This window comes from Pseudomonas sp. 24 E 13, from assembly GCF_900004715.1.
GTDB lineage: Bacteria > Pseudomonadota > Gammaproteobacteria > Pseudomonadales > Pseudomonadaceae > Aquipseudomonas > Aquipseudomonas orientalis_A.
In genome coordinates, this window is sequence record NZ_CVTO01000099.1 from 104057 (window position 1) to 161521 (window position 57465).

Genomic DNA, 57465 nt, shown 5'->3' on the forward strand with positions numbered 1-57465 from the left:
TCAAAAGTGAGCCGCTGTAAAAGCGGAACCATTAGCAGCCGTGACCGCAGAAACGGATATGTACTCGGTCCAATCCAACATCCTGGCCGGCCCAGAGGCCGCCATCGGGGGCAAGCCCCCTCCCACATTTGGATTGTGGAGCATCAGTAAGATAGTCACTTTTTACCGAGTACCGCCAAGCTCCTCTGTGTATCAGATGCGGAAGCTGCCCACCAATTGCTTCAGGCGCGACGCCTGTTGCTCCAGGTCCGTGCAGGCGCGCAGCGTCGATTGCAGGTTTTCCACGCCTTCCTGGTTGAGGGTGTTGATTTCAGTAATGTCCATATTGATCGACTCCACGACCGAGGTCTGCTCTTCGGTGGCGGTGGCCACGGACTGGTTCATCCCGTCGATCTCGCCAATGCGCTGGGTCACGCTGTTCAAGCGCTCGCCGGCCAGGTTGGCGATTTCCACGCTGTCCTGGCTGTGGCGCTGACTTTCACTCATGGTGCTCACCGAGTCGCGGGCGCCGACTTGCAGTTCCTCGATCATCTTCTGCACCTGTTGCGCCGATTCCTGGGTGCGGTGCGCCAGGTTGCGCACTTCATCGGCGACCACCGCGAAGCCGCGACCGGCTTCTCCGGCACGCGCGGCTTCGATGGCGGCGTTGAGTGCGAGCAAGTTGGTTTGCTGGGAAATACTGGTGATCACTTCAAGGATCTGGCCAATGTTCACCGTCTTGCTGTTCAGCGCCTCGATATTGCTGCTGGAGGCGCTGATCATGCTCGACAGCTGGGTCATGGCCTTGATATTGCGCTCTACCACCTGCTGACCGTCTTCGGCCAAATGCCGCGCATCACTGGCCTGGCTGGAGGCCTGCGCCGCGTTGCGCGCGATTTCCTGGGCGGCGGCGCCCAGTTGATTGATCGCAGCGGCAACGCTGTTGGTGCGGTTGGCCTGTTCATCCGAATTGACCATCGACGAGTTGGACGCGCTGACCACCCGCAGTGCCACTTCATTGACCTGCTCGGTGGCCGATGACACTTCGCGGATCGAGGTGTGGATGCGCTCCACGAAACGGTTGAATGCGGTGCCCAGGGTGCCGAACTCGTCGTTGTTCTGGATGGTCAGGCGCCGGGTCAGGTCGCCTTCGCCGTCGGCAATGTCCTGCATGGCGCGGGTCATCACGTGCAGCGGTTGCAACAACACGCGGATCAGCATGCCCAGCAACGCAATGATGATCACCACGGCGATGAGGGTGGCGATGACTGCCGACGTGCGGAACTGGGTGAGCATGGCGAACGATTTGGCTTTATCCACCGAAATGCCCAGGTACCAGTTTACCGAGGGCAGGCCCTTGATCGGGGTAAACGTAACGATATTGGTCTTGCCATTGGCCTGCACTTCGCTGAAATCAGCGCTGATCTTCGGCGTGTCGTTGGGGTACACGTCAGCCAGGGTCTTCATGACCAGAGCCTTGTCCGGGTGCACCAGCACTTTGCCGTCGGCGCTGACCAGGAACGCGTAACCCATGCCGCCCAGGTCCAGCGCGCCAATGTTGTCCACCAGGGTTTGCAGGCTCAGATCACCGCCCACCACGCCGATGCTCTGGCCGGCCTTGGCACTCGGGGTGGCGATGGAAATAATCAAACTCCCCGTGGCCGCGTCGATATAGGGCTCGGTCAGGGTCGAGCCGTTGCTGTTCTGGGCGTCCTTGTACCAGGGGCGCACACGCGGGTCGAAACCGTCGGGCATCTTGGTGTCGGGGCGGATCGTGAACTTGCCCTGGCTGTCGCCGACGTAGGTGGCCATGAACGATGAGGTCAGGGCTTTCTGTTCCAGCAGGCTGGCAACCACGGAAGGCTCGGGATTGAGGGCGATATTCTGTGCGGCGTTTTCGACCAGCGCGATACGCCCGGTGAGCCAGGTCTGAATACTGCCGGTGGTGACGTCGCCCATTTCATGCAGGTAGCTATTGAGATCGTCACGAATCGCATTGCGCTGAAGGTAGTCGTTATAGAGGGTAAACAACGCAAAGGCGGCGATGACGATAAGGGAGGCTGCAAGCAAAATTTTGTGGCTGAAGCGCAGGTTTTTATTCATGGCTTGTAAGGTCCGCTAAGGTCTTGATGTCCGGGGCGCGCCCTCTAGACAAGGCGCAAAATGGCAGCGTAAAAAAAGGTGTGATATTTCTGCTGATAGCTCCGTTGGGCCGTATAGGAATTATCTGACTATTTTTTAGTCTTTGTCGGGCTTACATCCGTCTATATCGACCTCGCGGCACTAAAGATTAACCATAGGTGACGAAATGCCTGACTCCACACAACTGCTTATCGGTGCCGGCCCGGATGGCCAGCCCATCGCCCAGCCCATGCGCCTGGCCAACCGTCACGGGTTGATCGCCGGCGCCACGGGCACCGGCAAGACCGTCACCTTGCAGCGCCTGGCCGAAGCGTTCAGTGACGCGGGGGTGGCGGTATTCGCCGCCGACATCAAGGGCGACCTGTGCGGCCTGGGCGCTGCGGCCAATCCCCAGGGCAAAGTCGCCGAACGCATCGCCGGGATGCCCTTCCTTGATTACGCGCCAAAGGCTTATCCGGTCACGCTGTGGGATATCCACGGTCAGTCCGGTCATCCGTTGCGCACCACCATCAGTGAAATGGGCCCGTTGTTGCTCGGCAGCCTGCTGGAACTCACCGACAGCCAGCAGTCGGCGCTGTACGCGACGTTCAAGGTGGCCGACCGTGAGGGCCTGCTGCTGCTGGACCTTAAAGACCTCAAGGCATTGCTCAACCACCTGCGTTATCACCCTGAACTGTTGGGTGACGATGCGGCGTTGATGACCACCGGTTCCAGCCAGGCGTTGTTGCGGCGTCTCGCGGTGCTGGAGCAGCAGGGCGCCGAGGCGCTGTTCGGCGAGCCGGCCCTGCAGCTCGAGGATATTTTGCAGCCCGCCGGCGACGGGCGCGGCCGTATCCATCTGCTGGACGCCAGCCGCCTGGTGCATGACGCGCCGAAGGTCTATGCGACCTTCCTGTTGTGGCTGCTGGCGGAACTGTTCGAGCAGTTGCCCGAGCGCGGTGATGCGGAAAAACCGCTGTTGGCGCTGTTTTTCGATGAAGCGCACCTGTTGTTCGCCGACACACCCAAGGCGTTGCAGGACCGTCTGGAGCAAGTGGTGCGGTTGATTCGCTCCAAAGGGGTGGGCGTGTACTTCGTCACGCAATCGCCGGGCGACTTGCCTGACACGGTGCTGGCGCAACTGGGCCTGCGTATTCAGCATGGCCTGCGGGCATTCACCACCAAAGAGCAAAAATCCCTGCGGGCGGTGGCGGACGGTTTCCGCCCCAACCCGGCCTTCGATGCCCTGGCGGTGCTGACCGAGTTGGGCACCGGTGAAGCGCTGGTGGGCACCTTGCAGGAAAAGGGCACGCCGGAGGTGGTCCAGCGAGTGCTGGTCGCACCGCCACAGTCGCGGATCGGGCCGCTGACCGAGGCCGAACGGGCGGCATTGATCGCCAGTTCGCCGCTGCAGGGCCGTTACGACAAGCCGATTGACCGCGAATCGGCCTACGAGGTGCTGATGGCGCGCAAGGACTTGGGGCCGACCGATGAGACCAAGCCCGCCACGCAAGAGCCCAGCTTCACCGACAAGGCCGGTGCGTTCCTGGGAACCACGGCAGGCAAGGCGCTGAAATCCGCCATGCAGCAGGCCGCCAATCAGATGGGGCGGCAGTTGGTGCGCGGCTTGCTGGGCTCGTTGCTGGGCGGCAGCAAGCGCAAGTGAGGTTCAGGGTTTGGGCCTGGCATGGGCGGCCAGCCGTTGCAGTGCCGCGCGCAGACCCGGATCGTTGATCCCTTCAGCGGTGGCCTGGAGGGTTTCGGCGGCATTTTCCGACAGGTCCATCGTATGCCCCGCCGTGCTGCGCAGCACGGTGGGCGGCTGGACCTTGAACTGGATACGCACCAGGCCGGCAAACTCATCGAACACCATCAATTGGCGCTGCAGGCGTTTTTGCTGGTAACGCAAACGGGTCGCCCAATGGCCGTCAGTGACAATTAATAGCAGATTGCCTTCACGCCAGGACGCCACATGACAGTGTTCGCGCGCGGCCGGTTGCAACTGGCTTTCAAGCAGGCGTTGCAAATGCCCCAGCCGTTTCGCGTGGCCAAAGATGGCTTTCAACGGCTTGGCTTCGCGAAGCAACACGCCGGGAGCGCGGGCTGGAAGAGGGCGAAATGCCATGTTTAGACACCTTAGGTAACAGAGCCGCCATCTTAACAGAAAGCGCCTGTGGGCCCCGAAGCCATGCATCGGCAGGGCTTTTCCCGTGAAATCAATAAGTAACTTCTGCGCTTGATGGGTTGAAGTTCCAGCAAAAGCCCTTATTTTAAACAGGCCCTCTCACAGCGCCGTGCCCGCATCCGGGAACAACGCCACTTTCCTCACCCACGATTCCGGGTAGAATGCGCGTTCGCATGCGGCCGTGAGGGCTGCTCGGGCCACTGACGGTGCGCCCTCCATCCCTATGTGTGGAAGAACCTGCCGATATGTTTGCGCCTTTGTTAAAGAAACTTTTTGGAAGCAAGAATGAGCGCGAAGTCAAACGCATGCTCAAGACGGTGCAGCTGGTCAATGCCTTCGAAGAGCAGATGGTTGCCCTGTCGGACGAGCAATTGCGCGCCAAGACCGAAGAGTTCAAGGCCCGCATAGCCAAAGGTGAAACCCTCGACAAGCTGCTTCCCGAAGCCTTTGCGGTCGCCCGTGAAGCCGGTAAACGCGTCATGGGCATGCGCCACTTCGACGTCCAGTTGATCGGCGGCATGACCTTGCATGAAGGCATGATTGCCGAAATGCGCACCGGTGAAGGCAAGACCCTGGTGGCAACCCTGGGCGTTTACCTCAACGCATTGTCCGGCAAGGGCGTGCACGTTGTGACGGTGAACGACTACCTGGCTCGCCGCGACGCCAACTGGATGCGCCCGCTGTATGAATTCCTCGGCCTGACCGTCGGCGTGGTAACGCCGTTCCAGCCGCCGGAAGAGAAGCGCGCCGCCTACGCCGCCGACATCACCTACGGCACCAACAACGAATTCGGTTTCGACTACCTGCGCGACAACATGGCGTTCAGCATGGAAGAAAAATTCCAGCGCGAACTCAACTTTGCCGTGATCGACGAAGTCGACTCCATCCTCATCGACGAAGCCCGTACCCCGCTGATCATCTCCGGCCAGGCCGAAGACAGCTCGCGCCTGTACACCGAGATCAACAAGTTGATCCCGCGCCTGGAGCAGCACATCGAGGAAGTCGAAGGCGTGGTGACCAAAGAAGGTCACTTCACCATTGACGAGAAGACCCGTCAGGTCGAACTCAACGAAGCCGGTCACCAGTTCGTCGAAGACATGCTGACCCAGATCGGCCTGCTGGCCGAGGGCGAGAGCCTTTACTCGGCGCATAACCTGGGCCTGCTGACCCACGTGTATGCCGGCCTGCGCGCGCACAAGCTGTTCCATCGCAACGTCGAATACATCGTGCAGGAAGGCCAGGTCGTTCTGGTCGACGAACACACCGGCCGTACCATGCCCGGTCGTCGTCTGTCCGAAGGCCTGCATCAGGCCATCGAAGCCAAGGAAATGCTCAATATCCAGGCCGAGAGCCAGACGTTGGCATCCACCACCTTCCAGAACTACTTCCGTCTGTACAACAAGCTGTCCGGCATGACCGGTACGGCCGACACCGAAGCGTTCGAATTCCACCAGATCTATGGTCTGTCGGTGGTGGTCATCCCGCCGAACAAGCCACTGGCGCGTAAAGACTATAACGACCTGGTGTTCCTGACCGCCGAAGAGAAATACGCGGCGATCATCAACGACATCAAGGACGGCATGGCCAAGGGCCGCCCGATCCTGGTGGGTACCGCGACCATCGAGACTTCCGAGCACGTGTCCAACCTGCTCAACAAGGAAGGCATCGAGCACAAGGTCCTCAACGCCAAGTTCCACGAGAAGGAAGCCGAGATCATCGCCCAGGCCGGTCGCCCCGGCGCGCTGACCATCGCCACCAACATGGCCGGTCGTGGTACCGACATCCTGTTGGGCGGTAACTGGGAAGTGGAAGTGGCCTCCCTCGACAACCCGACCCCCGAGCAGATCGCCCAGATCAAGGCGGACTGGCAGAAACGCCACCAGGCCGTGCTGGAATCCGGCGGTTTGCAGGTGATTGCGTCCGAGCGTCACGAATCGCGCCGTATCGACAACCAGTTACGTGGTCGTGCCGGTCGCCAGGGTGACGCCGGTTCCAGCCGTTTCTACCTGTCCCTGGAAGACAGCCTGATGCGTATCTTCGCCTCGGACCGGGTGAAGAACTTCATGAAGGCCCTGGGCATGCAGTCCGGGGAAGCGATCGAACACCGCATGGTGACCAACGCCATCGAGAAGGCCCAGCGCAAGGTAGAAGGGCGCAACTTCGACATCCGTAAACAGCTGCTCGAGTTCGATGACGTCAACAACGAACAACGTAAAGTGATCTATCACATGCGTAACACGTTGCTGGCCGCCGACAACATTGGCGAAACCATCGCTGACTTCCGCCAGGACGTGCTCAACGCCACCGTCAGCGCGCACATCCCGCCGCAGTCGCTGCCTGAGCAGTGGGATGTGGCCGGCCTGGAAGCCGCGTTGAAGAGCGACTTCGGCGTCGACCTGCCGGTTCAGCAGTGGCTGGACGAGGACGATCACCTGTACGAAGAGACGCTGCGCGAGAAGCTGATGACCGAGCTGCTGGCCGCGTACAACGAGAAAGAAGAGCAGGCGAGTGCCGAAGCACTGCGCACCTTCGAGAAGCAAATTGTCCTGCGCGTGCTGGACGATCTGTGGAAAGACCACCTGTCGACCATGGACCACTTGCGCCACGGTATCCATTTGCGTGGCTACGCCCAGAAGAACCCGAAGCAGGAGTACAAGCGCGAGTCGTTCACGTTGTTCTCCGAGCTGCTGGATTCGATCAAGCGCGACTCGATTCGCGTGCTGTCCCACGTTCAGGTGCGTCGCGAAGACCCGATCGAGGAAGAAGCACGTCTGCGTCAGGAAGCCGAGGCACTGGCTGCGCGCATGCAGTTCCAGCATGACGAAGCGCCTGGCCTGGACGCGCCTGAAGTGTTGGGCGAAGAGGTCGATGTGGCCCTGGCTCAAACCCCGGTACGCAATGATCAGAAGCTGGGCCGCAATGAGCTGTGCTACTGCGGTTCGGGCAAGAAATTCAAACACTGCCACGGCCAGATCGAATAAGATTTTCGCCTGACGCTGCAACATCCTGCGCCGCGACCGGCATCAGCCGTCGCGGCGTTTTGCCATTAATTCCCGTCGACAGTGACGGCATACACATCCTCTCTCTCAAGGAGCGCATACATGGCTGTTGGTCTTGGTCCTTTGCCCACATTGCACCCGGTCGCCGGTTTTGAACTCGGTATCGCTTCGGCCGGTATCAAGCGTCCGGGGCGCAAGGATGTGGTGGTGATGCGCTGTGCCGAAGGCTCGACCGTCGCCGGTGTGTTCACCCTCAACGCCTTTTGCGCTGCGCCGGTGATCCTGGCCAAGCAACGTGTGGCCGGGTCGATTCGTTACCTGCTGACCAACACCGGCAACGCCAACGCCGGTACCGGCGAGCCTGGCCTGGTCGCCGCCGCGCGCACCTGCGCCAAGCTGGCTCAGTTGACCGGCGTAGACGCCAGCCAGGTGCTGCCCTATTCCACCGGCGTGATAGGTGAGCCACTGCCGGTGGAGAAAATCGAAGGCGCCCTGCAAGCCGCGCTGGATGACCTGTCTGTGGATAACTGGGCGGCTGCGGCCACCGGCATCATGACCACCGACACCTTGCCCAAGGGCGCGAGCCGTCAGTTCGTGCACGATGGCGTCACCGTCACCGTGACCGGTATCAGCAAGGGCGCCGGCATGATCCGCCCGAACATGGCCACCATGCTCGGTTATATCGCCACTGACGCCAAAGTCTCCCGCGATGTGCTGCAGCGCCTGATGCTGGACGGCGCCAACAAGTCGTTCAACCGCATTACCATCGACGGTGACACCTCCACCAACGACTGCTGCATGCTGATCGCCACCGGCCAGGCCAACCTGCCGGAAATCACCTCCACCGAAGGCCCGCTGTTTGCAGCGTTGAAGCAGGCGGTATTCGAGGTGTGCATGGACGTGGCCCAGGCCATCGTGCGGGACGGCGAGGGCGCGACCAAGTTCGTCACCGTTGAAGTCAACGGCGGCGGCAACCATCAGGAATGCCTGGACGTGGGTTACACCGTTGCGCACTCGCCGCTGATCAAGACCGCCTTGTTCGCTTCCGACCCGAACTGGGGCCGCATCCTCGCAGCCGTTGGTCGCGCCGGGGTGCCTGACCTGGACGTGAGTAAGATCGACGTGTTCCTCGGCGACGTGTGCATTGCCAGCCGTGGCGCCCGCGCCGAAACCTACACCGAAGCCCAGGGCTCGGCAGTGATGCAGCAGGAAGAAATCACCATCCGCATCGAGCTGGGTCGCGGCGAGTGCAGCGAAACCATCTGGACCACGGACCTGTCCCACGAATACGTGAAGATCAACGCGGAATATCGCACCTGAAAGTAGGAGCGAGCTTGCTCGCGAAAAACTCAACGCCATCGCGTTCATCCAGGGTGTACGCGTTATGGTTGACGTTCTTCGCGAGCAAGCTCGTTCCTACAAGGGTTATAACGAGAGGAAGCAGTGGCGGTGAAACGAGTGCATGTAGCAGCAGCGGTGATCCGCGGTGTCGATGGCAGGATCCTGCTGGCACGCCGCGCCGATACTCAACATCAAGGCGGCCTCTGGGAATTTCCCGGCGGCAAGGTGGAGGCGAATGAATCGGTCTCCACGGCCTTGTCCCGCGAATTGCAGGAAGAGCTGGGTATCCAGGTCACCACCGCGCGGCCGTTGATCCAGGTGCAACATGACTACCCGGACAAGCAGGTGCTGCTGGATGTCTGGGAGGTCTCGGCCTTCACCGGCGAACCCCACGGCGCTGAAGGGCAGCCGTTGGAATGGGTGACGCCACGGGACCTGGTCAACTATGCGTTCCCGGCGGCGAATACACCGATTGTCGCTGCTGCGCGCTTGCCCGCCGAGTACCTGATCACCCCTGGCGAGCTGGAAACCCCGACGCTGCTGCGTGGCATCCAGAAGGCTATCGCCGGTGGCATCAAGCTGGTTCAACTGCGCGCACCCAACGGCTACGACCCCAAATACCGTGACCTGGCAGTGGATGCGGTGGGCCTGTGTGCCGGCAAGGCGCAATTGATGATCAAGGGGCCGTTCGAATGGCTGGGGGATTTCCCCGCAGCCGGCTGGCACATGACCTCGGCGCAATTGCGCAAATATGCGAGCAAGGGCCGTCCGCTGCCTGAGGATCGTTGGCTGGCGGCTTCTTGCCACAATGCTGAGGAGCTGGCGCTGGCGGAATTGATGGACGTGGATTTCGTCACGCTGTCGCCGGTTCAGCCGACTCAAACCCATCCCGAGGCGCAGCCGTTGGGTTGGGAGCAGGCGGCCGAGCTGATCCGTGGATTCAGCAAGCCGGTGTTTCTACTGGGCGGAGTTGGGCCTGCGCAGCGTGAGCAGGCGTGGGCGGCTGGAGCGCAGGGTGTGGCGGGGATTCGGGCGTTTTGGCCGCAAGCTTGAAGCGTGATCGTTCCCACGCTCCGCGTGGTAACGCATGCTGTGACGCTCCGCGTCACGCCTTTAAAGGCGGACGCGGAGCGTCCCGGGCGGCATTCCCACGCAGAGCGTGGGAACGATCAAGGCCCTGCCAGGCACCCAAAAAACATCAGTGTGGCTTGGCAGCCGCCTGCCACAACACCTCGGCCACCCCCTGGCGCCGGGCAATCACCCTGGCCGCCACGAACAGCAAGTCCGACAACCGATTGATATACGCCAACCCCACCCCTTCCAACGGTTCTACCGCATTCAAGTGCTGACAGCGACGTTCGGCACTGCGCGCCAGGCTGCGGCACACATGGGCCTGGGCGATCAGCGCTGAACCACCGGGCAGGATGAAATTCTCCAACGGCCCTACCTCTTCGTTCCAGCGATCGATTGCCGCTTCCAGCCGATCCACTTCCGCTGCCGTCAACGCTTTGTACACCGGCATCGCCAGCTCGCCGCCGAGGTCGAACAATCGATGCTGACAGGGCGTGAGCACTTCGATGACATCATTCAATTCGGGGTGCTTGCCGCTCTGTTCCTCCAGATTGGCCAACAGCAACCCCAACTGACTGTTCAGCGTATCCACCTCGCCGATGGCCTCGACCCTGGGGTGATCCTTGGGCACGCGGCGGCCGTCGCCGAGGCCGGTTTCGCCCTGGTCGCCGGTGCGGGTGTAGATCTTTGACAGGCGAAAGCCCATGGTCATTGCTCCAGTCGGGTGAGTTCAGCAGGGGATAATTGGCTGCCGGCCAGCGGCAGACGCAAGGTGAAACACGTGCCTTGGCCGAGGGTCGAGTGCACTTCCATCTGGCCCTTGTGGTTATTGGTAATGATGAAATATGACACCGACAACCCAAGCCCGGTGCCCTGGCCTATTTCCTTGGTGGTGAAGAACGGCTCGAAGGTGCGTTTGCGCACGTTTTCGCTCATGCCGATGCCATTGTCTTCCACCTGGATTTCGGCCCAGGGCGGGTTGAGGCGGGTGCGCAGGATGATGCGCCCCGGTTCGCTGTCGTCTTCACGCAGGTGAATCGCCTGGGCGGCATTTTTCAGCAGGTTGAGCAGCACTTGCTCCAGTTCGTTGGCCGTGCCCGGCACCGGGCCCAGTTGCGGATCGAACTGGCGAATGATTGCCTGGCCCTTGAAGTCAAAGCCGATGGCCAGGTCGAAATCGTTACCGGCGATCTCCACGGCCTGGTCGATCAGGGCCGGCAAGTCGCAGGGCGCCATTTGCCGGTTGCTGCGTCGGCTGAAACTGAGCATGTGCGTGACGATTTTCGCTGCACGCGCGCCCGCCTGCTGAATGCCGTCAAGTAATTGCGGGACTTCGCGCGCTTGCAGGTAACGGTTGACGGTTTCCAGTTCGATACCTGCCTGTTCGGCGTGTTCCAGGTTCCTGGGCAGGTCGGGTGACAGGCGCCGCCGGATGTTTTGCACGTTGTGCAGGATCGCGCCCAGCGGGTTGTTGATTTCATGGGCCATGCCGGCCGCCAGGCCGCCGACGGAGAGCATTTTTTCCGATTGCACCATCATTTCTTCCAGGGACAGGCGCTGGGTGATGTCGTCGATGCGGATCACCACGCCACGCCCGGCACCGCCCATCAGCGGGTAGAACGTCAGCGCGTAGTGCTTTGGCTCGTCGTCCTTGACCCAGGTGACCCGCTCGATCCGCTCCACCGTGTGCTGTTCCACCGTGGCCTTGATTTGCGGCAGGTACGGCTTGAGCGGTTGGAACGCGAGGAAGATCGGCTGATTGAGGGCTTCATCCAGGCGCGTGCCGGAAAGCGCAGTGGCTTCCTGATTCCACTGGGTGACGTAGAGCTGTTCGTCCAAGGCAATCAGCGCTGAAGGCATTGAGTCGATAATGCTGTTGAGGTAATTCTGAAAACCGGTGAGTTTTTTCTCGATTTTGCTGCGCACCTGGACTTCCAGTTCCAGCTTGCGGTTGGTATGGCGGGTTTCCTCGGCCAGGCCCTGGGCCTGGTCGTAGGCGGCCTGGGAATCATCCCGCGCACGTTTGAGCTGTTGTTCACGGGCCTCGATGCGCGACAGCATGGTGTTGAACGCTTCCGCCAGGCTGCCGATTTCGTCACGGTTGCCGGGGGCTGCGCGCAGGGCGTAGTTCTCTTCGCGCGTCACCTGGCGCGACAGTTCTTCAAGCTCATGGATGGGGCGGGTGATCAAGCGTTTGATCTGCCGGGCAATCACCAGCCACAGCAAGACGCTGAAAATCAGGATGCCCAGGCTCGCGGTCAGGGTGCCGGTATAGAACGCCACCGGTAGCTCACTGCTGGCCACCAGCAGCAAATGCCCCGAAGGCTGGCCGGGGCGGGGCAGGGTGATGATCTGGTTGCTGCGAAACTCGGTGAGGCGCCAGGCTTCGACATGCCGGTAATTGTCGGGCAGGTGCAGGCGGTCGCCGTGTTGCATCTGCGCCAGGCGATTGCCCTCGCCGTCGTACAGGGCGGCGGCGCGCAACGGTGAATAGCTGGTCAGTTCATTGAGCAGGGCGTCGGCCTTGTCCGGGGACTGAAGGGCCTCGGCGGCGAGTGCCGGGTTGGACACCAGTCGACCGATGGCCTGCAACGCCTGGGGCGCCATGCTTTCCTGGGAGATCCAGTAGGCGGCGCTGATAAAGGTCAGGTTGGCCACCAGCAATACGGTGGTCAGCAGTACCAGCAGGGCGGCCAGCAATTTCTGCCCTACCGGTAAGTTTTCAAGACGCTGGCGCAGTGGCATCAGGTTTTTCGCAGGCAATAGATATAAGGCAGGGTAGCGCGTGCCTCAGTCGTGGGGCAATCGGCGTGCAACCAAGTGCTCGATCAAACGCGCCTGCACCTGCTGCAGATGCGGCAGCACCCGTCGATGACGAGCCGCCGCCTGGCAGGCATAGCCCAATAAGTAGCTGATTTCGGTACGCCGCGCGTTGGCCACGTCCTGGTACATGGACGAGTAGTTGGCCGCGGTGGCCTGGATCACCCGTTGCACTTCACTGAGCAAGTCCTGCGCTGCCGCAGGCTGGCCGCAGCACTCCAGCAGTTCGCTCAATTCGGCGCACAAGGTGGCGACTTCGCATTGATGGGCCTGGAGTCCCCCGTTGCGGCACTGGTAAAGCACGGTCAGCGGGTTGATCGCACAATTGAGCGCCAGCTTGCGCCACAGGCGCGTGAGAATATCGGTGCTCCATTCATGGGCAATGGCGGCGGCCTGCAAGTCCTCCAGCCACAGCGGCGCGGTCGGGCGCGCGGGGTCCCCCAGCCAGGTGTAGCCGTGGCCGGCAAATACCACGCGCCACTCGCCATCGCGGAACGCGCCTTCGGTGCTGGAGGCAAAGATGCAACGCGCCTGCGGCACCTGCGCGGCCACGGCATCCTGGCTGCCGAGGCCGTTTTGCAGCAGGATCAGTTCCGCGTCAGGCGCCAGGCGATGTTGCAACTGTGCGACAGCGCTTTGGGCATCGTAGGCTTTGCACGCCACCAGCAGGCGGTGGATAGGTTCAGTGCTGTCGGGCGTTTCGCCGGTTACGCGGTAGGTGTGCGCAATGCCTTGTTCAACCAGGGTCAGGCCCGCGCCCGACGCATAGCTGGCCAGGCGCGCCTGATCGCGCAGGATCAGCCGCACCGGCACGCCCGCCCGCGCCAGACGCGTGGCCCAGAGGGTGCCCAGGCTACCGGCGCCGAGAATATGCCAGGTGGTCGCCATCAGTGTGTGCTCCTTGGGGTCGCCAGCGGTGAACGCGGCGAAAGAACCGCTATAATGCCCCGGCATTTTAGCTCGGGCGCGCTCCATCTCTACTGAGCCCGCCCCTTATATTGGAGAAATGACATGCCTTCGTTCGACGTGGTATCCGAACTGGACAAACACGAAGTCACCAACGCCGTCGAAAACGCCGTCAAGGAACTGGACCGTCGCTATGACTTGAAAGGCAAGGGCAGCTTCGAATTCAAGGAAAAGGAACTGACCGTCAACCTGACCGCTGAAGCCGATTTCCAGCTGGAAGCGATGATCGAAATCCTCAAGCTGGCCCTGGTCAAGCGCAAGATCGATGTGCAGTGCCTTGAAGTCAAGGACGCCTATGCTTCCGGCAAGCTGATGAAGCAGGAAGCCGAGCTCAAGGAAGGCATCGACAAGGAGCTGGCGAAGAAGATCGTCGCGCACATCAAGGATGCCAAGCTCAAAGTCCAGGCGGCCATCCAGGGCGAACAGGTGCGTGTCACCGGCAAGAAGCGCGACGACCTGCAAGAGGCCATCGCGGCCCTGCGCGCCAAGACGTTCGACATGCCGCTGCAATTCAATAACTTCCGCGACTGATGGCCATTTGTGGAACCTGTGGCCGTTTTTGACGTCCCACGGCCCAGAATCGGCGCCTACAATTGAGCCCTACGGGGCTCAATTGCGTTTTCAGGCAGTCAATCAAGCCGCATATCCGCTAAGACAGGAGAAGCTACATGGATTTAAACGCAGAAGTGGATCACTTGATCAAAACCTCGCAGTCCTGGATCCCGATGATCATGGAATACGGCAGCCGGGTGCTGCTGGCCGTTATCACCCTGGCCATCGGTTGGTGGCTGATCAACGTGTTTACCCACCGCGTAGGGCGCCTGCTGGCGCTGCGTAACGCCGACCTGGCGCTGCAGCACTTCATCACCAGCCTTGCGAACATTGCGCTGAAAGTCATGCTGATCGTCAGCGTGGCGTCGATGATCGGCGTGGCAACCACCTCGTTCGTCGCCGCCATCGGTGCGGCTACCCTGGCTATCGGCCTGGCACTGCAAGGCAGCCTGGCCAACTTCGCCGGCGGCGTGCTGATCCTGCTGTTCCGTCCGTTCCGTATCGGTGACTGGATCGAAGCCCAGGGCACCTCGGGCACCGTCGACAGTATCCAGATTTTCCACACGGTGCTGCGTACCGGCGACAACAAGACCGTGATCGTGCCGAACGGCATTCTGTCCAACGGCATCATCACCAACACCAACCGCCAGCCGACCCGCAAGGTCGTGTTCGATGTGGGCGTGGACTACGAGGCTGACCTGCAGAAAGCCCGTGAAGTGTTGCTGGAACTGGCCAAGGACCCGCGCGTGCTGGCCGACCCTGCGCCCGTCGCCGTGGTATCGACCCTGGGCGACAGTTCCATCACCGTTTCCCTGCGCTGCTGGACCAACACTGCGGATTATTGGGATGTTGTGTTCATGCTCAATGAACTGGCGCGCGACCGCTTGAAAGCGGCGGACATTGATATTCCGTTCCCGCAGCGCGTTATTCGCGTGATGCAGGAAGCCCCGGTGAAGTGATAAAGCCGTGTTGCGTTTAAGTTGGCCGAAAGGTCAGCTTAAACGCGACGGTGAAATATCATTATTCGCTGTCTTACTGAATAGTTACTTAGCTTGCTAGTTACTTTTCCGTTGACATATAACTGCAATAAAAAAGCCGCTCCCTTGCAAACAGGGGAGCGGCTTTTTATTCAAGGTCGAAACCTTAAGTCATCGTTGTAAGGGCTTTCGCGATTACAGGATGTTCAGCGGGTAGTTCGCGATCAGACGCAGTTCGTCGATCGAAGGCGAACCGTAGTAAACGCCATCACCGGAACGATAGGTCGCTTGACGCAGACGCAGGCTGAGGTTTTTAGCCGGGCCGCTCTGGATCACGTACTTGGCTTCGATGTCACGTTCCCACTCTTTACCGTTGCTGGTGGTGGCCGTGTTGGCGCCGCTACCGGTAACGTAACGGGTCATGAAGCTCAGGCCGGGAATGCCGAAGGTCGCCATGTTGATGTCGTAACGCGCCTGGTAGGACTTCTCGCCTTCGGCGTTGAAGTCGGAACGGGCGATGGAGTTGGCCAGGAACACGGTGCCGCCGCCATCTACGCCATAGCCGTAGTCGCCGTCGCCGGAAACCTTCTGCGCAGCCAGGGTAAAGGTGTGAGCGCCGATGGTGTACGCGCCCTGCAGGCTGAATGCGCGGTTGTCGAGCTTGGTCACGCCATCTTTCGCCGCGCGCTGCAGGCCGGCGCCTTCGCTCTTGGTGTCGTAGATGTTGAAGTCCAGCGCGAACGACTGGTCATCGCTCAGGGCGTGGGTCCAGTTCAGGTTGCTGTAGTACTTGCGGAAGTAATCTTCGGTTTTCGCGTAGTACAGGCTGCCGGTGACTTCAGGCGTGAAGGCATAGACACCGCCGACAAAGTCGGTCTTGGTCAGGCCCAGGCTGTCATGGAAGGTCTGGTTCTGCGCGACGCTGGAAGTGAAGTGACCGCCTTCGAGCTTCAGGCCCTTGATTTCGTTGCTGGTGATCGAAATGCCTTGTGGCAGCTCGGGCAGCAGACGGCTGTCATCGGAAGCGAATACAGGGGCTGTGGTGTACTGGTCACCGATTTTCAGCACGGTATTGGAGATGCGGAACTTAACGGCGGCGCCGCCTTTGGAGTAATCGTCCTGCGAGCGACCGTCGGAACCGGTAGGGAACAGGCCGGTGCCGGCGCGGCCCTTGCCGCTGTCGAGCTTGAGGCCCATCAGGCCGATCACGTCGACACCGACACCAACGGTGCCCTGGGTGAAGCCCGATTCGTACAACGCGTTGAAGCCCAGGCCGGTTTCTTCGGCACGGCTTTTGGAGCCGGGGCCCGACGGGTTGTTACGGAAGTCGCGGCTGAAGTACAGAGCGCGAGTATTGATGCTGAACGTGCTGTCTTCAACAAAGCCCTTGGAATCGTCCTGGGCGGACGCCATTGCGAACTGCGAGGTGCCTGCTGAAACAGCCAGGGCGATCATGCTCCACTTCATCACGCGCATCGTGATTTGCTCCTTTGGTTTTAGGAAGAGTACTGCCGTCCCACCTGTATTTTTATCTGGGCGGCTCTTTCTTTATTGTGTCGGCGCAAAGTTATCTCACGCCGGCGCTATTGACGATACTTACTCAACTATCCTTTCAGCTTCTTTACGAGGCTGTCGTAAATTGCTAGCTCCGTGTCGCAAATCACAGCCCGGTTATCACCTGGCTGACAACTTCAATGTTCTCTTCAAACGGTTTAAAAGTTTGAAACCCGTCCCTGGTACACATTGAAACGCTACTGTTTCCTATCGCGAAACCCCGGCATCCCTCCAGGTGTCGTTGCCGACGATAAGGAGGTGAATGCAACAAGCGTGCACAAAGCGCTGATCGAATGTCATTTTTTCGTGAAAAACGTTACGGGAATGTAAAAACCGCATAAACACGGGCTTTTTAAGCCATTTGGTTCTCACTTGGCAGGCAGGGGTTACCCCTTTTCTGTGATCCACCCAACCAGCGCCTGGGCAAAACGTTACCGATTGACCCTCCATGTGGGTAGGCGCCGGACCTCTTTGAGGCACGGCTGGGTCATTTTGGTGCATCCCTTCGAGGCCCGAGGTAGGGTGGTTCAAACCTCCCGTTGCCTCGAAAGGGTGCGTGGATGCGATCCGTCTGCCTCAAGGCTTCCTGCGCATTCACCGTGAAGCCGTGAGCATTCGGCGTTATGCTGGGCACCTGAAATTGACCTGCCGAACGGAGTGCCCACGTGTTCGCTTTAGATCAACGCCTGCAACAAGACACTCTGGCCATTGGGGACTTCCCGCTCTGTCGCCTGCTGCTGTCCAATGATGCGAATTACCCCTGGTTCATCCTGGTGCCGCGTATCAACGGTATCAGCGAAGTGTTTCAGCTGGATGTCGCCGATCAACAGCGGTTGTGGCAGGAAACGACGACCCTCGCCCAACTGCTGAACGAAGGCCTGTGCGCCGACAAGATGAACATCGGCGCGCTGGGCAATGTCGTCAGCCAGTTGCATGTGCATGTCATCGTGCGCAAGCGCGATGACGCAGCCTGGCCGGCGCCGGTGTGGGGCAGGCATCCGGCCGTTCCCTACAACCCGGAGCAGGTGGCGGCGATCCGCAGCCGACTGCGTGAATTGCTGCCTGCCGACTTCATTTTTACCCAGGACTGAACCATGGACCTGCAAAATCGCGTCACCGACCTGGAAAGCCGCCTGGCTTTCCAGGACGACACCATCGAAACCCTCAATGACATTCTGGTCGCCCAGCAGCACGCCGTGGAGCGCCTGCAATTGCAGATGAACGCATTGCTCAAGCGCCAGGAAGAGATGGGCGGCCAGTTCGAAACCTCGGAAGAAGAAGCACCGCCGCCGCACTATTGAATGAGCGCGCAATAAAAAACCGCGATCCGGGCAACGCCGGATCGCGGTTTTTTTTGCAGCGCCGTCTGGAATCAGCGACGCGGCAGGGCAGCGATTACATCTTCAGCTTGCAGGCCTTTGTCGCGGTTCATCACCGAGAACTCCACGCGCTGGCCTTCGACCAGGACGCGGTGGCCTTCACCGCGGATAGCCCGGAAGTGGACGAAGATATCGTCGCCCGAGTCGCGCGAAATGAAGCCGAAGCCTTTGGAGGTGTTGAACCACTTGACGGTCCCGGTATCCCGGTTGGTCATGTCGTAGTTTTGCGACGCGGCCGCTGGGGACGAACGGTAGAAGCTGATGGCCAGGTGAAGAACGATGGCGACCACAGCAATCACCAGGCTGAGCAGGATGGCCGGGTGGCCGCCCACTTCAGGCATGGGTGCCAGCAGGGTGAGGGTTTGAACGACAACGGTCAGTACCAGCAGCGCGCTGACCAGGTTTTGCAGTTGATGACGCGTGCCTTTGTTCCAGTAAGGGATTACCGGTGCCAGTGTCAGGTTGAGAAGGCCGAACAAGGCCAGGTATAGAGCGTCGTGTTGTTGCAGGTAGGGCAGGCTTTCAGGCTGCAGGCTCGGGATAAAGGACAGCAGCAAAGCCGCAACGCCCGTCAGCAGGTGGACGATTTTCAACATTTTGATTAACTCACGTTAAGACGGATCACAAGGAAGAGCTGACTGGCACGGTTCGCTTCTGAACAATGGGAGGCGTTGAGCACGTGCGCGGGTATCAGCCTATGTGACGTGCCGCAGAAATGAACGGCAGCCACACGGCGCCTATTTAACAGCAAAGGCTGTGCCTACTCAAATCAAGCGTTTCGGGGTATTGCAATCGCGGTGGCATTTTTGCGCCGAAGGCTTGTCCTAGACGGGTGCAGGTAATTTGAGCGGCCTCTCGAGCGTTTTTCCTACAGGACACAGGCTCGCCGGCCGCTGCCTCGCAAGCGATGCGGGGCGATTTGCCGCACATCGCCTGGACGTGCCGGGCTGCACGTGAGCGACACTCTTGCTAGAGTGGTCCTGCACCTGATCAATGAATGCTCATCAATTGAAGGGGAAAAACATGGCAATCGATATTGGTATCAGTGAAGAAGACCGTAAATCCATCGTCGACGGACTTTCGCGGCTGCTGTCCGATACCTATGTACTGTATCTGAAGACCCACAACTTCCATTGGAACGTCACGGGCCCCATGTTTCGTACGCTGCACCTGATGTTCGAGGAGCAGTACAACGAACTGGCACTGGCGGTGGATTCCATCGCCGAGCGTATTCGTGCCCTGGGCTTCCCGGCGCCGGGCGCCTACTCGATCTACGCCCGTCTGTCTTCGATCAAGGAAGAAGAGGGTGTGCCGAGCGCCGAAGAGATGATCAAGCAACTGGTGGCCGGCCAAGAGGCCGTCACTCGCACCGCGCGGGGCATTTTCCCGTTGCTCGACAAGGTCAGCGATGAGCCGACGGCTGACCTGCTGACCCAGCGTATGCAAGTGCACGAAAAAACCGCCTGGATGCTGCGCTCGCTGCTCGAAAACCAGTAACCGTCAAGCTTGGGTGGCGTCTTCATGCCGCCACCCACTTGTTTCCCTGTGTTTCCTGGCGTTGTCCTACGACGCCCAACTCCCGCGTCTTCTGGCTGCCCATCGCTTCCTGCGGTTTTATAGGCCTACCGTCCAATGGGACAAACCCATGGACCGATGTTTGGCAAGGGAGTGTCAGGTGTATGTCGTGTGGATTGGGTAAGGGCGTGGAAACCGCAGGTTTTCACAAGATAAAGGTCGACCCTTTCGCGAAAGGGTTCGACATGGGGCTCGCCAAACCCTTATCGCGGTCGGTGCGCCTCAACGGGTTTTCCACGTGCCTGCGGCTTGAACAGATCTATTGGAACATTCTGACGGAAATAGCCAGGATCAATACCTGCTCGGTCAGTGCGTTGTTGTCCTATGTCGACCGCGAAGTGCATCTGCGTTATGGCGGCGTGAAGAACTTCAGCGGGCTGGTGCGGGTGGTGTGCGTCGTTCACCTGTTGAAAGATCGCGTTGGCACCTGCGGGTCAGTCTGACTGGAGGGCGCCAGGCCCCGGCCCATGCTTGCGGCGGGCCGGGCCTCGGGCAGAAAGCCGGCTGCGCTGCCTCGATTTACCAGATATAATCCCGCGCTTTGCTGCGCATGCCGGGTTATATGCACGACGGCAGGGCGTGGCGCCGTTACGATCTGATCGCCGAGACATCTCCATGCCCATGTACGACTATCAATGTGCTTCCTGTGGTCATCAGTTGGAAGCCATTCAGAAGATCAGCGCCGCGCCGTTGGTCGATTGCCCAGCCTGCCAGGCACCTGAGTTGAAAAAGATGTTGTCCATGCCGGGCTTCCGCCTGAGCGGCAGCGGCTGGTACGAGACCGATTTCAAGACCGGCGCCAAGAAGAACCTGGCGGGCGGCGACAAAGCAGACTGAGTTGAACTCTACGCGCAGGCTCCTGCATTATCCGTCCCCTGCTTTAATGTACGGTGACGCGGCAGGCCTGCCACCGAATTTCGAATTACGAGAAGTGAAACCACTACCATGATGCGCAGCCACTATTGCGGCCAACTGAACGAGACCCTGGAAGGTCAGGAAATCACCCTTTGCGGATGGGTTCACCGTCGCCGCGACCACGGCGGGGTGATCTTCCTCGATATCCGTGATCGTGATGGTCTGGCCCAGGTGGTGTTCGACCCGGATCGCGCCGAGAGCTTCGCTGCCGCCGACCGCGTGCGCAGCGAATACGTCGTGAAAATCACCGGCAAGGTGCGTCTGCGCCCGGCCGGTGCGGTGAACAAGAACATGGCGTCCGGCGGCATTGAAGTGCTGGGCTATGAGCTGCAGGTGCTGAACGAGTCGGAAACCCCGCCGTTCCCGCTCAACGAATATTCCGACGTTGGCGAGGAAACTCGCCTGCGCTATCGCTTCCTGGACCTGCGTCGCCCGGAAATGGCCGAGAAGCTGCGTCTGCGCTCGCGCATGACCACCAGCATCCGCCGCTTCCTCGACGAGAACGGCTTCCTTGACGTTGAAACGCCGATCCTCACCCGCGCCACTCCGGAAGGCGCGCGTGACTACCTGGTGCCTAGCCGTACCCACCCAGGCAGCTTCTTCGCCTTGCCGCAATCGCCGCAGCTGTTCAAGCAGCTGCTGATGGTGGCCGGCTTCGACCGTTACTACCAGATCGCCAAGTGCTTCCGCGACGAAGACCTGCGCGCCGATCGCCAGCCGGAATTCACCCAGATCGACATCGAGACCAGCTTCCTCGATGAAAAAGAGATCATGGGTCTCACCGAACAAATGATCCGCAACCTGTTCAAGGAAGTGCTGGACCTGGAATTCGGCGACTTCCCGCACATGACCTTCGAAGAAGCCATGCGCCGCTACGGTTCCGACAAGCCGGACCTGCGTAACCCGCTGGAACTGGTGGACGTGGCCGACCAGTTGAAAGAAGTCGACTTCAAGGTGTTCAGCGGCCCGGCCAACGACCCGAAATGCCGCATCGCCGCCCTGCGCGTGCCGGGCGGTGCGAGCATGCCGCGCAAGCAGATCGACGACTACACCAAGTTCGTCGGCATCTACGGTGCCAAGGGCCTGGCTTACATCAAGGTCAACGAGCGCGCCAATGGCGTTGATGGTCTGCAATCGCCGATCGTTAAAAACATCCCGCTGGACAACCTGAACGAAATCCTCGATCGCGTTGGTGCGGTCGATGGCGACATCGTGTTCTTCGGCGCCGACAAGGCCAAGATCGTCAGCGAGGCCCTGGGCGCGCTGCGCATCAAGCTGGGCCACGACCTGAACCTGCTGACCTGCGAATGGGCGCCGATGTGGGTTGTCGACTTCCCGATGTTCGAAGAAAACGACGACGGCAGCTTCAGCGCCTTGCACCACCCGTTCACCGCGCCGAAGTGCTCCCCGGCCGAGCTGGAAGCCAACCCGGCCGGCGCGCTGTCCCGTGCCTACGACATGGTGCTCAACGGCACCGAGCTGGGTGGCGGTTCGATCCGTATCCACCGCAAGGAGATGCAACAAGCGGTGTTCCGCCTGCTGGGCATCAACGAAGCGGAACAGGAAGAGAAGTTCGGCTTCCTGCTCGACGCGCTGAAATACGGCGCGCCGCCGCACGGTGGTTTGGCGTTCGGCCTGGACCGTCTGGTGATGCTGATGACCGGCGCCCAGTCGATCCGTGAGGTGATTGCGTTCCCGAAAACCCAGAGCGCCGCGGACGTCATGACCCAGGCCCCGGGTGTGGTGGATGCCAAGGCACTGCGCGAACTGCACATCCGTCTGCGCGAGACGCCGAAGGCTGAGTAAGGCTGCTGCGTGAAAGCGCGATAAGGTTGTAAGCAGTCAAAAAGGCGCATCTTCGGATGCGCCTTTGCGTTTAAAAGAGGGAAATCTCGCCGGCGGCGGGATTGATAGGTTTCTAGAGAATTTCGGAGTTGTGTTATGGCTGGCCATTCCAAGTGGGCGAACATCAAGCACCGCAAAGAGCGTCAGGATGCCAAGAAAGGCAAGATTTTCACCAAGTGGATTCGCGAACTGACCGTCGCCGCCCGCCAGGGTGGCGGTGACCCGGGCTCCAACCCGCGCCTGCGCCTGGCGCTGGACAAGGCGCTCGGCGCCAACATGAGCCGCGACATCATCGACCGCGCCGTGGCCCGTGGTGCCGGTGCGGCCGATACCGACGACATGGTCGAATTGACCTACGAAGGCTACGGCCCGGGCGGCGTGGCGGTGATGGTCGAATGCATGACCGACAACCGCAACCGTACCGCCGCAGCGGTGCGCCACGCGTTCAGCAAGTGCGGCGGCAACCTGGGGACCGACGGTTCGGTGGCCTATCTGTTCGAGCGCAAGGGCCAGATTACCTTTGCACCGGGCACGGATGAAGACGCGCTGATGGAAGCCGCGATGGAGGCGGACGCCGACGACGTCGTCACCAACGAAGATGGCTCCATTGACGTGTTCACCTCCTTCGCCAGCTTCTACTCAGTGCGCAATACCCTGGAAGCCGCAGGCTTCAAGGGCACCGACGCGGAAATCGTGATGCTGCCGACCACCAGCGCCGAACTCGACCTGGACGGTGCGCAGAAGGTGTTGAAGCTGCTGGACATGCTCGAAGACCTGGATGATGTGCAGAATGTGTACTCCAACGCCGACATCCCCGAGTCCGTGGCTGAACAGCTAGTCTAAAAAGCGATGAGGTCAAAATGTGGGAGGGGGCTTGCCCCCGATGGCGGTGTGTCAGTTATTTATAAATCGACTGAACCATCGCCATCGGGGGCAAGCCCCCTCCCACATTGAAACTACGGTGTGTCAGAAAATGTACTTATTTAACCCGCAGGCGTTATGACTTTAATCCTAGGTATCGACCCCGGTTCGCGCATCACCGGTTTTGGCGTGGTGCAACAGACTCCGCGCGGCTGCGTGTATGTCGCCTCAGGCTGCATCCGCACGGGCGCAGGCGAACTGGCCGAACGCCTGCAGATCGTCTATCGCGGCGTGCGGGAGGTCATCCAGACCTACGGCCCGGTAACCATGGGCATCGAAAAAGTCTTTATGGCCAAGAATGCCGATTCGGCGCTCAAGCTCGGCCAGGCGCGTGGCGCGGCCATCGTGGCGGGGGCCGAGGAGGGCATGGAGATCGCCGAGTACACCGCGACCCAGGTCAAGCAGGCCGTCGTGGGTACGGGTGGGGCCAATAAAGAGCAGGTGCAGATGATGGTCATGCACATGCTCAAACTCACCTCAAAACCCCAGATCGACGCCTCCGACGCCCTGGCCATCGCCATTTGCCACGCCCACACCCGCTCCAGCCTGCTGCCCCATGGCCTGGGTGCGGCACGCAGTCGTGGCGGACGCCTGCGTCTCTGATAGCATCAGCGCAATCGTTATTTCCGGTCAGGCCTGCTCTGACCCCCAAGCTTTAAGGATCTGAACCGTGATTGGACGCTTGCGCGGCACCCTGGCTGAGAAACAGCCGCCGCACCTGATTCTGGATGTGAATGGATTGGGTTATGAGCTTGAAGTGCCCATGACCACCTTGTACCGCTTGCCGTCGGTCGGCGAGCCGATAACCTTGCACACGCATTTAGTGGTGCGCGAAGACGCGCAACTGCTCTATGGTTTCATCGGCAAGCGCGACCGCGATTTCTTCCGCGAGCTGATTCGGCTCAATGGCGTCGGGCCCAAATTGGCCCTGGCATTGATGTCGAGCCTGGAAGTGGATGAACTGGTACGCGCCGTTTCAGCCCAGGACACCTCGGCCCTGACCAAGGTGCCGGGTGTGGGCAAGAAAACCGCCGAGCGTTTGCTGGTGGAACTCAAGGACCGTTTCAAGGCCTGGGAAGTGGTGCCGAGCATGTTCGCCCTGGTCCCGAACCAGCCGGATATGCCGGCAGGCCAGGTCGCCAGTGCCGAAAGCGATGCGGTCAGTGCGTTGATCTCCCTGGGCTACAAGCCACAGGAGGCCAGCAAGGCCGTATCGGCCATCAAGGACAAGAACCTGAGCAGTGAAGACATGATCCGCCGAGCCCTGAAGGGAATGATTTAAGTGATAGAAGCTGATCGTCTGATCGCGGCTACCGGCCCGCGCGACCGTGAAGAAGTCCAGGACCGCGCCATCCGCCCCCTGAGCCTGGCCGACTATATCGGCCAGCCCACCGTGCGCGAGCAGATGGAGCTGTTCATCCAGGCCGCACGCGGGCGCAGTGAGTCGCTGGATCACACGCTGATCTTCGGCCCGCCGGGCCTGGGCAAGACCACCCTGGCCAACATCATTGCCCAGGAAATGGGCGTGTCGATCAAGTCCACGTCCGGCCCGGTGCTGGAGCGCCCCGGCGACCTGGCCGCGTTGCTGACCAATCTGGAACCCCACGACGTCCTGTTTATCGACGAGATCCACCGGTTGTCGCCGATTGTCGAAGAAGTGTTATACCCGGCGATGGAGGACTTCCAGCTCGACATCATGATCGGCGAAGGCCCGGCGGCCCGTTCGATCAAGCTTGACCTGCCGCCGTTCACGCTGGTGGGGGCCACGACCCGCGCGGGCATGTTGACCAACCCGCTGCGAGACCGTTTCGGCATTGTTCAACGTCTGGAGTTCTATAGCACGGCAGACCTTGCGACCATCGTCAGCCGTTCGGCGAACATCCTCGGCTTGCCATTGGACCCGGAAGGCGCTTTCGAAATCGCCCGGCGTGCCCGCGGTACACCTCGGATCGCCAACCGCTTGCTGCGCCGCGTGCGCGATTTTGCCGAGGTGCGCGCCAAGGGGCATATCACCAAGGCGGTCGCGGACCTGGCCTTGAACCTGCTGGATGTGGACGAACATGGCTTCGATCACCAGGATCGGCGTCTGCTCCTGACCATGATCGAGAAGTTCGACGGCGGCCCGGTGGGTGTGGACAGCCTTGCGGCTGCAATCAGTGAAGAGCGTCACACCATTGAAGATGTACTGGAGCCCTACCTGATCCAGCAGGGCTATATCATGCGCACGCCGCGGGGCAGGGTGGTGACGCGTCATGCCTATCTGCACTTTGGGCTAAACATTCCGTCACGATTGGGAGAGATGCCTGTGGTAGACGAATTTCTCGATGCAGTGGACGATTAAAAACTGTAGGAGCGAGCTTGCTCGCGAAAAACGTCAACGATGACGCAGTGTGTCTGGTGATACGCGTCGCGCTCAGGTGCTTCGCGAGCAAGCTCGCTCCTGCAGGGTATTTGCCATGTGGGGTGATTTATCTGAAGTTTGTGCTGTCCCAGTGTCTGGCGTCGTCATTCAGGCGTTGGAAATATGTTCAGGTATTGAAAAAACAGTTGTCCAGCCGGATTGGCAACCTGAGGAGTAAGCACTAGAGTATGCGCGCGCAAAACGGGGATCAGTCGTTCGCACATCGCTGTCGCGTTTATTACGAGGACACTGATGCCGGCGGCATCGTTTATTACGTCAATTACCTGAAATTCATGGAACGGGCTCGAACCGAGCGGCTAAGGGAGCTGGGCTTTGCCCAATCCACGCTGGCCGGGGAGGACCTGTTATTCGTCGTGCATTCCAGCGAGGCGCGTTACCACGCACCGGCGCGACTGGACGATGAGTTGTTGGTCAGCGCTGAAGTCATCGAATTGAACCGTGCCAGCCTGCGATTCAAGCAGCAGGTCAGGCGGGCTACGGATGCAACGCTGCTCTGTGAGGGGCAGTTCCTGGTGGCATGTGTACGCACCAACAGTTTGAAACCTCGGGCCATTCCCGAAACTCTACGTGCGGCCTTTGCTGCCGTGAGCGGCGCGGGTAAACAATCAAAGCAGGAGATTTAGCGTGGAACCTACCGTCGTCGACCATTCCTCGATGTGGAGCCTGGTCAGTAATGCCAGTATCGTGGTGCAACTGGTCATGCTGACCCTGGTAGCCGCATCGGTTACCTCTTGGGTCATGATTTTTCAGCGCAGCAACCTGCTGCGTGCTGGTCGACGCGCCCTGGAGAGCTTCGAGGAGCGCTTCTGGTCGGGTATCGACCTGTCCAAGCTGTATCGCCAGGCCGGCAGCAATCCGGACCCGGATTCGGGCGTCGAGCAAATCTTCCGCGCCGGCTTCAAGGAATTCTCGCGCCTGCGCCAGCAGCCGGGCGTTGACCCGGAAGCCGTGATGGAAGGCGTGGCCCGAGCCATGCGCGTGGCCATCTCCCGCGAAGAAGAGAAGCTGGAGCAAAGCCTGCCGTTCCTGGCGACCGTCGGCTCCGTCAGCCCGTACATCGGCCTGTTCGGTACCGTATGGGGCATCATGAACTCCTTCCGGGGTCTGGCCCAGGCGCAGCAGGCGACCCTGGCTACCGTAGCCCCGGGCATTGCCGAAGCCCTGATCGCCACCGCGATCGGCCTGTTCGCCGCTATCCCCGCAGTAATCGCCTACAACCGTTTTGCCGCCACCAGCGAAACCTTGATCGGCCGTTACTACACCTTCGCCGATGAATTCCAGGCGATCCTGCACCGTAAAGTGCACACCAGCGAAGAATAAGCAGGTAATTCCCAATGGCTTTAATCGCTCGAGCTCGCAAAAAGCGCAAGCCGGTCGCCGAGATGAACGTAGTGCCCTACATCGACGTGATGCTGGTGCTGCTGGTTATCTTCATGGTGACCGCGCCGATGCTCAACCAGGGCGTGAAGGTTGATCTGCCCAAGGTTTCCAGTGAAGCCTTGCCGCAGGACAACAACACTCAGGTCCTGACCATTTCGATCAAGGCTGACAAGACCTACTACTGGAACCTTGGCAGCGAAGTCGACACGCAGAAACAGCAGGACAAGGCCCTGACCTTGCCGGCGATGACCGATGCCGTGACCAAGATCATTCGTTCCGGCAACGAAGGCGGCAAGCACACCCAGGTGTTCATCCGCGGCGACAAGTCGGTCGACTACGGTTCCGTCATGGGCGCCATGGGCGGGCTGCAGAAGGCCGGCGTGGGTAACGTTGGCTTGATTACCGAGGCGCCCTGATGCAGCAACAGCGAGAGCCGTCCGCCTCGGAAAGCTTCTTCTGGCCTAGCGTCTGGGCAATTGCCCTGCACGTCCTGGTGTTTGGCATGCTGTTCGTCAGCTTTGCCATGACCCCGGACCTGCCGCCAGCCAAGCCGATCGTGCAGGCGACCCTGTATCAGCTGAAATCGAAAAGTCAGGCCACCACCCAGACCAATCAGAAGATTGCGGGTGAGGCCCAGAAGTCGGCTGCGCGCCAGACCGAAGTCGAGCAGATGGAACAGAAGAAGGTCGAGCAGGAAGCGGTGAAGGCTGCTGCGGAACAAAAGAAAGAAGAGGCGGCTCAAAAGGCCGAGGAATCGAAAAAGGCTGACGAAGCGAAGAAAGCCGACGAGGCGAAAAAGGCTGATGAAGCCAAGAAGTCCGAGAAAGCTGCCGAAGCCAAAAAGGCCGAAGAGAAACAATTGGCTGATATAGCCAAGAAGAAGTCCGAAGAAGAAGCCAAGAAAGCTGCCGAAGAAGAGGCCAAGAAAAAGGCCGCTGAGGAAGCCAAGAAAAAGATCGTCGAAGACGCGAAGAAGAAAGCCGCCGAAGACGCCAAGAAAAAAGCTGAAGCAGACGAGGCGAAGAAGAAAGTCGCCGACGACGCGAAGAAGAAAGCTGCCGCCGACGCCTCCAAGAAAAAGGCCCAGGAAGCAGCCCGTAAATCCGCCGAAGAGAAAAAGGCCCAGGCCCTGGCAGATTTGCTTTCCGACACGCCGCAGCGTCAGCAAGCCTTGGCCGATGAACGTGGCGATGAAGTCGCGGGCAGTTTCGACGACCTGATCCGGGCGCGGGCAGCGGAAGGCTGGACACGTCCACCTTCGGCACGTAAAGGCATGACAGTAGTGCTGCAGATCGGCATGTTGCCGGACGGTACGGTGACTTCGGTCAGCGTGGCCAAGTCCAGTGGTGACGGTTCGTTCGACAGTTCGGCGGTTGCCGCAGTCAAGAATATTGGCCGGTTGACCGAGATGCAGGGAATGAAACCAAGCGACTTCGCTCCCTATCGTTCATTCAAGATGACATTCACACCTGAGGATCTAGCCTTGTGAGAAACCTTCTTCGAGGAATGCTTGTCGTTATTTGCTGTATGGCAGGGATAGCGGCGGCGGATGAAAAGAACATCCTGGTTACCAGCGGCAGCGATCGGGCCACCCCGATCGCGGTGGTACCGTTCGGCTGGCAGGGCGGCAGTGTGCTGCCGGATGACATGGCCCAGATCGTCAGTGACGACCTGCGTAACTCCGGCTACTACGCACCGATTCCAAAAGGCAACATGATCAGCCAGCCCAACCAGGCCAGCGAAGTTGTGTTCCGTGACTGGAAAGCGGTGGGCGCGCAGTACCTGATGGTCGGCAACATCACGCCGGCCGGCGGTCGCCTGCAAATCACCTACACCTTGTTCAACGTGGCCACCGAGCAGCAGGTCCTGACCGGCAATGTCTCCGGCACCGCTGAACAACTGCGCGACATGGCCCACTACATTTCGGACCAGTCGTTTGAAAAACTCACCGGTATCAAGGGGGCATTCTCCACGCGCCTGTTGTATGTGACCGCTGAGCGTTTCTCTGTCGACAACACCCGCTACACCCTGCAGCGTTCGGACTACGACGGTGCGCGTGCAGTGACCTTGCTGCAGTCCCGTGAGCCCATCCTGTCGCCGCGCTTCGCGCCGGACGGCAAGCGTATTGCCTACGTATCGTTCGAACAGAAGCGTCCACGTATCTTCGTCCAGCACATTGATACCGGCCGTCGCGAGCAGATCACCAACTTCGAAGGCCTCAACGGTGCACCGGCCTGGTCGCCGGATGGTTCGCGCCTGGCATTCGTGCTGTCCAAGGACGGTAACCCGGATATCTACGTGATGAACATGGCCTCGCGTCAGCTCTCGCGTGTGACCAGCGGCCCGGGTATCAACACCGAACCGTTCTGGGGTAAAGATGGTTCGACCATCTACTTCACCTCTGACCGTGGCGGCAAGCCTCAGGTCTACAAGGCAAATGTGAACGGTGGCGGCGCGGAACGTGTGACCTTTATCGGTAACTACAACGCCAATCCCAAGCTTTCGGCCGATGAAAAGACGTTGGTAATGATTCACCGTCAGGATGGTTTCACTAATTTCCGGGTTGCGGCCCAGGATTTGCAGCGCGGAACCGTGAAAATCCTTACAGATACCAACCTTGATGAGTCAGCCACTGTTGCGCCCAACGGCACCATGGTAATCTACGCCACCCGCCAGCAGGGCCGGGGAGTCTTGATGCTCGTGTCCATCAACGGACGCGTAAGGCTCCCGCTTCCTACCGCACAAGGCGAAGTCAGAGAACCATCCTGGTCCCCTTACCTGAACTGACGCGGCGCTACAAAAAGAAGTACTTAACACACTGGGGTTCATTAGGAGTTTCACGATGGAAATGCTGAAGTTTGGTAAGTTTGCTGCTCTGGCTCTGGCTCTGTCCGTAGCCGTTGGTTGCTCCTCTAAAGGCGGCGACAATGCCGGTGAAGGCGCAGCTGTTGATCCAAACGCTGGTTACGGCGCTAACACTGGTGCAGTCGACGGCTCCCTGAGCGAAGAAGCTGCTCTGCGCGCGATCACCACTTTCTACTTCGAATACGACAGTTCGGACCTGAAGCCAGAAGCCATGCGCGCTCTGGACGTTCACGCCAAGGACCTGAAAGCTAACGGCGCTCGCGTTGTTCTGGAAGGTAACACTGACGCCCGTGGTACTCGTGAGTACAACATGGCTCTGGGCGAGCGTCGTGCGAAAGCCGTTCAGCGCTACCTGGTACTGCAAGGTGTTGCTCCAGGCCAACTGGAACTGGTTTCCTACGGTAAAGAGCGTCCAGTTGCAACTGGCAACGACGAGCAGTCGTGGGCTCAGAACCGTCGCGTCGAACTGCGTAAGTAATTCGTCATGCGAACGTGCCGTCGTGCTCTGACTGTATTGGCTCTCAGCCTCGCACCGCTTGCGGTGTGGGCTGCGGTTCCTGTAAAGGATAGCAACTCTGGCTATAACAATAGCGGCAGCAGTTATCCGCCAGCAGGTTATGGCACGAACGGCGCCTATGCTGGGGGCGCGGCTACGGCCGCGCCCTCGGCACAGGGCGAGCTGTTCAACCAGCTGCAACGCATGCAGGATCAATTGGCCCAGCAACAAGGCGCCATTGAAGTTCTGCAGAATCAAGTGAACCAACTCAAGCAAGAAGGCCTGGAGCGTTACCAGGATCTTGATCGACGTATTGGAGCCGGTGTTGCACCTGCCGCTACTCCTGATAATTCTTCTGCCGGTGGCGCGCCCAGTGCCGCTATCGGTGGTGCCGCTGCCGGTGGCGCAGCAGCGGGGGCCGCAGCAGCTGCCCCTGCCGCGAGCAGCGAACCGGGCGATCCGGCGAAGGAAAAACTGTATTACGATGCAGCCTTCGACCTGATCAAGGCCAAGGACTTCGATAAAGCCAGCCAGGCCTTTACCGCGTTCCTGCGCAAGTACCCGAACAGCCAGTACGCGGGCAATGCCCAGTACTGGTTGGGTGAGGTCAACCTGGCAAAAGGTGATTTGCAGGGGGCGGGCCAGGCGTTTGCCAAGGTCAGCCAGCTGTACCCCAAGCATGCCAAGGTGCCTGACTCGCTGTACAAGCTGGCTGACGTAGAACGCCGCCTGGGTCATACCGACAAGGTCAAAGGCATTCTGCAGCAGGTGGTTGCCCAGTATCCGGGCACCTCCGCCGCGCAGTTGGCCCAGCGGGATCTGCAACGCTTGTAGGCAATGCAGCCCGTTTAGAAGAAACCCGCGCCTGGCGCGGGTTTTTTCGTTAGAATCCACGCCCTTTTATGAAACACGCTTCCTGGGGTTGACGCGTTGGCGCAATCCCTTGAAGTGCCTGACGGAGGCGGACAGCCTGTTTAGCTGTTACGCCCGTGGCGACTATGCAAGACACATTACGTATTACCGAAGTTTTTTACTCGTTGCAGGGTGAAACGCGCACTGCCGGCCTGCCCACCGTATTCGTACGGCTCACCGGCTGCCCCTTGCGTTGCCAATACTGTGACAGCGCCTATGCCTTCAGCGGCGGCACCGTACGCACCCTGGATGACATCCTCGAGCAGGTTGCCGGTTACCGGCCGCGCTACGTCTGTGTAACGGGCGGCGAGCCGTTGGCGCAACCCAATGCCATCCCCTTGCTCAAGCAGTTGTGTGATGCCGGTTACGAGGTCTCCCTGGAAACCAGCGGCGCCTTGGATATCTCTGCGGTAGATCCGCGTGTCAGTCGGGTGGTCGATCTAAAAACCCCTGACTCCAAGGAAGCCCATCGCAATCGCTACGAGAACATGGACTTGCTGACGGCGAACGATCAGGTCAAGTTCGTCATTTGCTCTCGCGACGATTATGACTGGGCGACTTCCAAGCTGATCCAGTACGGCCTTGAGCGTCGAGCGGGGGAGGTGCTGTTCTCCCCAAGTCATCACGACCTCAACGCACGCGATCTTGCGGACTGGGTAGTGGCGGATAACCTGCCGGTACGCCTGCAGTTGCAATTGCACAAATACCTGTGGAATGACGAACCAGGTCGCTGAGACGGCTGTGGAAGGCCTTCAAACCGCACCATTTTTAGCTTCAATGGGTTTTTTCTGATTTATTTCAAATAAGGTGTTGAATAATCCTTAGAAATCAGTATTATACGCGCCACCACACAGCGGGTCGTTAGCTCAGTTGGTAGAGCAGTTGGCTTTTAACCAATTGGTCGTAGGTTCGAATCCCACACGACCCACCATTTTTGGCGGTTTAGAAAATCCGGAAGGCCCACGCAAGTGAGGATTTCCGGGTTTTTTTTTGCCTGTCATTCCGCGTCACCCAATCGATACGCATTGCGCCGTGATCGATTCATCTCGCTGGTCAGCCGATACACCATCTTTTGTCTCGCCTCCCTGCCGATCCATCCAAGTTATTGCTCTTAAAATAGACAAGTTGAAAAAATTCACCAATATTTTTATAGATATTGGTTGTTTGTGTATTTTTCTTCACGTTGTCGACTCAAATACGCAATTCATGCCAAGCTTTCTTTGTTTAGTATTGGATCCAATGTCGAGCGCGGTCAGCGAGGCCGCCCAGGCAACCGACGATCAGTTCTAAAAAGGAGAAGCCGCATGATGCTCAAGGACCCTTCCAGCAAATACCGCCATTTCACCACCGTGGATCTGCCGGACCGCCAATGGCCCAGTGTCGTGCAGGCTGCGGCGCCGACCTGGTGCAGTGTCGATATGCGTGATGGCAACCAGGCGCTGATCGAACCCATGAATGCCGAGCGCAAGCGCCGCTTCTTCGAGCTGCTGGTGAAGGTGGGTTTCAAGGAGATCGAGGTGGGGTTTCCCGCTGCATCCCAGACCGATTTCGATTACGTGCGTGAACTGATCGACAGTGGCGCGATTCCCGACGATGTGACTATCCAGGTGATGACGCAGGCGCGCAGTCATTTGATCGAGCGCACCTTTGAGGCCTTGAAGGGCGCACCGCGAGCGATCGTGCACGTGTACAACGCCACCGCGCCGGTGTTTCGCGAAGTGGTGTTCGGCGTCGACCGCGCCGGCTGCATCGACATCGCCACCCAGGCGACGCGTGAAATCAAGCGTCACATGGACAACAATCCAGATACGCAATGGACGTTCCAGTATTCTCCCGAAACTTTCTGCTTTACCGAGCTGGACTTCGCGCTGGAGGTTTGCGAGGCGGTGACGGATGCGTTTGGGCCGACCCCGTCGAACAAAATGATCCTGAATCTGCCGACCACCGTGGAAGTCTCTACGGCGAACGTCTTCGCCGATCAGATCGAGTGGTTTTGCCGACATTTCAGCCGGCGCGACAGCGTGGTCATCAGTGTTCACCCGCATAACGATCGCGGCACCGGGGTGGCGACGGCCGAGCAGGCTTGTCTGGCCGGGGCCGAGCGTGTCGAGGGCACCTTGTTCGGCAACGGTGAGCGCACCGGCAACGTGGATATCCTGACGCTGGCAATGAACCTCTACACCAGCGGTATCGACCCGCAACTGGATTTCTCCGACATCATCCACGTGCAGCGTGAGGTCGAGTTCTGCAACCAGCTGCCCACGCACCCGCGCCATCCCTACGCTGGGGAATTGGTGTTCACGGCGTTCTCGGGCTCGCACCAGGACGCGATCAAAAAAGGTTTCGCGGCGCGCCAGGCCAATCCCGACGGACGCTGGGAAGTGCCGTACCTGCCAATCGACCCGGCCGACATGGGGCGCAGCTATGAGGCGGTGATTCGTGTCAACAGCCAGTCGGGCAAAGGCGGCGTGGCGTACCTGCTGGAACAGCATGGCATTGTCATGCCACGCCGTTTGCAGATGGAATTCAGCAGCCTGGTCCAGCAGGAAGCCGATGCTTCCGGCCAGGAAGTCAGCGGCGAGATGATCCTGGCCTGCTTTACCCGGCACTACCTGGATCAGGGCAACCCTTACACGTTGTTGCAGCCCAAGTTGGTCAGCGAAGGCAACGTGACGTATCTGGAGGGTACGCTGACCGGCGGCGCGAGGGACATCGAACTGAGCGGCGAAGGCAACGGCCCGCTGGCGGCGCTGGTGGACGCATTCGCTCAACGCGGCGTGCACTTCGACATCGCCGATTACCATGAGCATGCCACCCGTGACGGTGCCCAGGCCGAGGCGCTGGCCTACGTAGAGATCCGTGTGAACAACCAGCTGCTGTTTGGTGCCGCCCGCGACGGCAGTATCCTGCTGGCGTCCCTCAAGGCGGTGACGAGTGCGGTCAACCGCGCATCGCGTCTGGGCCTGCTCAGCGTGGTGAGTGCTGCGGTGCCTTCCTGAGATGAATGCGCATACCGCATTGGCGGCGCTCACCGGTAACTTTGGTCACGGTGACATCGTTGCCTCGCATCGACATGAAGAAGGCCAGTTGGTCTATGCCATCAACGGCGTGATGCTGGTATCGGTGGTCGGCACCACGTGGGTGGTGCCTTCCGGACACGCGTTGTGGGTGCCCTCGGGGCAGGAGCATCAGATCCGCATGACCGGCGAGGTGCGCATGCGCACGTTGCTGATCACCCCCGGCGCCCACCGTGCCTTGACCGAGGAGTGCCACGTCATCCGCGTATCGCCACTGCTGCGCGAGTTGATCATCGCTGCGTCCGAGGTGCCTGACAGTGAGTCGGCCGTGGTGCGTCATGTGCAGATTGTCGACCTGATTTTCTCCGAACTCGACCGGGCACAAAGGGTTTTGGCCCATGTACCGATCCCGGACGAGCCGCGGCTCAAGTCGCTGTGTGCCGACTTTATCGACAACCCCTCCCAGGAGTCGAAACTGGAGAGCTGGGCGGTGCAACTCAATATGAGTTCGCGCACCCTGGCTCGGCTGTTCCAGAAAGAGTTGGGCATGAGTTACGGCGAGTGGCGCAAGCGCACGCGGCTGCTGCTGAGCATGCAGCGCCTGGCCTGCGGCGTGTCCATTCTGGAAGTGGCGCTGGAGCATGGTTATCAAAGCCCGAGCGCTTTTACCGCGATGTTCAAACGCACCATGGGTTATACACCGAGCAACTGCCGTCTGGTCTGAGCCGCACCCGGCGTTCACACCCCTCCCACTGGACATGGCCCGCGGCTACGCAGGGCCATGTTTGCGTCTGCGCGGCCGACGGTTGCTCAGGATTCAACGGTGGCACGCAGGTTGTCCCAATCGAAACGATGGTTGTCTGGAACTCGGGAGATGCGCGACGCGGTGCTCTCTTAATCTGCGTCTCTACTTAGCACTCTGGATTTCTGCGATGGGTTCGCCTTCTTTTTCCGCGCGGCACTGCCGTCTTTCGCTCCTGGGCGTGGCGGTTGTCTGGTTGACGGGGTGTTCCTCCTGGGTCGCCCATACGCCGGCGCAACCCCACCCGCAGCGCATCGATGCCTTGAGTCGCCTGCCGCAAGGCGTATCGGCCCAGGCGTTACCCGACCGTTGGTGGCAGTTGTACAACGACCCCAGGCTCGATGCGCTGGTGCAGCAAGCGTTGGCGCACAACCGTGACCTGGCGGCGGCGCAGGCCCATGTGCAGGCGATGCTGGCCGGGATCATGCAGGCCGACGCCGAGCGCTGGCCGTCCACGCAGGCCTCGCTGGGCGCCGTTTACGGCAAGACGGCCGATGATCAGACCCTGGCCAAGGCCACCGACAGCCACGCGCCGTCGCAGTGGGCGTTCAACCCGGGCTTCGAGTTGGCTTACCAGGTGGATGTGTGGGGCCAGGTCCAGCGCAGCATCGAGCGGGCGCAGGTGCAGGCGGCGGCGGCCCAGGACACCGAAGACCTGCTGCGTATCACGGTCGCTGCGCAAACCACCCGCGCCTACGTGAATGCCTGTGCCCTGGGCGCACGCGCCAAGGTGCAGCGCCATTCACTGGAAGTGGTCGGGCACAGCCTGGCACTGACCGATCGCCAGCGTCAGGCAGGCGTGGTCACGGATCTTGAATACAGCCGCATGCAGGCATTGCAGGGCGAAACTCTGGCCTTGCTGCCGATGCTGGAGGCGCGTCGCCAGGCCGCGTTGTATGAACTGGCGATGCTGACTGGCGTGGCGGACCTGGAGCAAGGCTCAGGCGCGGCGACCTGCGAGGCGGTGCCGCAGCTCGCCGCCGCACTGCCGGTGGGGGACGGCTGGCAATTACTGGCGCGCCGCCCGGATATTCGCCAGGCCGAGCGGGCATTGCAGGCAGCCACGTTACAAGTGGATATCGTCCAGGCCGACCTGTATCCGAAGGTGACCTTTGGGGCGTCAGTGTCTTCCTCGGCCAGCAAACCCCATGAACTGGGCGACAGCAGCGCGGTGATGTTCGGCATCGGCCCGCTGATCACCTGGCAGTTCCCAAACTGGCGTGCCAATCGCGCACGGGTCAACCAGGCCCGGGCGCTCGAGCAGGTGCAGGTCGCGCAATTCGAGGCCAGCGTGCTCAACGCCCTCAAGGACGTGCGCCAGGCACTGGCGTTGTACGACGGCGAGCGCCAGCGCCACGCCGCCCTGAGCCAGGCGCTGGAGAGCAGTCAGCACGCCTACAGGCTCGCGCAGTTCAATTACAACGCCGGCTCCATCGACTTTCTCGACGTGCTCGACAGCGAGCGTGAGCTGATCCGCCTGCAAGCCACGCGCGCCGACGCCGATGGCCAGTTGCTGCAGCGCCAGATCAGTTTGTTTCGCGCCCTGGGCGGCGGTTGGCAGTCCGCTTCCAGCCAGGCCCCGACCGCTGCGCTCACCCATGCTTCCGTCAATTCTTCCGGTACCCAGCCATGAATATCGCTGTTGATGAAAAAAACACTGTGCAGGATGAGCAGGAGCAGGTGGTCGAGCAACTCATGCACGACCGCAAGCAACGCCGCAAACGCAACCTGATCCTGCTCGGTGGTGCTGTTTTATTGATCGCGGCAGTGGCGTTCGGCGTGTATTGGATGACCATCGGGCGCTACCTGGAACAGACCGATGATGCCTACGTGCGCGCCGACTGGATTCCCATCAGTCCGCGGGTATCGGGCTACGTGGCCCAGGTGCTGGTCGAGGATGACCAGCCCGTCAAGGCCGGCGATGTGCTGGTGCGCATCGAAGACCGTGACTACCAGGCGAGGTTGGCCCAGGCCCGTGCGGAGTTGGCTGAAACGCAAGCCTCGATTGCCGCCCAGCAGGCCAATCTGCAAGTCACCGACAGCCTGATCGCGCAACAAAAGGCCGGTATTGCCCAGGCTGAGGCGCACACGCGCAGTGTGGGAGCGGAGTTGCGCCGCGCCGGTCTGGACCAGCGTCGCTATGAAGGCCTGGTCCGTGAGCATGCCGCCAGCGCCCAGCGCCTGGAAAGCGCAGCCGCCAGTTACACCCAGGCCAGCGCTGCGGTGGAAATTGCCCGGGCGATGCAGCGCCAGCAGGAAACCCGGCTGAATGTCGCCATTACCCGGCGCCAATTGGCCGATGCCTCGCTCCAGCAGCAAATAGCCCGGCGCGGCCAGGCCGAGGCGCAGTTGAAACTGGCGACCAACGCGCTTGAAGACACCTTGATCCGCGCGCCGATCGACGGGGTGGTGGGGCAGCGCAAGGTGCGCACGCGCCAGTACGTCGCGCCGGGCCTGCCGTTGCTGGCGGTGGTGCCTCTGCATCAGGCCTATGTGGTGGCCAACTACAAGGAAACCCAGCTGCGCGACATGCGCGCCGGGCAACCGGTGGATATCAGTGTCGACAGCTATTCGGGACGCAAGCTCACGGGGCATGTGGTGAGTTTTTCGCCGGGCTCGGGAGCGGTGTTCGCGCTGCTGCCGTCGGACAACGCCACCGGCAATTTCACCAAGATCGTGCAGCGCTTCCCGGTGAAGATCGTGATCGATCAGCACGATGAAGGTGGCCCGATTCTGCCGGGCATGTCAGTGATTACCACGGTAGATACCCGTCCTGCCGTGCAGGACGCCAAGCATGACTGAGGTCGGCGAGAAAACCGTCTCCTTTCGCGCCTGGGTGGCGGTGATCGGCGGACTGTTCGGCTGTTTCATGGCCGGCATGAACGTACACGTAACCAGCGCCGCGCTGCCTGAAATCGAAGGCTCGCTGGGCGCGACCTTTGAGGAGGGCTCGTGGATTTCCACGGCGTATCTGGTCGCCGAAATCGTCATGATCCCGCTGACCGCCTGGCTGGTGCAGGTGTTTTCCCTGCGCCGGGTGATGCTGGTGGGCTCGTTTGTATTTCTGGTGGCTTCCATCGCGTGTTCCTGGGCGCCCAACCTGGAAGTCATGATCATCATCCGGGTCATCCAGGGCGCCGCCGGCGCGGTGCTGATCCCGTTGTCGTTCCAACTGATCATCACCGAACTGCCGCCGAGCAAGATCGCCATGGGCATGGCGCTGTTCGCCCTGTCCAACAGCGTGGCCCAGGCCGCCGGGCCGTCGATTGGCGGCTGGCTGACTGACGCCTATTCCTGGCGCTGGATTTTCTACCTGCAACTGGCCCCCGGCATTCTGCTGTTGCTGGCGGTGGCGTGGTCCATCGATGCCAAACCGATGCAGTTGAGTCTGCTCAAGCGCGGCGATTGGGGCGGTATTTTGGCCATGATCGTCGGCCTGGGCGGTTTGCAGATCGTGCTCGAAGAGGGTGGGCGCAAGGACTGGTTCGGCTCCGATTTCATCGTGTGGATGTCGTTGGTCGCAGGCATCGCCCTGGTGTATTTCGTGCTGTCACAGCTCTACGGCAGCCGCTCCTTCATCAACCTGCGCTTGCTCAAAAGCTACAACTTCGGCGTGGCGAGCGCGGCGATGTTCATTTTTGGCGGGGCCACGTTCGGCCTGGTCTTTCTGGTACCCAATTACCTGTCCCAGTTGCAGGGCTACAACGCGCGCGAAATCGGCATCAGCCTGATTGCCTACGGGATGGTGCAACTGGTGCTGGCACCGTTCATGCCGCGCCTGATGAAGTGGCTCAACCCCAAGCTGATGGTTGCCAGCGGATTTTTCATCATGGCCCTGGGGTGCTATCTCGGTGCGCATCTGGACGTGGACAGCGCCGCCAACGTGATCATCCCGTCCACCGTGGTACGGGGCATCGGGCAGCCATTGATCATGGTGGCGTTGTCGGTGTTGGCCGTGTCCGGGTTGGCCAAGGATGAGGCCGGTTCGGCTTCCGCCTTGTTCTCCATGCTGCGCAACCTGGGTGGCGCCGTGGGCACAGCCGGGTTGACGCAGATCGTTGCGATGCGCGAGCGCTTTCATTCCGAGCGCGTCGGCGAGTCGATCACCCTGTTTTCCCCGTCATTGCAGGAGCGCCTGCGCGCCAGCATGGCAGACAGTGAAGCATTCATCTTCAACCAGCTATTGCCCGCCCAACAGCAAGTGATTGAAAGCCTGATGCATACGGTGCGTCGCGAGGCCTACCTGATGGCCTACAGCGATGCGTTCTACGTGTCCTGTATCGCGTTGATCCTGTGTGGTGTGGCGGCATTGGCATTGCGTCAACAAGCAAAGAATTAAATGCATAAAGTCCGCAATTGATACGCGGTACTTCTCAACGAGCAAGAGGGAACTTGAATGGTGAAAAGGCGAATGGCCTGTTGACAGTTTGGTGACTTGCTAACTTAGCAATGACATACAGTTTGCAAATGCTCAGATCCGGTGAGTAGGCAAACTCACGCCCGACAAAGTTGATGTCTATAACTTTGATCGGGCTTCTGTTGTTGTATGTTTTATAGTTCGGAAATATTTTGAATTATTTATTGAGAAAACACTTGCTGAGCGTAATGAACTTCCTCTAAGTTTCGTCTTGCTTCGGCGGCTGACCGCTCGGTCCGACGAAGTGTCATGCTGTAATTCAACTGAAATACATAGTGTGCTGGCCGGTAATGGCGAGATAAGCCTGCTCATGCCTGAAAAAAGGCAGGCTGGTTTATATCGAACGGTCGGGACCCAACTAAGCCTGATGAGGAGAGCAACATGGAAGATAAAAAGTCGCACTTGAACGCCAAGAAAACCGAACTGGGCAATCATCGGATCTTTGCTGAGATCAATTCATTGCCGGTCTTGCGCGCCTTTATGGAAACCCATGTCTTTGCCGTGTGGGATTTCATGTCTCTGGCCAAGCGTCTGCAACAGGACCTGACCTGTACTCGACTGCCATGGCTCCCACCCTTGGACCCGGCGGCGGCGCACTTGATCAACGAAATCATCCTCGGCGAAGAGTCTGACCAGAACCTGCAGGGCGGTCACTACAGCCACTTCGAACTCTACCTGCACGCTATGCGTGAAGTCGGCGCCAGCACCGACAAGATTGAATTCTTCGTTAAACTGATGCGTGAAGGTGTCGACCTGCAGACCGCGTTGAACCGCTGCGGCGCAGGCCTGGCAGCCTCGGCCTTTGTGACCGACACCATCGAAACCGCCATAAACGCCTCCACGCACTGTGTCGCCGCAGCGTTCCTGCATGGGCGTGAGAGCGTTATTCCGGAGATGTTCCAGCGCATTCTTGATGACTGGGATATCACCGCCGACGACGCCCCGACCTTCCGCTACTACCTGCAACGCCATATTGAAGTCGACTCCGAAGATCACGGCCCGGCGGCGGAAAGCCTGCTCGCGCGCCTGGTCAACGGTGATGCTCAGCGCCAGGAAGAAGTCTACGAGTCGGCCATCGCAGCCGTGCAAAGTCGCCTGGCGCTCTGGGACAACTTGCGCGTGGCCATGCGCGAAAATGTCAGTGAGTGCGTGGCATGAACATAGAAATCATCGAAGCGGACCAGGCCCAATGGTTCGAGGTCAAGTCCGAACGCGGGATCACCCTGACGGTATTCAAGGACACGTTGGACCCCATCAATAAAACCGGTATTCGCACGCGTCTGGTGCGTTTTCATCCGGGCGGCGGCACCCGTGAAATCTACACGCATGATTATCACGAAGAAGTGTACTTGATCGAAGGCGATCAAACAGAGTTGGCCAGTAATGAACGTCCCGAGAAGACGTACCGTGATGGTGCTTACTTCTTCAGGGCGGCGCACACCGAGCACGGTCCGTTCAACTCCAAAGACGGTTGCCTGTTGTTTGAAGTGCATTACTACTGATCATCATGAACAAAGGGAACGCTTCATGAGAGCTGAAGAATATCAATCATTTTCCGAAGCGTGGGAGGAGCGTGCGACGATTCGTACGCGCCCGAGGCGTCGTTTGGAAGATGATGAAAAGTTAATATTCCCGATCAGTCGCCAACCGCTGGTAATGGGCGCAACGTTCATCCGCGAATGTGCGCACTTGCAGCACTTTGTGCTTGTTCAAAGCCTGTACAAGTTCATTAACGATGTGGTGATTTTCGAGACGGAAATCGTCGACAAAACCGCCAGGAGCATCGCGAAAGATAACTTCGCCATCCGCTTCCCGTTTGCCTGCCGGTATGACGCGATGACCGTGGTAGTCGATGAGGACTATCACGCATTGGTGGCGATGGATTACATGCAGCAGACCATCGAGCTGACCGGGATCGAGCCCATCACCTTGCCTGCGGAAATCGAACTCAGCCGTTCGATTCCCAAAGCCCTGGCGATGGCGCCCGAGCACCTCAAAGCGGCTGTGGAGCTGATCTGCGTTGCGGTGGCCGAAAATACCTTGACCAACGATGTCGCGGCATTTGCCCGGGACGACTCGGTGAAGGCATCGGTCAAGGGGTTGATGGCAGACCATTTGGCGGACGAAGGTCGGCACTCCGGCTTTTGGGCCAAGTTGACGCGCATTTACTGGCGCACGGCGAGCGAGGAAGACAAGCGCACGCTCGCCGCGATCATGCCGGTGTTTCTCGCTGAGTACCTGACGAACGAGATCCAGCAGGGGTTCGATTTCGCCTTGATCGAGCAGTTGCCGGTGAGCCCTGCTGTCAAGGCGGCGCTGCGCGAGGAGGTCGAAGGCATGAGTTTTCCGATCACGCCGACGCACCCGCTGGTGGGCAACATCGTCCGATTCTTCAAACACAGCGCCATGCTCGACGCTCCCTGCATGCAGGAAGCGCTCGCCGATTATTTGCGCTAGAGGAGAACTTCAATGAGACATCTTGATATCGTTCTGTGCGGGCGCAGCCATGCGCTCGCCTGCCTTACGCAAGAGCTGCAGCAGATGGGCCATACCACCCATCTGCTGCCCACTGACAGTGCCAATGAGCGCGCCCGGTTACCGGTTCCGGACCTGCTGATCGACGACGCCAGCACGACGCGGTTTCCTCAGTATCCCGCGTGTCACCATCTGTCCTTACGGATGCGGTCCGACGATGCCGGCGATGTGTTCGCGCCCTTGCACCTTGAATGCCTGTGGCGTGCGGGGGAGGGCGACTGGATGACGCTGGGACGTCGTGAAGTCGATGCCGACACGGCCGGCAATGGCGCCGACCTGGCCCAGGAAGCCATCGCACAACTGGTGGACATGGCCAGCGTGCACATTGGCCGCTACTCGCGCAGTGCCGACTACCTCGAGACGCCGCGTGAGCCGGTCAAGGCGCTCGACAGCCTGTCGAGCCTGACCCAGCTGGATCGACTGGCCTGGCAGCATCGCCACAATGCGACTGCCAACGTCGGGTTGCTGCAGGAAGCCCGGCAACCCTTCGTCCAGCGCCTGGCCGACAGTCTGCTGGCCAATGCCGAGCGCAGTGCCTTGAAAGTCGATGGGCACGGCATGTCCTATGCGCAACTGCATGCCTACAGCGTGGCCATCCAGGAGCGCTTGCAGCCTTTGCTTCAAGCGCAGGGCGGTGGGCTGACCGTGGTCGGCATCTCCTTGCCCAAAGGCTCGGCACTGTACGCAGCGATCCTGGCGGTGATCGGCTGCGGCGCCGTGTACCTGCCGCTGGACCCGAACCATCCTGCGGAGCGTCGTGGGGCGATCCTTAAGCATGCCAATGCCAGCTTGCTGATCCAGGAGACCGACGCCGTCAACCCGCTTGCGGGCCTGGCAACCCTGGACATCAGCCACCTGGATTTCTTCCACCATGGCGCCAAAGGCTACAGCCGCGTGGCCCTGGCGCCGGATCAGAGTCTGCTGCGCGTGCCGTTGGCGGGGGCGGCGCCCTGTGTGGCGATCTATACCTCGGGCACCACCGGGCAACCCAAGGGGGTCTTGCTGAGCGTCGACAACCTGAGCCACTTTTGCGCGTGGTATGCGCGCTATGTGGAGCTGGACCGTCACAGCCGTGCGTTGCAGTTTTCCACGATCAATTTCGATGCCTCGCTGCTGGACATCTTCCCCACGCTGATCCAGGGCGCCGAACTGATCGTCCCCACCGAGGACCAGCGCCGCGATCCCGTCGCGCTGGCCGAGTTGATTGAGCAGGAGCAGGTGACTCACGCCTTCCTGCCACCGGCCTTGCTCAGCATCCTTGCGCTCGAATCGTTGTACGGCCTGCAGCATCTGGTGACCGGGGGCGATGTGTGCGAGCCCCATGTCATCGAGCAACTGGTGGGCCACTGCCAGTTGCATAACATTTATGGCCCGACCGAGACCACGGTGCTTGCCACGTGCCGCACGTTCCAGGCAGGCGACAATAACCGCAACCTCGGCGTGCCGATTGCCAATACCGCGATTTACCTGCTCGATGAGCAGGGGCAGCCGGTCGGGCAAAACGGCAGTGGTGAGATCCATATCGCCGGGCCGGGGGTGGGCCTGGGGTATCTGGACGCCGCGCAAATGACCGCCGAGCGTTACCGCCTGCATGAATTGCCCGACGGGCAACGGTTGCGCCTGTACCGCACCGGCGACCTGGCGCGTTGGACCGAGGACGGCATCCAGATCATCGGACGCCTGGATAACCAGGTGAAGATTCGCGGTTTTCGTGTCGAGCCTGAAGAGATCGAACACTTGCTGCAATCGAGCCAGTTGTTCCGTCAGCTGGCGGTGGTGATCGATCAGCAGCGGCGCATCCTCGCGTTTTTCTCCCAGCCCCACGGCGGTGACGGCCACGCCGCCAGCGAACAGCTGCAGGCTTACGCACTCAAGCACTTGCCCGACTACATGCGCCCCAGCGCTTACTGCCTGCTGGAACGCCTGCCGGCCACGGCCAACGGCAAAGTCGACCGCAAGGCCTTGAAGAATCTGCCCGTGAACTACAAACCCCAAGGGCCGCGCCAGGCACCGCAGAACCCCACGCAGGAGCAGTTGCTCGGGCTGTGGTCCACCCTGCTCGACATGCCCGGCGCCGATATCTCCGTGGAGGACAGCTTTTTCAATCTCGGCGGCCACTCGATCCTGCTGTCGCAAATGCTCATGGGCATTCGCGAGATGTTCGGCAAAGGGGTTTCGATCAACCGCTTTATCGAACAGCCGACCCTGATCAACCTCGCCAACCTGATCGACCAGGACGTCGAAGCCACCGCCACCGTCAGCCCGCAGGCATTGCGTGACGCGACGCTGCGGCCTGAGCTGGACGTGTTGCCGATCAGCCGCCTGGGCAACCTGCATAAAGTCATCGTCACCGGCTCCAACGGGTTTCTGGGTGTGCACATCGTTGAAGCACTGCTGGAACTGGGCAGCACCGAAGTGGCCTGCCTGGTGCGCGAGTCGGGGGGGATGAGCGCTCAGCAGCGTTTCGAACAGGCACTGATTCAGAACCGTCTCGAGCACCTTGACCTGAGCCGGGTGCGGGTGTTGGCGGCCGATATCAGCCAGCCTCGCCTGGGCCTGTCGGAAGCGGACTACGAGTGGCTGGACCGTGAATACGGCGTGTTGATCTATAACGCGGCCAACGTCAACCACGTGCTCGACTATGAATCGCTGGTCAAGGACAACGTCACGCCCGTGCTGGAATGCCTGCAACTGTGTGAGGGGCGCAGCAAGAAGGTGTTCAATTTCATCTCCACCTTGTCCGCGTCCAGCACGGTGGATGCACAGGGGCGCGTGCTGGAAGAACCACCGGCGTTCACACCGCCGATCTACATTCGCAATGGCTACAACCTGTCCAAGTGGGTGGCCGAGCGCATCTTGTGGAACGCCAGTGAGTCGGGAGTGTGGGTCAACCTCTATCGTCCGGGAAACATTGCTTTCAATACGCGGACCGGGGTGTGCCAGCCCCATCAGAACCGCTTGATGCTGATGCTCAAGGGGTCATTGCAGCTTAAGGAAGTGCCTGAGCTGGCACTGAACTTCGACCTGATGCCGGTGGACTTCCTGGCTCGCTTCATCGCGTTTCACGCCAGCCGGCATAACCGCTCCAAGGCCGTCTTCAACCTGCACAACCCGTTGCCCTTGAGCTGGGCGCATTACCTGGAGGCGTTTCGCGCCGCTGGTCACGATTTCCAGATGGTCCCGGTGACACAATGGCAGCAGCGCCTGTCGGCAATCGACAGTGACAATGCGTTATTCGGTGTCGTCGGCTTTTACCTCAATGGCTTTGAAGAGGACATCGGCGATATCTCGATGATCGAGTACCACAATGCGCTCTCAGGCATCCGTAGCATGGGTGAAGACTACCCGGCCAAAAACAGTGCGCTGCTGCAAAAAGGCTGCGACTACCTCAAGCAAATCGATTTCATCTAAGCAAAAAAAGGAGCTGTCCCATGCAACATTTTGAACCCGATACCCTGGTACGCAACCCCGTGGGCAACCCTGTGGTCGCCAGCGTCACGGTCAATGGCGACGCGCGCAGCGTGTGGAATATCGTCGGAGACTTTTCCGGTTTCGCCAAATTCATCCCGGCGTTGTCCCACATCGAAATGACCGGGGAGGGCGTGCGCTCGGTACGCAAGAAGCTGTTCAAGGACGGCAATGTGGTGATCGAGCAACTCAACAGCCATGATAACGAAGGCATGACCATGACCTGGTCGCTGATCTACACCTCGCTGAATATCGGCAACCTGTGGGCCGTCATGCAAGTGGAGCCGCAAGGTGCGAATCAAAGCCTGGCGACCTGGACCATCATTGGCCAGCCCTATACCGGCGGCCCGGAGGACGTACCGGCGTTCGAGGCATTCCTGCAAGGGTTTGCCGATGATGCGATGAGCAACGTGCAGAAGTTGTTTGCCTGACGCTTCAGGTGTACCGCCCTGTGAGTACCGTTGGATCAGCGGTACTCACAGGGCTTTGAACCCGCCGTACTCCCCCCGCAAAATGCCCGCGCACTGCCAGATTAGGCTTTTGAATCCATTCGATATTCTGTAGCCTTGCGCAGCTTCAGCTTTACCCGTGCTTGATGAACACACACTTCGTCCGGCGGCGCCCGAAGGGCTCCAGAGCCGGTGGTACACTCGACTTTCGCGCTACTGCGCCTGCAGGTCTTGCGAACATGACCCATATTTCCGAACGCCTACTGGTTCAAGCCCATCTCGACGCCAAGCAGCCCAAGGCCCTCAGCGCCAGTGAAGAGGCGAGCCTGCGTGCCGCCATCGCCGCCGAGCTCAAAGCGCAAGACGCGGTGCTGGTCGCCCACTTCTACTGCGACCCGGTGATTCAGGCGCTGGCCGAAGAGACCGGCGGTTGTGTTTCTGACTCCCTGGAAATGGCGCGCTTCGGCGCCGCGCACCCAGCCAAAACCGTGCTGGTGGCGGGGGTACGGTTCATGGGCGAAACCGCGAAAATCCTGACCCCGGAAAAACGTATCCTGATGCCGACCCTGGAAGCCACCTGCTCCCTGGACCTGGGTTGCCCGGTGGACGAATTTTCCGCGTTCTGTGACCAGCACCCCGAGCGCACGGTGGTGGTCTACGCCAATACCTCGGCGGCAGTCAAAGCCCGCGCCGATTGGGTGGTGACGTCCAGTTGCGCGCTGGAGATCGTCGAAAGCCTGATGGACAACGGCGAGACGATTATCTGGGGCCCGGACAAGCACCTGGGCACCTACATCCAGCGCCAGACCGGCGCCGATATGCTGCTGTGGGACGGTGCCTGCATTGTCCACGAAGAGTTCAAGTCCAAGCAGCTTGAGGACATGAAGGCGCTGTATCCGGACGCGGCGATCCTGGTGCACCCGGAATCGCCGACTTCGGTGATCGAGCTGGCGGACGCCGTCGGTTCCACCAGCCAGTTGATTGCGGCAGCGCAGCGCCTGCCGAACAAGACGTTCATTGTCGCCACCGACCGCGGCATCTTCTACAAGATGCAGCAGCTGTGCCCGGACAAAGTCTTCATCGAAGCGCCTACCGCCGGCAACGGCGCCGCGTGCCGCAGTTGCGCGCACTGCCCGTGGATGGCGATGAATACGCTGGAACGTACGTTGCAGTGCCTGCGCGAGGGCAGTAACGAGATATTCGTCGAGCCGTCGGTGATCCCGCAGGCGGTGCGGCCGCTCAAGCGCATGTTGGATTTCACCCAGGCTGCAAGGCTCAAGCTCGCCGGCAACGCCTGATTCAAGACTGCCTGGGTAAAAACTGTGGGAGGGGGCTTGCCCCCGATGGCGGTGTGACAGTCACCCTGTATGTTGACTGATCCACCGCTATCGGGGGCAAGCCCCCTCCCACATTTGGATCTGCACTATCCTGCGATTACTTTTTTTGCTTCGGGATCCGTACCAGTTGCGTGTCCGAATAGATGTCATGCCAGCTGCGCTTTTGCTTGTCGAACAGCGACCAGATAAACCCCAGCCCCACGCACAACCACGACGCAATCGACACCACAAAGCGCAACAGCGCCTGCCACAGGCTGATGCGCGTGCCGTCGGCGTTCTGCACGCGTACGCCCCACACCTGCATGCCCAGGGTCTGCCCGGAATGGGTCCAGAACTTGGCGAAAAAACCGAACAGCACAAATAGCAGGATCGTCGACAGCAATGGGTCACCGTCCAGTGCGCCGGACTCGGTGAGTGTGCGCATCTTCGCTTCACCCACGAAGGCGATCCACACCAGCTTGTAGATAAAGGCGGTGACGATCAGCAGGGCGGTGCACAACAGGAAATCATAGAACATCGCTGCCAGGCGGCGGCCCAGGCCAACGGCGGGGAACTCGCCTTGGGGGCGCAACAGGGGCTTGGGCATGGCAGGGCTCTCTGGTGAAAACGTGCAGTTTACGCAATGGCGCCCATAAAAAAGCCCCTGATGTCATATCAGGGGCTTTTTGTCGCAGGAAGGATCAGCCTTCTGCTTGTACTTCGTCAGCCTGCAGGCCTTTCTGGCCTTGCACTGACACGAAGGTGACCTTCTGGCCTTCCTTCAGGCTCTTGAAGCCGTTGCCCTGGATAGCGCGGAAATGCACGAACAGATCCGGACCGCTTTCTGGAGTGATAAAACCAAACCCTTTCTCGTCGTTGAACCACTTGACGGTACCGCTCTGACGATCAGCCATTTTCTTCTTTCCTTTGACGCTAAAAATTAATGACAGCCTCTTTCACACGAAAGAGTACTGGGCTGGGTTGCAGGAAAGTAAGAGACGTCGAACGGGTTGTAGCGTTACTACTTCAGCTACTGCCCAGGTCCAGGTTCCAAGCGACCCATGCAAACACAGTGGGCAAACTCTACGCCAACTAATATGGAAAAAACAAGCCCTGCCAGAAAGCCCGGTTTTGCTCGGGCTGATGACAGTTTGGTGAATAAATTCACGCCGGCTTATTCGATAGGCGTGCTCACTTGTTATAGGGTAATTCCCATAACAAAGACTATCGCTTGTGCACTGTTATATGGCGGCTGCGTTACAGTTTAGTGCACGTAACGCAGCCGCGTTACTTATGGAAACGATCTATCAGCCACGGAAGTAACGTTGCGGTACAAATGGCATTTTACTTACACGTAATGGCACCTTTTTCCCACGCACCAGCGCAGAAACCTCGGTATCCAGTGCGGTAAAGGCGCTGTCCAGGTAACCCATCGCCAACGGTCCGCCCAGAGAGGGACCAAAGCCACCGCTGCACACGCTGCCAATCACCGCGCCCTCTGCGTCGACGATTTCAGCGCCTTCACGTACCGGAGTGCGCTCCTGGGGCAACAGGCCGACGCGTTTGCGGCTCACGCCGGTTTGCTGCTGGGTGAAGATTCGGTCTGCACCGGGGAAGCCGCCGGCACGCGCGCCATCGGCACGGCGCGCTTTGGAAATCGCCCACAGCAGGCTGGCTTCGATTGGGGTGGTCTCGGTGTCCATGTCATGCCCGTACAGGCACAGGCCGGCCTCAAGGCGCAGGGAGTCGCGCGCACCCAGGCCGATCGCCTGCACTTCGGCTTCGGCCAGCAGGCTGCGGGCAAGGCTCTCGGCATTTTCAGCCGGTACGGAAATTTCGAAACCGTCTTCACCGGTATAGCCGGAGCGGCTGACGTAGCAGTCCACTCCCAGCAGGCGCAGGGTGGCGAATTGCATGAACGTCATCTGGGTGACTTGCGGTGCCAGGCGCGCCAGCACCTTCACCGCCGCCGGGCCTTGCAGGGCCAGCAATGCGCGAGCTTCGAACAACGGTTCGATGCTGCACTGGTCGCCGATGTGCTGGCGCAGGTGCGCCAGGTCCTGGTCCTTGCAGGCGGCATTGACCACCAGGAACAGTTCGTCGTTGCCCAGGTTGGCCACCATCAGGTCGTCGAGGATGCCGCCCTGCTCGTTGGTGAACATCGCGTAGCGCTGCATGCCTACCGGCAGGTCGATGATGTCGACCGGCACCAGGGTTTCAAGGGCTTTGGCGGCATTGGCACCGGTCAGGCGGATCTGGCCCATGTGCGACACATCGAACAGGCCGGCCTGTTCACGGGTGTGCAGGTGCTCTTTCATGACGCCCAGCGGGTATTGCACCGGCATGTCGTAGCCGGCGAAGGGCACCATGCGCGCGCCCAGCTCGAGATGCAGGGCGTGCAACGGGGTTTTCAACAGGGTTTCGGTGGACATGTTCAGCTCCTGAAACTTATTTTTCGAGGCCGACTCGGTCAAGTGTGGGAGGGAGCAAGCCCCCTCCCAGATTTTTTGACCCCTTTCAGTCAGGCGGGTTAGGCGTAGCTCTCGATTGACGGGCACGCACACACCAGGTTGCGATCGCCAAACACGTTGTCGACCCGGCCCACCGGCGGCCAGTACTTGCCTTCGATCAGCGAGGCTACCGGGTACACCGCCTGTTCACGGCTGTACGGGTGCGTCCACTCGCCCACCAGTTCCGCTGCGGTATGCGGGGCGTTCTTGAGGGGGTTGTCGTCCTTGTCCAGGGTGCCGTTTTCCACGGCGCGAATCTCTTCGCGAATGGCGATCATGGCCTCGCAGAAGCGGTCCAGTTCTTCCCTGGATTCGCTTTCGGTCGGCTCGATCATCAAGGTGCCGGCCACCGGGAACGACATGGTCGGCGCATGGAAGCCGAAGTCGATCAGGCGCTTGGCCACGTCGTCCACGCTGATGCCGCTGCTGTCCTTGAGCGGGCGCAGATCGAGGATGCATTCGTGGGCGACCAGGCCGTTGCTGCCGGTGTACAGCACCGGGTAGTGCTCTTCCAGGCGACGGGAGATGTAGTTGGCATTCAGGATCGCCAACTGCGACGCGCGCTTGAGGCCCGCGCCGCCCATCATGCTGATGTACATCCAGGTGATCGGCAAAATGCTTGCGCTGCCGAACGGTGCGGCACACACCGCGCCTTCCTTGCGCTCCATGGCCGCATGGCCTGGCAGGAAGGGCGTGAGGTGCGACTTGACGCCAATCGGGCCAACGCCCGGGCCGCCACCGCCGTGGGGAATGCAGAAGGTTTTGTGCAGGTTCAGGTGGGAGACGTCGCCGCCGAACTTGCCCGGTGCGCACAGGCCCACCATGGCGTTCATGTTGGCGCCGTCGATGTACACCTGGCCGCCGTTGTCGTGGATGATCGCGCAGATGTCGCGAATGCCTTCCTCGAACACACCGTGGGTAGACGGGTAGGTGATCATCAGCGCAGCGAGGTGCTCGCGGTGCTCGATGGCCTTGGCGCGCAGGTCCTCGATGTCGACGTTGCCCCGTGCGTCGCAGGCGGTGACCACCACGCGCATGCCGGCCATGTTGGCGGTCGCCGGGTTGGTGCCGTGGGCCGACGATGGGATCAGGCAGATGTCGCGACGCGCTTCGCCACGGCTCTGGTGGTAGGCGCGGATCGCCAGGAGGCCGGCGTATTCACCCTGGGAACCGGCGTTCGGTTGCAGGGAAATGGCGTCGTAACCGGTGGCCGCGCAGAGCATGGCCTCCAGCTCGCTGGTCAGTTGTTGATAGCCGGCGCTTTGTGCGGCCGGGGCGAACGGGTGCAGGGCACCGAATTCGGCCCAGGTCACCGGGATCATTTCGCTGGCGGCGTTGAGTTTCATGGTGCACGAACCCAGCGGGATCATGGTGCGGTCCAGCGCCAGGTCCTTGTCGGCCAGTTTGCGCAGGTAGCGCATCAGCTCGGTTTCCGAATGGTAACGGTTGAACACCGGGTGGCTGAGGATCGGCGACTGGCGCAGCAGGGCGCTCGGCAGGGTGATTTGGGTGGCGGCAAAGGCGGGCAGGGCCTTGCCGTCGGCGAAGATGGTCCACAGGGCTTCGATATCGGCCTGGGTGGTGGTCTCGTCGATCGACAGGCCAACGCGCTCGCCGTCCACTACGCGCAGGTTGATGCGCTGGGTGCGTGCCTTGTCGTGCAGGGCGGCGGTGTTTGCGCCGGTGTTGAGGGTGATCGTGTCGAAGAAGTGTTCCTGCTCGACCTTCAGGCCCAGGGCGGTCAGGCCCTTGGCCAAGATCGCGGTCAGTTGGTGAATGCGCTGGGCGATCTGGGTCAGGCCTTCAGGGCCGTGGTAAACGGCGTACATGCTGGCGATGTTGGCCAGCAGCACTTGGGCGGTGCAGATGTTGCTGGTGGCTTTCTCGCGGCGGATATGTTGCTCGCGGGTCTGCATGGCCAGGCGCAGGGCCGGCTTGCCGAAACGGTCCACCGACACACCGACCAGACGGCCTGGCATGTCGCGCTTGAACGCATCCTTGGTGGAGAAGTACGCCGCATGCGGGCCGCCAAAGCCCAACGGCACGCCGAAGCGTTGCGCGCTGCCGATGGCCACGTCGGCGCCGAACTCGCCCGGCGGGGTCAGCAGGGTCAGGGCCAGCAGGTCGGCGGCCACGGCGACCAGCGCATTGGCGGCGTGGAAGCGCTCGGTCAACTCGCGATAATCGAACACATCACCGTTGCTCGCCGGGTATTGCAGCAGGGCGCCGAAGAATGCGCTGACGTCGCTCAGTTCGCGCTCATCGCCCACTACCACGTCGATGCCCAGCGGCTCGGCGCGGGTGCGCAGAACGTCGAGGGTTTGCGGGTGGCTGTGCACCGAGGCGAAGAACGCGTTGCTGCCTTTGTTCTTGCTCAGGCGCTTGCAGAAGGTCATGGCTTCGGCGGCGGCGGTGGCTTCGTCGAGCAAGGAGGCGTTGGCGATCGGCAGACCGGTGAGGTCGCTGATCAGGGTCTGGAAGTTCAGCAGCGCTTCCAGGCGGCCCTGGGAAATTTCCGGCTGGTACGGGGTGTAGGCGGTGTACCAGGCCGGGTTTTCCAGGAGGTTACGCAGGATCGGCGATGGCGTATGGCAGTTGTAGTAGCCCTGGCCGATATAGGTCTTGAACAGTTGGTTCTGGCCGGCGATGGTCTTGATCCTGGCCAGGGCCTGGGCTTCGCTCAGGCCGTCTTCCAGGCCGAGCACGCTGGTGCCCTTGATGCTTTCCGGGATCACGCTGGCGCTCAGGGCTTCGAGGGAGTCAAAACCCAGGCTGGCGAGCATCTGCTGCTCGTCTTCCTGGCGCGGGCCGATGTGGCGGGCGATGAATTCGTTGGCGGTGGTCAGATTAACGGTCATGGCGCGCTCCTCAGGCTTCAGCGTTGGCTTTGATCAGGCGGTCGTACGCATCCTGATCCAACAGCTTAGCCACTGCATCGGCGTCGGCTGGTTTAAAGCGGAAGAACCAACCTTCGCCCATCGGGTCTTCGTTGACCAGTTCGGGGCTGCCATCGAGTTTGTCATTCACTTCGAGGACTTCACCGTCCAGGGGCATATACACACCGCTGGCGGCCTTGACCGATTCCACGGTGGACGCTTCGGCGCCCTTGTCGTAGGCCTGCAGCTCAGGCAGTTGCACGAAAACCACATCACCCAGCGCGTTCTGCGCAAAAGCGGTAATGCCCACGGTGACGCTGCCATCGGCTTCGGCGCGCAGCCATTCGTGATCTTCAGTGAAACGCAACTCGCTCATGGAAACTCCTCAGGGCCAGATTCGTCTGGTGGACGGGATTGGGATAATGGGGAGTTGCTTAGCAATATCGCGGCCAAGGTTATTAAAGTGTTACAAAACAATGGGTTATCAAAATTGGTGGTGATGCTATGGGTTTTGGCTGTAGCGATTTCGCTACAGTTCGGCCTGAGAAAAAAAGACTATGTGGATCAAAGCCTTGCATGGCGCGCGAAAAGCAGGGTTGTAGCGATATCGTTACGCTGTAGCGCTTTCAGTACACAGAATGTCGTTCTCAGACCAAAAATTGGCAATACATTCCAAATGTGGGAGGGGGCTTGCCCCCGATTGCGGTGGATCAGCAATGGATGAGTTGACTGACACAATGCTATCGGGGGCAAGCCCCCTCCCACATGGGTTTGTATTCCACATTTAAATCTGCTGACTTTTGGAGCTAGGGCTTGTTTGGAATGCCGTACTTGCGCAAACGATGGGCAATCGCGGTATGGGAGGTTTGCAGACGGCTGGCCAGTTGGCGGGTCGAGGGGTAGCTGGTGTAGAGCTTTTCCAGCAGGTCGCGCTCGAAGTGTTCCACCGCTTGTTCCAGGCTGTCGATTTCGCCGTCGCTCTGGCGGGCGACGGACGTGCCGGCGATGTCGAGGTCGCCGATATCCACCAGGCTGCTTTCACAGATGGCGGCGGCGCGGAAGATCACGTTTTGCAACTGGCGCACGTTGCCCGGCCAACGGTTGCCCAGCAGCGCCGGGTAGGTGCCGGGCGCCAGGCGGCAGACGGGGCGCTGGATCTGCGCGCAGGCCTGCTGCATGAAGTAGCGCGCCAGCAGCAGGATGTCCTGGCCGCGTGCGCGCAACGGCGGTACTTCAACGTTGAGTACGTTGAGGCGGTAGAACAGGTCTTCGCGAAAGGTGCCTTCGCTGACCATCTTTTCCAGGTCGCGGTGGGTGGCGCTGAGGATGCGCACATTGACCTTCACTTCGCGGTCGCCGCCCACCCGGCGAAAGCTGCCGTCGTTGAGAAAGCGCAGCAACTTGGCCTGCAGGTACGGCGACATTTCGCCGATTTCATCGAGGAACACCGTGCCCTGGTTGGCCAACTCCATCAGCCCCGGCTTGCCGCCGCGCTGGGCGCCGGTAAAGGCCCCGGGGGCATACCCGAACAATTCACTCTCGGCGAGATTCTCCGGCAGTGCGGCACAGTTCAGTGCCAGGAACGGTGCACTGTGACGGGCGCTGATCGCATGGCAGGCACGCGCCACCAGCTCTTTGCCGGTGCCGGTTTCGCCCTGGATCAACAGCGGGGCATCCAGCGCCGCCACGCGTTGCGCGCGCGCCTTCAAGGTGCGGATGACCGGGGATTCGCCCAACAGCGCGTCGAAACCTTCGGCATGGTCGTGGTGCAGCGCCGACAGTTGCTCGCCGATGCGGTTGGGCGGGTAGAGGGTGAGCAGGGCGCCGGCATCGGTGATCGGCGTGGCGTCCAGCAACAGGGTCTGGCCGTTGACGCTGATCTCGCGCAACGGCAGGCGAAAGCCATGTTCCAGCAAGGTGTCCAACAGCCCTGGGTCGCTGAACAGCTCGGCGATGCTTTCCCCGGCCGGTTCCCGCCCGTAGAGGGCGATCAACGCCGGGTTGGCCAACAGGATCGTGCCCGCGCTGTCCAGGGCCAGCACCGGGTCGGTCATCGCCGCCAGCAGCGCGTCGAGTTGCAGGTGGCGGCGCTGGCCGGGAAGGATGTCGACCACCGTCACCGCCTGTACGCCCTGCACGCTGAACAACGCATCGCGCAGTTCCTCGAGCACCTCGGCGCTCAAGGTCGGTGCGTCGATATAGACGTTGGGCGGCACCATCTCCACCGCATCCAGGTTGAGGTTGCGCCCACCCAGCAGGGCCAGGACTTCCTGGGTGATGCCGACGCGGTCGATGAAGCTGACGTGGATACGCATGGGGCGATTGGCAATTCTGGAGAGCAGAGGCGGCAAGTATGCCTTGGCGCGGGGCGCAGGTGAAATCTGACAACTGATGGAGATCAAATGTGGGAGGGGGCTTGCCCCCGATGCGGTGTGTCAGCTACAGACTTGTTGGCTGATTCACTGCCATCGGGGGCAAGCCCCCTCCCACATTCTGCACAGTGTTGTGTCAGTGCAGCGGGGTTACTCCAGGTGTTCGGGCTTGACCGGGTCGCCGGATTTCACATCCAGCTGATGGCGCACATCTTCGAACATCAAGTCGTACTGCTTGTGCATCGACCCGTTCAACACTGCGACTTTCGGCATGCCGTATTTCTGCGCGATGTTCATCGCATGCCGGGCAAAGTCGAACGTCTGGTCCTTGGGCAGGAAGAACTCTTCCTTGAGGTCCTTGCCCTGCACCGAACCGTGCAGCTTGAACAACATGCCCTTGCCTTCCTTGGGGTCCTGGCTGACTTCATAGTCGATGCACAGGTTGTAGCTGTAGTCATGCTCGTTGAGTGCGTGACGTTCGACGTGCAAGTGTCCCGGTTCAAAGGTAGCCATAGGCAAATCTCCTCTACTTCACAGATAGGTGATGCCAGGTGTCGCCGTGCTGATGCGGGTGCCGGCGTGGCCCTGGACGATGGCTTCGATGTCCGAGAGTGAACCGATCACGGCGGTTTTGCCAGTCTGACGGGCGAACTCGCAGGCCGCTTGCACCTTGGGCCCCATGGAGCCGGCGGCGAAGCCGAGTTTTTCCATTTCGTCCGGGTGGGCGTGGCCGATGGCCTTCTGGGTGGGCTTGCCGTAGTCGATAAAGGCGGCGTTGACGTCGGTGGCGATCACCAGCAGGTCGGCGTCCAGTTGCGAAGCCAGCAAGGATGAACACAAGTCTTTATCAATCACGGCTTCAATACCGCGCAGCTTGCCGTCTTCGCCATACATCGTCGGAATGCCGCCGCCGCCGGCGCAGATCACGATGGCGTTTTTTTCCAGCAGCCACTTGATCGGGCGGATTTCAAAGATGCGTTTCGGGCGGGGGCTGGCCACCACACGGCGGTATTTGTCGCCATCCGGGGCAATCGCCCAGCCTTTTTCAGCGGCGAGTTTTTCGGCTTCGGCTTTGGTATACACCGGGCCGATGGGCTTGGTCGGGTTCTGGAAGGCCGGGTCCCTGGCGTCCACTTCAACCTGGGTAAGCAGGGTGGCGAAGGGCACTTCGAAGTCCAGCAGGTTGCCCAGCTCCTGTTCGATGATGTAGCCGATCATGCCTTCGGTTTCGGCGCCCAGCACGTCCAGCGGGTAGGGCGAGACGCTGGTGTAGGCCGCCGCCTGCAACGACAGCAGGCCGACTTGCGGGCCATTGCCGTGGGCGATCACCAGCTCGTTGCCGGCGTGGATCTTGGCGATCTGTTCGGTGGCGATGCGGATATTGGCGCGTTGGTTGTCCGCGGTCATGGGTTCACCACGGCGCAGGAGGGCGTTGCCGCCCAGGGCTACGACGATGCGCATAATGCAATCCTTCTAGAGCTCGCAATCCTGTGTAGGAGCGAGCTTGCTCGCGAAGGAGGTCAACGATAACGCGCCCATTCTGAATGAACGCGGTGCCCTTGAGTTTTTCGCGAGCAAGCTCGCTCCTACAGTGTGATCGCAGCAGGGTTTAGATATCCGCCAACGCCGACACCAGGATCGCCTTGATGGTGTGCATGCGGTTTTCCGCCTGCTCAAAGGCAATGTTGGCCGGCGATTCGAAGACTTCCTCGGTCACTTCCACGCCATTGGCCAAGTGCGGATAGCGTGCGGCGATGTCCTTGCCGACCTTGGTTTCGCTGTTGTGGAACGCCGGCAGGCAGTGCATGAACTTCACCCGTGGGTTGCCCGAGGCCTTCATCATCTTGGCGTTGACCTGGTACGGCAGCAGTTGCTCGATACGCTCGTCCCAGGCTTCCACCGGTTCGCCCATGGACACCCAGATATCGGTGTGGATGAAGTCCACGCCCTTGACCGCTTCGGTCGGGTCTTCGGTGATGGTGATGCGTGCGCCGCTTTCTTCAGCGAAGGCCTGGCACTGCTTGATGAAGTCGTCGTGTGGCCACAGCGCTTTTGGCGCACCGATGCGCACGTCCATGCCGAGCTTGGCGCCGATCATCAGCAACGAGTTGCCCATGTTGTAGCGCGCATCCCCGAGGTAGGCGTAGCTGATGTCATGCAGCGGCTTGTCGCTGTGCTCGCGCATGGTCAGGGTGTCGGCGATCATTTGCGTGGGGTGGAATTCGGCAGTGAGACCGTTGAACACCGGCACGCCGGCGAACTTGGCCAGCTCTTCGACGATTTCCTGCGCAAAGCCACGGTACTCGATGGCGTCGAACATGCGGCCCAGTACACGGGCCGTATCTTTCATGCTTTCCTTGTGGCCGATCTGCGACGACACCGGGTCGATGTAGGTGACGTGGGCGCCCTGGTCATGAGCCGCCACTTC

51 protein-coding genes, 1 tRNA gene and 1 pseudogene (1 of these 53 running past the window's edge) are annotated in these 57465 nt (G+C 60.4%); 36 read left to right on the forward strand and 17 right to left on the reverse strand.

The annotated features are described in order from the left end of the window. Nucleotides 1-192: 192 nt before the first annotated feature. On the reverse strand, nucleotides 193-957 hold the full coding sequence (locus BFP90_RS29520; RefSeq protein WP_370671690.1) for a methyl-accepting chemotaxis protein: 765 nt from the start codon (nucleotides 955-957) through the stop codon (nucleotides 193-195). Nucleotides 958-1050: 93 nt separating this feature from the next. Then, a pseudogene (locus BFP90_RS29525) lies at nucleotides 1051-2082 on the reverse strand (cache domain-containing protein); the annotation flags it as partial. A gap of 205 nt (nucleotides 2083-2287) precedes the next feature. On the opposite strand from BFP90_RS29525, the gene BFP90_RS07805 reads away from it, so the two are divergent. Further along, nucleotides 2288-3766, forward strand: a complete 1479-nt coding sequence (locus BFP90_RS07805; RefSeq protein ID WP_065896392.1) for a helicase HerA-like domain-containing protein — start codon at nucleotides 2288-2290, stop codon at nucleotides 3764-3766. A 3-nt stretch (nucleotides 3767-3769) separates the two neighbouring features. Here BFP90_RS07805 and BFP90_RS07810 read toward each other — a convergent pair whose 3' ends face one another. Continuing rightward, a complete protein-coding gene (locus BFP90_RS07810) occupies nucleotides 3770-4225 on the reverse strand; it encodes a DUF721 domain-containing protein (RefSeq protein ID WP_065887591.1) in 456 nt (151 codons plus the stop codon). A 305-nt stretch (nucleotides 4226-4530) separates the two neighbouring features. Between BFP90_RS07810 and secA the strand changes: the two genes are divergently transcribed. From secA to BFP90_RS07825, 3 genes are all read left to right on the forward strand, one after another. After that, on the forward strand, nucleotides 4531-7266 hold the full coding sequence (gene secA / locus BFP90_RS07815; RefSeq protein WP_065887592.1) for a preprotein translocase subunit SecA: 2736 nt from the start codon (nucleotides 4531-4533) through the stop codon (nucleotides 7264-7266). A gap of 120 nt (nucleotides 7267-7386) precedes the next feature. Continuing rightward, nucleotides 7387-8604 carry a bifunctional glutamate N-acetyltransferase/amino-acid acetyltransferase ArgJ gene (gene argJ / locus BFP90_RS07820; protein WP_065895085.1) on the forward strand — a complete coding sequence of 406 codons (1218 nt, stop codon included), beginning with the start codon at nucleotides 7387-7389 and terminating at the stop codon, nucleotides 8602-8604. A 129-nt stretch (nucleotides 8605-8733) separates the two neighbouring features. Further along, the gene (locus BFP90_RS07825) at nucleotides 8734-9678 is read left to right on the forward strand and encodes a Nudix family hydrolase (protein ID WP_065896451.1); all 945 of its coding nucleotides are present in this window, start codon (nucleotides 8734-8736) and stop codon (nucleotides 9676-9678) included. A 145-nt stretch (nucleotides 9679-9823) separates the two neighbouring features. Here BFP90_RS07825 and BFP90_RS07830 read toward each other — a convergent pair whose 3' ends face one another. From BFP90_RS07830 to BFP90_RS07840, 3 genes are read right to left on the reverse strand one after another with little or no spacing between them, the layout of a single operon-like run. Continuing rightward, nucleotides 9824-10402 (reverse strand): cob(I)yrinic acid a,c-diamide adenosyltransferase, encoded by a 579-nt coding sequence (locus tag BFP90_RS07830; RefSeq protein WP_065887594.1) that lies wholly within the window; start codon nucleotides 10400-10402, stop codon nucleotides 9824-9826. 2 nt (nucleotides 10403-10404) lie between these two features. After that, nucleotides 10405-12441: a sensor histidine kinase gene (locus BFP90_RS07835; protein ID WP_065895143.1), complete on the reverse strand. Its 2037-nt coding sequence runs from the start codon at nucleotides 12439-12441 to the stop codon at nucleotides 10405-10407. Nucleotides 12442-12486: 45 nt separating this feature from the next. Next, on the reverse strand, nucleotides 12487-13404 hold the full coding sequence (locus BFP90_RS07840; protein WP_065896393.1) for a putative 2-dehydropantoate 2-reductase: 918 nt from the start codon (nucleotides 13402-13404) through the stop codon (nucleotides 12487-12489). A gap of 123 nt (nucleotides 13405-13527) precedes the next feature. Between BFP90_RS07840 and BFP90_RS07845 the strand changes: the two genes are divergently transcribed. Both BFP90_RS07845 and BFP90_RS07850 read left to right on the forward strand, forming a co-directional pair. Continuing rightward, complete coding sequence (locus tag BFP90_RS07845) at nucleotides 13528-14013, forward strand: YajQ family cyclic di-GMP-binding protein (RefSeq protein WP_065896394.1); 486 nt, start codon at nucleotides 13528-13530, stop codon at nucleotides 14011-14013. 137 nt (nucleotides 14014-14150) lie between these two features. Further along, nucleotides 14151-14993, forward strand: coding sequence for a mechanosensitive ion channel family protein (locus BFP90_RS07850; protein WP_065895083.1), 843 nt, complete (start codon nucleotides 14151-14153; stop codon nucleotides 14991-14993). 213 nt (nucleotides 14994-15206) lie between these two features. Here the strand turns inward: BFP90_RS07850 and BFP90_RS07855 are convergent, their stop codons facing one another. Continuing rightward, nucleotides 15207-16487, reverse strand: a complete 1281-nt coding sequence (locus BFP90_RS07855) for an OprD family porin (protein ID WP_065887597.1) — start codon at nucleotides 16485-16487, stop codon at nucleotides 15207-15209. 743 nt (nucleotides 16488-17230) lie between these two features. Between BFP90_RS07855 and BFP90_RS07860 the strand changes: the two genes are divergently transcribed. After that, nucleotides 17231-17656: an HIT domain-containing protein gene (locus BFP90_RS07860; protein ID WP_065896395.1), complete on the forward strand. Its 426-nt coding sequence runs from the start codon at nucleotides 17231-17233 to the stop codon at nucleotides 17654-17656. Nucleotides 17657-17659: 3 nt separating this feature from the next. Beyond that, nucleotides 17660-17866 (forward strand): SlyX family protein, encoded by a 207-nt coding sequence (locus tag BFP90_RS07865; RefSeq protein ID WP_065895081.1) that lies wholly within the window; start codon nucleotides 17660-17662, stop codon nucleotides 17864-17866. Nucleotides 17867-17937: 71 nt separating this feature from the next. On the opposite strand, the gene BFP90_RS29410 is transcribed toward BFP90_RS07865, so the two are convergent. Further along, nucleotides 17938-18540 (reverse strand): cold-shock protein, encoded by a 603-nt coding sequence (locus tag BFP90_RS29410; RefSeq protein ID WP_005790922.1) that lies wholly within the window; start codon nucleotides 18538-18540, stop codon nucleotides 17938-17940. A gap of 427 nt (nucleotides 18541-18967) precedes the next feature. Here BFP90_RS29410 and BFP90_RS07875 point away from each other — a divergent pair, with 427 nt between their 5' ends. The 28 genes from BFP90_RS07875 (at nucleotide 18968) to nadA (ending at nucleotide 47261) form a co-directional block, all read left to right on the forward strand. Beyond that, complete coding sequence (locus tag BFP90_RS07875) at nucleotides 18968-19441, forward strand: Dps family protein (RefSeq protein WP_003193874.1); 474 nt, start codon at nucleotides 18968-18970, stop codon at nucleotides 19439-19441. A gap of 182 nt (nucleotides 19442-19623) precedes the next feature. Beyond that, nucleotides 19624-19962 (forward strand): ribbon-helix-helix domain-containing protein, encoded by a 339-nt coding sequence (locus BFP90_RS07880; protein WP_065887599.1) that lies wholly within the window; start codon nucleotides 19624-19626, stop codon nucleotides 19960-19962. A gap of 172 nt (nucleotides 19963-20134) precedes the next feature. Beyond that, entirely contained in the window at nucleotides 20135-20356 is a 222-nt protein-coding gene (locus BFP90_RS07885; protein WP_003193872.1) for an FmdB family zinc ribbon protein, read from the forward strand. Nucleotides 20357-20464: 108 nt separating this feature from the next. Then, entirely contained in the window at nucleotides 20465-22240 is a 1776-nt protein-coding gene (gene aspS / locus BFP90_RS07890) for an aspartate--tRNA ligase (RefSeq protein WP_065895080.1), read from the forward strand. Between the two features lie 135 nt (nucleotides 22241-22375). After that, nucleotides 22376-23122 (forward strand): YebC/PmpR family DNA-binding transcriptional regulator, encoded by a 747-nt coding sequence (locus BFP90_RS07895; RefSeq protein ID WP_065887601.1) that lies wholly within the window; start codon nucleotides 22376-22378, stop codon nucleotides 23120-23122. A 156-nt stretch (nucleotides 23123-23278) separates the two neighbouring features. Continuing rightward, the gene (ruvC, locus tag BFP90_RS07900) at nucleotides 23279-23803 is read left to right on the forward strand and encodes a crossover junction endodeoxyribonuclease RuvC (protein WP_019821257.1); all 525 of its coding nucleotides are present in this window, start codon (nucleotides 23279-23281) and stop codon (nucleotides 23801-23803) included. 67 nt (nucleotides 23804-23870) lie between these two features. Next, nucleotides 23871-24482, forward strand: a complete 612-nt coding sequence (gene ruvA / locus BFP90_RS07905) for a Holliday junction branch migration protein RuvA (protein ID WP_003175802.1) — start codon at nucleotides 23871-23873, stop codon at nucleotides 24480-24482. Then, nucleotides 24483-25541, forward strand: a complete 1059-nt coding sequence (ruvB, locus tag BFP90_RS07910; protein WP_053135842.1) for a Holliday junction branch migration DNA helicase RuvB — start codon at nucleotides 24483-24485, stop codon at nucleotides 25539-25541. Between the two features lie 248 nt (nucleotides 25542-25789). Continuing rightward, nucleotides 25790-26245, forward strand: coding sequence for a tol-pal system-associated acyl-CoA thioesterase (gene ybgC, locus BFP90_RS07920; protein WP_003175800.1), 456 nt, complete (start codon nucleotides 25790-25792; stop codon nucleotides 26243-26245). A gap of 1 nt (nucleotide 26246) precedes the next feature. Next, nucleotides 26247-26942, forward strand: coding sequence for a protein TolQ (gene tolQ, locus BFP90_RS07925; RefSeq protein ID WP_034115768.1), 696 nt, complete (start codon nucleotides 26247-26249; stop codon nucleotides 26940-26942). Between the two features lie 23 nt (nucleotides 26943-26965). Continuing rightward, nucleotides 26966-27418 carry a protein TolR gene (gene tolR, locus BFP90_RS07930; RefSeq protein ID WP_161793227.1) on the forward strand — a complete coding sequence of 151 codons (453 nt, stop codon included), beginning with the start codon at nucleotides 26966-26968 and terminating at the stop codon, nucleotides 27416-27418. Further along, entirely contained in the window at nucleotides 27418-28491 is a 1074-nt protein-coding gene (gene tolA / locus BFP90_RS07935) for a cell envelope integrity protein TolA (protein WP_065887602.1), read from the forward strand. The genes tolR and tolA overlap by 1 nt, the downstream gene beginning before the upstream one ends. A 17-nt stretch (nucleotides 28492-28508) precedes the next feature. After that, nucleotides 28509-29789 carry a Tol-Pal system beta propeller repeat protein TolB gene (tolB, locus tag BFP90_RS07940; protein WP_065887603.1) on the forward strand — a complete coding sequence of 427 codons (1281 nt, stop codon included), beginning with the start codon at nucleotides 28509-28511 and terminating at the stop codon, nucleotides 29787-29789. Between the two features lie 55 nt (nucleotides 29790-29844). Further along, nucleotides 29845-30345 (forward strand): peptidoglycan-associated lipoprotein Pal, encoded by a 501-nt coding sequence (pal, locus tag BFP90_RS07945; protein ID WP_003193861.1) that lies wholly within the window; start codon nucleotides 29845-29847, stop codon nucleotides 30343-30345. 6 nt (nucleotides 30346-30351) lie between these two features. Further along, entirely contained in the window at nucleotides 30352-31197 is an 846-nt protein-coding gene (ybgF, locus tag BFP90_RS07950) for a tol-pal system protein YbgF (protein ID WP_065896397.1), read from the forward strand. Between the two features lie 164 nt (nucleotides 31198-31361). Then, entirely contained in the window at nucleotides 31362-32009 is a 648-nt protein-coding gene (gene queE / locus BFP90_RS07955; RefSeq protein WP_034128580.1) for a 7-carboxy-7-deazaguanine synthase QueE, read from the forward strand. Nucleotides 32010-32130: 121 nt separating this feature from the next. After that, nucleotides 32131-32206: transfer RNA gene (locus tag BFP90_RS07960), tRNA-Lys, on the forward strand. A 373-nt stretch (nucleotides 32207-32579) separates the two neighbouring features. Further along, the gene (gene leuA, locus BFP90_RS07965; protein WP_065896398.1) at nucleotides 32580-34274 is read left to right on the forward strand and encodes a 2-isopropylmalate synthase; all 1695 of its coding nucleotides are present in this window, start codon (nucleotides 32580-32582) and stop codon (nucleotides 34272-34274) included. Nucleotide 34275: 1 nt separating this feature from the next. Next, nucleotides 34276-35016, forward strand: a complete 741-nt coding sequence (locus BFP90_RS07970; RefSeq protein ID WP_065887607.1) for an AraC family transcriptional regulator — start codon at nucleotides 34276-34278, stop codon at nucleotides 35014-35016. Between the two features lie 208 nt (nucleotides 35017-35224). Further along, entirely contained in the window at nucleotides 35225-36727 is a 1503-nt protein-coding gene (locus tag BFP90_RS07975; RefSeq protein WP_065896399.1) for an efflux transporter outer membrane subunit, read from the forward strand. Further along, nucleotides 36724-37896 carry an HlyD family secretion protein gene (locus BFP90_RS07980; protein WP_065895074.1) on the forward strand — a complete coding sequence of 391 codons (1173 nt, stop codon included), beginning with the start codon at nucleotides 36724-36726 and terminating at the stop codon, nucleotides 37894-37896. The genes BFP90_RS07975 and BFP90_RS07980 overlap by 4 nt, the downstream gene beginning before the upstream one ends. Next, on the forward strand, nucleotides 37889-39433 hold the full coding sequence (locus BFP90_RS07985; RefSeq protein ID WP_065896400.1) for an MDR family MFS transporter: 1545 nt from the start codon (nucleotides 37889-37891) through the stop codon (nucleotides 39431-39433). Before BFP90_RS07980 ends, BFP90_RS07985 begins: the two co-directional genes overlap by 8 nt. Nucleotides 39434-39892: 459 nt before the next feature. After that, entirely contained in the window at nucleotides 39893-40669 is a 777-nt protein-coding gene (locus BFP90_RS07990) for a DUF3050 domain-containing protein (protein WP_065895072.1), read from the forward strand. Further along, nucleotides 40666-41013: a DUF4437 domain-containing protein gene (locus BFP90_RS07995; protein ID WP_065895071.1), complete on the forward strand. Its 348-nt coding sequence runs from the start codon at nucleotides 40666-40668 to the stop codon at nucleotides 41011-41013. The genes BFP90_RS07990 and BFP90_RS07995 overlap by 4 nt, the downstream gene beginning before the upstream one ends. Before the next feature lie 25 nt (nucleotides 41014-41038). Continuing rightward, entirely contained in the window at nucleotides 41039-41968 is a 930-nt protein-coding gene (locus BFP90_RS08000) for a diiron oxygenase (RefSeq protein ID WP_065887613.1), read from the forward strand. Between the two features lie 12 nt (nucleotides 41969-41980). Continuing rightward, nucleotides 41981-45457 (forward strand): amino acid adenylation domain-containing protein, encoded by a 3477-nt coding sequence (locus tag BFP90_RS08005; protein ID WP_065896401.1) that lies wholly within the window; start codon nucleotides 41981-41983, stop codon nucleotides 45455-45457. 20 nt (nucleotides 45458-45477) lie between these two features. After that, nucleotides 45478-45945: an SRPBCC family protein gene (locus BFP90_RS08010; protein ID WP_065887615.1), complete on the forward strand. Its 468-nt coding sequence runs from the start codon at nucleotides 45478-45480 to the stop codon at nucleotides 45943-45945. Nucleotides 45946-46202: 257 nt separating this feature from the next. Further along, a complete protein-coding gene (gene nadA, locus BFP90_RS08015; protein WP_065895069.1) occupies nucleotides 46203-47261 on the forward strand; it encodes a quinolinate synthase NadA in 1059 nt (352 codons plus the stop codon). Between the two features lie 136 nt (nucleotides 47262-47397). Here nadA and BFP90_RS08020 read toward each other — a convergent pair whose 3' ends face one another. The 9 genes from BFP90_RS08020 to BFP90_RS08060 form a co-directional block, all read right to left on the reverse strand. Beyond that, entirely contained in the window at nucleotides 47398-47886 is a 489-nt protein-coding gene (locus tag BFP90_RS08020) for an RDD family protein (RefSeq protein WP_065887617.1), read from the reverse strand. 94 nt (nucleotides 47887-47980) lie between these two features. Then, nucleotides 47981-48193 (reverse strand): cold-shock protein, encoded by a 213-nt coding sequence (locus tag BFP90_RS08025; protein WP_065887618.1) that lies wholly within the window; start codon nucleotides 48191-48193, stop codon nucleotides 47981-47983. A 393-nt stretch (nucleotides 48194-48586) separates the two neighbouring features. After that, complete coding sequence (gene gcvT, locus BFP90_RS08030) at nucleotides 48587-49711, reverse strand: glycine cleavage system aminomethyltransferase GcvT (RefSeq protein ID WP_065896402.1); 1125 nt, start codon at nucleotides 49709-49711, stop codon at nucleotides 48587-48589. 98 nt (nucleotides 49712-49809) lie between these two features. After that, nucleotides 49810-52647, reverse strand: coding sequence for an aminomethyl-transferring glycine dehydrogenase (gcvP, locus tag BFP90_RS08035; RefSeq protein ID WP_065896403.1), 2838 nt, complete (start codon nucleotides 52645-52647; stop codon nucleotides 49810-49812). Between the two features lie 10 nt (nucleotides 52648-52657). Further along, a complete protein-coding gene (gene gcvH, locus BFP90_RS08040; protein ID WP_005790845.1) occupies nucleotides 52658-53041 on the reverse strand; it encodes a glycine cleavage system protein GcvH in 384 nt (127 codons plus the stop codon). Nucleotides 53042-53471: 430 nt separating this feature from the next. Continuing rightward, complete coding sequence (locus BFP90_RS08045) at nucleotides 53472-54980, reverse strand: sigma-54-dependent transcriptional regulator (RefSeq protein WP_065887621.1); 1509 nt, start codon at nucleotides 54978-54980, stop codon at nucleotides 53472-53474. 207 nt (nucleotides 54981-55187) lie between these two features. Then, nucleotides 55188-55550 (reverse strand): DUF5064 family protein, encoded by a 363-nt coding sequence (locus tag BFP90_RS08050; RefSeq protein ID WP_065896404.1) that lies wholly within the window; start codon nucleotides 55548-55550, stop codon nucleotides 55188-55190. Nucleotides 55551-55568: 18 nt separating this feature from the next. After that, on the reverse strand, nucleotides 55569-56498 hold the full coding sequence (arcC, locus tag BFP90_RS08055; protein WP_065895064.1) for a carbamate kinase: 930 nt from the start codon (nucleotides 56496-56498) through the stop codon (nucleotides 55569-55571). A gap of 148 nt (nucleotides 56499-56646) precedes the next feature. Then, nucleotides 56647-57465, reverse strand: partial view of an ornithine carbamoyltransferase gene (locus BFP90_RS08060; RefSeq protein WP_065896405.1) — the 3' portion only. It continues 192 nt past the right edge of the window; 819 of the gene's 1011 nt are visible here — the last part of the coding sequence; the start codon falls outside the window, past its right edge — the gene reads right to left on this strand; its stop codon occupies nucleotides 56647-56649.

Excerpts from the sequence above, each read along its gene's own strand:
- gcvT (WP_065896402.1), bottom strand. The coding sequence starts at position 49,711 with ATGTCCACCGAAACCCTGTTGAAAACCCCGTTGCACGCCCTGCATCTC.
- leuA (WP_065896398.1), top strand. The coding sequence starts at position 32,580 with ATGATGCTCAAGGACCCTTCCAGCAAATACCGCCATTTCACCACCGTG.
- BFP90_RS08050 (WP_065896404.1), bottom strand. The coding sequence starts at position 55,550 with ATGGCTACCTTTGAACCGGGACACTTGCACGTCGAACGTCACGCACTC.
- BFP90_RS07855 (WP_065887597.1), bottom strand. The coding sequence starts at position 16,487 with ATGCGCGTGATGAAGTGGAGCATGATCGCCCTGGCTGTTTCAGCAGGC.
- BFP90_RS07985 (WP_065896400.1), top strand. The coding sequence starts at position 37,889 with ATGACTGAGGTCGGCGAGAAAACCGTCTCCTTTCGCGCCTGGGTGGCG.
- BFP90_RS07980 (WP_065895074.1), top strand. The coding sequence starts at position 36,724 with ATGAATATCGCTGTTGATGAAAAAAACACTGTGCAGGATGAGCAGGAG.
- BFP90_RS07830 (WP_065887594.1), bottom strand. The coding sequence starts at position 10,402 with ATGGGCTTTCGCCTGTCAAAGATCTACACCCGCACCGGCGACCAGGGC.
- BFP90_RS07970 (WP_065887607.1), top strand. The coding sequence starts at position 34,276 with ATGAATGCGCATACCGCATTGGCGGCGCTCACCGGTAACTTTGGTCAC.
- gcvP (WP_065896403.1), bottom strand. The coding sequence starts at position 52,647 with ATGACCGTTAATCTGACCACCGCCAACGAATTCATCGCCCGCCACATC.
- secA (WP_065887592.1), top strand. The coding sequence starts at position 4,531 with ATGTTTGCGCCTTTGTTAAAGAAACTTTTTGGAAGCAAGAATGAGCGC.
- tolB (WP_065887603.1), top strand. The coding sequence starts at position 28,509 with ATGCTTGTCGTTATTTGCTGTATGGCAGGGATAGCGGCGGCGGATGAA.
- BFP90_RS08000 (WP_065887613.1), top strand. The coding sequence starts at position 41,039 with ATGAGAGCTGAAGAATATCAATCATTTTCCGAAGCGTGGGAGGAGCGT.
- queE (WP_034128580.1), top strand. The coding sequence starts at position 31,362 with ATGCAAGACACATTACGTATTACCGAAGTTTTTTACTCGTTGCAGGGT.
- BFP90_RS08005 (WP_065896401.1), top strand. The coding sequence starts at position 41,981 with ATGAGACATCTTGATATCGTTCTGTGCGGGCGCAGCCATGCGCTCGCC.
- ybgC (WP_003175800.1), top strand. The coding sequence starts at position 25,790 with ATGCGCGCGCAAAACGGGGATCAGTCGTTCGCACATCGCTGTCGCGTT.
- gcvH (WP_005790845.1), bottom strand. The coding sequence starts at position 53,041 with ATGAGCGAGTTGCGTTTCACTGAAGATCACGAATGGCTGCGCGCCGAA.
- pal (WP_003193861.1), top strand. The coding sequence starts at position 29,845 with ATGGAAATGCTGAAGTTTGGTAAGTTTGCTGCTCTGGCTCTGGCTCTG.
- BFP90_RS07845 (WP_065896394.1), top strand. The coding sequence starts at position 13,528 with ATGCCTTCGTTCGACGTGGTATCCGAACTGGACAAACACGAAGTCACC.
- BFP90_RS08010 (WP_065887615.1), top strand. The coding sequence starts at position 45,478 with ATGCAACATTTTGAACCCGATACCCTGGTACGCAACCCCGTGGGCAAC.
- aspS (WP_065895080.1), top strand. The coding sequence starts at position 20,465 with ATGATGCGCAGCCACTATTGCGGCCAACTGAACGAGACCCTGGAAGGT.
- BFP90_RS08020 (WP_065887617.1), bottom strand. The coding sequence starts at position 47,886 with ATGCCCAAGCCCCTGTTGCGCCCCCAAGGCGAGTTCCCCGCCGTTGGC.
- BFP90_RS29410 (WP_005790922.1), bottom strand. The coding sequence starts at position 18,540 with ATGTTGAAAATCGTCCACCTGCTGACGGGCGTTGCGGCTTTGCTGCTG.
- BFP90_RS07805 (WP_065896392.1), top strand. The coding sequence starts at position 2,288 with ATGCCTGACTCCACACAACTGCTTATCGGTGCCGGCCCGGATGGCCAG.
- nadA (WP_065895069.1), top strand. The coding sequence starts at position 46,203 with ATGACCCATATTTCCGAACGCCTACTGGTTCAAGCCCATCTCGACGCC.
- BFP90_RS08045 (WP_065887621.1), bottom strand. The coding sequence starts at position 54,980 with ATGCGTATCCACGTCAGCTTCATCGACCGCGTCGGCATCACCCAGGAA.
- BFP90_RS07995 (WP_065895071.1), top strand. The coding sequence starts at position 40,666 with ATGAACATAGAAATCATCGAAGCGGACCAGGCCCAATGGTTCGAGGTC.
- BFP90_RS29520 (WP_370671690.1), bottom strand. The coding sequence starts at position 957 with ATGGTCAATTCGGATGAACAGGCCAACCGCACCAACAGCGTTGCCGCT.
- BFP90_RS07810 (WP_065887591.1), bottom strand. The coding sequence starts at position 4,225 with ATGGCATTTCGCCCTCTTCCAGCCCGCGCTCCCGGCGTGTTGCTTCGC.
- BFP90_RS07840 (WP_065896393.1), bottom strand. The coding sequence starts at position 13,404 with ATGGCGACCACCTGGCATATTCTCGGCGCCGGTAGCCTGGGCACCCTC.
- tolA (WP_065887602.1), top strand. The coding sequence starts at position 27,418 with ATGCAGCAACAGCGAGAGCCGTCCGCCTCGGAAAGCTTCTTCTGGCCT.
- arcC (WP_065895064.1), bottom strand. The coding sequence starts at position 56,498 with ATGCGCATCGTCGTAGCCCTGGGCGGCAACGCCCTCCTGCGCCGTGGT.
- BFP90_RS07990 (WP_065895072.1), top strand. The coding sequence starts at position 39,893 with ATGGAAGATAAAAAGTCGCACTTGAACGCCAAGAAAACCGAACTGGGC.
- BFP90_RS07895 (WP_065887601.1), top strand. The coding sequence starts at position 22,376 with ATGGCTGGCCATTCCAAGTGGGCGAACATCAAGCACCGCAAAGAGCGT.
- BFP90_RS07850 (WP_065895083.1), top strand. The coding sequence starts at position 14,151 with ATGGATTTAAACGCAGAAGTGGATCACTTGATCAAAACCTCGCAGTCC.
- BFP90_RS07880 (WP_065887599.1), top strand. The coding sequence starts at position 19,624 with ATGTCGTGTGGATTGGGTAAGGGCGTGGAAACCGCAGGTTTTCACAAG.
- BFP90_RS07885 (WP_003193872.1), top strand. The coding sequence starts at position 20,135 with ATGCCCATGTACGACTATCAATGTGCTTCCTGTGGTCATCAGTTGGAA.
- BFP90_RS07865 (WP_065895081.1), top strand. The coding sequence starts at position 17,660 with ATGGACCTGCAAAATCGCGTCACCGACCTGGAAAGCCGCCTGGCTTTC.
- BFP90_RS07875 (WP_003193874.1), top strand. The coding sequence starts at position 18,968 with ATGGCAATCGATATTGGTATCAGTGAAGAAGACCGTAAATCCATCGTC.
- BFP90_RS07835 (WP_065895143.1), bottom strand. The coding sequence starts at position 12,441 with ATGCCACTGCGCCAGCGTCTTGAAAACTTACCGGTAGGGCAGAAATTG.
- BFP90_RS07975 (WP_065896399.1), top strand. The coding sequence starts at position 35,225 with ATGGGTTCGCCTTCTTTTTCCGCGCGGCACTGCCGTCTTTCGCTCCTG.
- ybgF (WP_065896397.1), top strand. The coding sequence starts at position 30,352 with ATGCGAACGTGCCGTCGTGCTCTGACTGTATTGGCTCTCAGCCTCGCA.
- ruvC (WP_019821257.1), top strand. The coding sequence starts at position 23,279 with ATGACTTTAATCCTAGGTATCGACCCCGGTTCGCGCATCACCGGTTTT.
- argJ (WP_065895085.1), top strand. The coding sequence starts at position 7,387 with ATGGCTGTTGGTCTTGGTCCTTTGCCCACATTGCACCCGGTCGCCGGT.
- BFP90_RS08025 (WP_065887618.1), bottom strand. The coding sequence starts at position 48,193 with ATGGCTGATCGTCAGAGCGGTACCGTCAAGTGGTTCAACGACGAGAAA.